Origin of the sequence: Chryseobacterium sp. RLHN22 (genome assembly GCF_051011795.1) — a bacterium.
GTDB classification, from domain to species: domain Bacteria; phylum Bacteroidota; class Bacteroidia; order Flavobacteriales; family Weeksellaceae; genus Chryseobacterium; species Chryseobacterium zhengzhouense.
In genome coordinates, this window is the sequence record NZ_JBPCHW010000023.1 from 1 (window position 1) to 55,079 (window position 55,079).

At 34.4% G+C, this 55,079-nt stretch carries 46 protein-coding genes and 1 pseudogene; 8 read left to right on the forward strand and 39 right to left on the reverse strand.

Features of this window, described 5'->3' with window-relative positions:
- Positions 1-143: 143 nt before the first annotated feature.
- From ACR1PN_RS17630 to ACR1PN_RS17710, 17 genes are all read right to left on the reverse strand, one after another.
- Positions 144-944, reverse strand: a complete 801-nt coding sequence (locus ACR1PN_RS17630; protein ID WP_433981093.1) for a patatin-like phospholipase family protein — start codon at positions 942-944, stop codon at positions 144-146.
- A gap of 118 nt (positions 945-1,062) precedes the next feature.
- The gene (locus ACR1PN_RS17635) at positions 1,063-1,677 is read right to left on the reverse strand and encodes a PH domain-containing protein (RefSeq protein WP_378180459.1); all 615 of its coding nucleotides are present in this window, start codon (positions 1,675-1,677) and stop codon (positions 1,063-1,065) included.
- 419 nt (positions 1,678-2,096) lie between these two features.
- Positions 2,097-3,485 carry a dihydrolipoyl dehydrogenase gene (gene lpdA, locus ACR1PN_RS17640; RefSeq protein ID WP_433981094.1) on the reverse strand — a complete coding sequence of 463 codons (1,389 nt, stop codon included), beginning with the start codon at positions 3,483-3,485 and terminating at the stop codon, positions 2,097-2,099.
- A 204-nt stretch (positions 3,486-3,689) separates the two neighbouring features.
- Positions 3,690-3,953, reverse strand: a complete 264-nt coding sequence (locus tag ACR1PN_RS17645) for a hypothetical protein (RefSeq protein ID WP_433981095.1) — start codon at positions 3,951-3,953, stop codon at positions 3,690-3,692.
- Positions 3,954-4,064: 111 nt separating this feature from the next.
- Positions 4,065-6,728: a glycoside hydrolase family 3 N-terminal domain-containing protein gene (locus ACR1PN_RS17650; protein WP_433981096.1), complete on the reverse strand. Its 2,664-nt coding sequence runs from the start codon at positions 6,726-6,728 to the stop codon at positions 4,065-4,067.
- A 256-nt stretch (positions 6,729-6,984) separates the two neighbouring features.
- Positions 6,985-8,427 (reverse strand): alpha-L-fucosidase, encoded by a 1,443-nt coding sequence (locus ACR1PN_RS17655; protein WP_433981097.1) that lies wholly within the window; start codon positions 8,425-8,427, stop codon positions 6,985-6,987.
- Between the two features lie 178 nt (positions 8,428-8,605).
- Positions 8,606-9,499, reverse strand: a complete 894-nt coding sequence (locus tag ACR1PN_RS17660) for a TIGR01777 family oxidoreductase (RefSeq protein ID WP_433981098.1) — start codon at positions 9,497-9,499, stop codon at positions 8,606-8,608.
- Between the two features lie 110 nt (positions 9,500-9,609).
- On the reverse strand, positions 9,610-10,335 hold the full coding sequence (locus tag ACR1PN_RS17665) for a YqjF family protein (protein ID WP_433981099.1): 726 nt from the start codon (positions 10,333-10,335) through the stop codon (positions 9,610-9,612).
- 64 nt (positions 10,336-10,399) lie between these two features.
- A complete protein-coding gene (locus tag ACR1PN_RS17670) occupies positions 10,400-10,873 on the reverse strand; it encodes an SRPBCC family protein (RefSeq protein ID WP_433981100.1) in 474 nt (157 codons plus the stop codon).
- 185 nt (positions 10,874-11,058) lie between these two features.
- Positions 11,059-11,871: a DCC1-like thiol-disulfide oxidoreductase family protein gene (locus tag ACR1PN_RS17675; protein WP_433981101.1), complete on the reverse strand. Its 813-nt coding sequence runs from the start codon at positions 11,869-11,871 to the stop codon at positions 11,059-11,061.
- Complete coding sequence (locus ACR1PN_RS17680; RefSeq protein WP_433981102.1) at positions 11,858-12,289, reverse strand: hypothetical protein; 432 nt, start codon at positions 12,287-12,289, stop codon at positions 11,858-11,860. Before ACR1PN_RS17680 ends, ACR1PN_RS17675 begins: the two co-directional genes overlap by 14 nt.
- Before the next feature lie 78 nt (positions 12,290-12,367).
- Complete coding sequence (locus ACR1PN_RS17685) at positions 12,368-12,772, reverse strand: hypothetical protein (protein WP_072963247.1); 405 nt, start codon at positions 12,770-12,772, stop codon at positions 12,368-12,370.
- A 7-nt stretch (positions 12,773-12,779) separates the two neighbouring features.
- Positions 12,780-13,124 (reverse strand): hypothetical protein, encoded by a 345-nt coding sequence (locus ACR1PN_RS17690; protein ID WP_433981103.1) that lies wholly within the window; start codon positions 13,122-13,124, stop codon positions 12,780-12,782.
- Positions 13,125-13,175: 51 nt separating this feature from the next.
- Positions 13,176-13,541, reverse strand: coding sequence for a hypothetical protein (locus ACR1PN_RS17695; RefSeq protein WP_433981104.1), 366 nt, complete (start codon positions 13,539-13,541; stop codon positions 13,176-13,178).
- A gap of 81 nt (positions 13,542-13,622) precedes the next feature.
- Entirely contained in the window at positions 13,623-14,126 is a 504-nt protein-coding gene (locus ACR1PN_RS17700; RefSeq protein WP_072963259.1) for a GbsR/MarR family transcriptional regulator, read from the reverse strand.
- Between the two features lie 140 nt (positions 14,127-14,266).
- The gene (locus ACR1PN_RS17705; protein ID WP_433981105.1) at positions 14,267-16,621 is read right to left on the reverse strand and encodes a TonB-dependent receptor plug domain-containing protein; all 2,355 of its coding nucleotides are present in this window, start codon (positions 16,619-16,621) and stop codon (positions 14,267-14,269) included.
- A gap of 12 nt (positions 16,622-16,633) precedes the next feature.
- The gene (locus ACR1PN_RS17710) at positions 16,634-17,152 is read right to left on the reverse strand and encodes an RNA polymerase sigma factor (protein WP_433981106.1); all 519 of its coding nucleotides are present in this window, start codon (positions 17,150-17,152) and stop codon (positions 16,634-16,636) included.
- 235 nt (positions 17,153-17,387) lie between these two features.
- Here ACR1PN_RS17710 and ACR1PN_RS17715 point away from each other — a divergent pair, with 235 nt between their 5' ends.
- The gene (locus ACR1PN_RS17715) at positions 17,388-18,590 is read left to right on the forward strand and encodes an aminopeptidase C (protein ID WP_433981107.1); all 1,203 of its coding nucleotides are present in this window, start codon (positions 17,388-17,390) and stop codon (positions 18,588-18,590) included.
- Between the two features lie 486 nt (positions 18,591-19,076).
- Here the strand turns inward: ACR1PN_RS17715 and ACR1PN_RS17720 are convergent, their stop codons facing one another.
- A complete protein-coding gene (locus ACR1PN_RS17720) occupies positions 19,077-20,138 on the reverse strand; it encodes an NADH:flavin oxidoreductase (RefSeq protein ID WP_433981108.1) in 1,062 nt (353 codons plus the stop codon).
- Positions 20,139-20,260: 122 nt separating this feature from the next.
- Between ACR1PN_RS17720 and ACR1PN_RS17725 the strand changes: the two genes are divergently transcribed.
- Positions 20,261-20,650: a winged helix-turn-helix transcriptional regulator gene (locus tag ACR1PN_RS17725; protein WP_433981109.1), complete on the forward strand. Its 390-nt coding sequence runs from the start codon at positions 20,261-20,263 to the stop codon at positions 20,648-20,650.
- Positions 20,651-20,657: 7 nt separating this feature from the next.
- On the opposite strand, the gene ACR1PN_RS17730 is transcribed toward ACR1PN_RS17725, so the two are convergent.
- Together ACR1PN_RS17730 and ACR1PN_RS17735 are read right to left on the reverse strand one after the other, a co-directional pair.
- Entirely contained in the window at positions 20,658-21,464 is an 807-nt protein-coding gene (locus ACR1PN_RS17730) for a hypothetical protein (protein ID WP_433981110.1), read from the reverse strand.
- A gap of 120 nt (positions 21,465-21,584) precedes the next feature.
- Positions 21,585-24,017 carry an alpha-ketoacid dehydrogenase subunit alpha/beta gene (locus ACR1PN_RS17735; RefSeq protein ID WP_433981111.1) on the reverse strand — a complete coding sequence of 811 codons (2,433 nt, stop codon included), beginning with the start codon at positions 24,015-24,017 and terminating at the stop codon, positions 21,585-21,587.
- Positions 24,018-24,154: 137 nt separating this feature from the next.
- On the opposite strand from ACR1PN_RS17735, the gene ACR1PN_RS17740 reads away from it, so the two are divergent.
- Positions 24,155-24,430 carry a hypothetical protein gene (locus ACR1PN_RS17740; RefSeq protein ID WP_433981112.1) on the forward strand — a complete coding sequence of 92 codons (276 nt, stop codon included), beginning with the start codon at positions 24,155-24,157 and terminating at the stop codon, positions 24,428-24,430.
- Positions 24,431-24,448: 18 nt separating this feature from the next.
- Here ACR1PN_RS17740 and ACR1PN_RS17745 read toward each other — a convergent pair whose 3' ends face one another.
- From ACR1PN_RS17745 to queA, 4 genes are all read right to left on the reverse strand, one after another.
- Positions 24,449-25,426, reverse strand: a complete 978-nt coding sequence (locus ACR1PN_RS17745; protein ID WP_433981113.1) for a polyprenyl synthetase family protein — start codon at positions 25,424-25,426, stop codon at positions 24,449-24,451.
- 69 nt (positions 25,427-25,495) lie between these two features.
- On the reverse strand, positions 25,496-26,374 hold the full coding sequence (locus ACR1PN_RS17750; protein WP_433981114.1) for a hypothetical protein: 879 nt from the start codon (positions 26,372-26,374) through the stop codon (positions 25,496-25,498).
- A 229-nt stretch (positions 26,375-26,603) separates the two neighbouring features.
- Complete coding sequence (gene rlmN / locus ACR1PN_RS17755; RefSeq protein ID WP_378180334.1) at positions 26,604-27,638, reverse strand: 23S rRNA (adenine(2503)-C(2))-methyltransferase RlmN; 1,035 nt, start codon at positions 27,636-27,638, stop codon at positions 26,604-26,606.
- An 88-nt stretch (positions 27,639-27,726) separates the two neighbouring features.
- On the reverse strand, positions 27,727-28,776 hold the full coding sequence (queA, locus tag ACR1PN_RS17760) for a tRNA preQ1(34) S-adenosylmethionine ribosyltransferase-isomerase QueA (protein WP_378180331.1): 1,050 nt from the start codon (positions 28,774-28,776) through the stop codon (positions 27,727-27,729).
- A gap of 197 nt (positions 28,777-28,973) precedes the next feature.
- Between queA and ACR1PN_RS17765 the strand changes: the two genes are divergently transcribed.
- Together ACR1PN_RS17765 and ACR1PN_RS17770 are read left to right on the forward strand one after the other, a co-directional pair.
- Complete coding sequence (locus ACR1PN_RS17765; protein WP_433981115.1) at positions 28,974-29,096, forward strand: hypothetical protein; 123 nt, start codon at positions 28,974-28,976, stop codon at positions 29,094-29,096.
- A gap of 12 nt (positions 29,097-29,108) precedes the next feature.
- Positions 29,109-29,666: pseudogene (locus tag ACR1PN_RS17770) on the forward strand (AIM24 family protein); the annotation flags it as partial.
- Positions 29,667-29,739: 73 nt separating this feature from the next.
- Here the strand turns inward: ACR1PN_RS17770 and ACR1PN_RS17775 are convergent.
- From ACR1PN_RS17775 to ACR1PN_RS17800, 6 genes are all read right to left on the reverse strand, one after another.
- Positions 29,740-30,231, reverse strand: coding sequence for a DNA-deoxyinosine glycosylase (locus tag ACR1PN_RS17775; protein WP_433981116.1), 492 nt, complete (start codon positions 30,229-30,231; stop codon positions 29,740-29,742).
- Between the two features lie 136 nt (positions 30,232-30,367).
- Complete coding sequence (locus ACR1PN_RS17780) at positions 30,368-32,362, reverse strand: alpha/beta fold hydrolase (RefSeq protein ID WP_433981117.1); 1,995 nt, start codon at positions 32,360-32,362, stop codon at positions 30,368-30,370.
- Between the two features lie 129 nt (positions 32,363-32,491).
- A complete protein-coding gene (locus ACR1PN_RS17785) occupies positions 32,492-32,791 on the reverse strand; it encodes a hypothetical protein (protein ID WP_433981118.1) in 300 nt (99 codons plus the stop codon).
- Positions 32,792-32,995: 204 nt separating this feature from the next.
- Positions 32,996-33,964, reverse strand: a complete 969-nt coding sequence (locus tag ACR1PN_RS17790) for a 2-hydroxyacid dehydrogenase (RefSeq protein WP_433981119.1) — start codon at positions 33,962-33,964, stop codon at positions 32,996-32,998.
- Between the two features lie 115 nt (positions 33,965-34,079).
- A complete protein-coding gene (locus ACR1PN_RS17795) occupies positions 34,080-34,475 on the reverse strand; it encodes a DUF1801 domain-containing protein (protein ID WP_433981120.1) in 396 nt (131 codons plus the stop codon).
- Positions 34,476-34,548: 73 nt separating this feature from the next.
- Positions 34,549-35,199 carry a protein-L-isoaspartate(D-aspartate) O-methyltransferase gene (locus ACR1PN_RS17800; protein WP_433981121.1) on the reverse strand — a complete coding sequence of 217 codons (651 nt, stop codon included), beginning with the start codon at positions 35,197-35,199 and terminating at the stop codon, positions 34,549-34,551.
- A 209-nt stretch (positions 35,200-35,408) separates the two neighbouring features.
- Here ACR1PN_RS17800 and ACR1PN_RS17805 point away from each other — a divergent pair, with 209 nt between their 5' ends.
- From ACR1PN_RS17805 to ACR1PN_RS17815, 3 genes are all read left to right on the forward strand, one after another.
- The gene (locus tag ACR1PN_RS17805; RefSeq protein WP_433981122.1) at positions 35,409-36,371 is read left to right on the forward strand and encodes a Gfo/Idh/MocA family protein; all 963 of its coding nucleotides are present in this window, start codon (positions 35,409-35,411) and stop codon (positions 36,369-36,371) included.
- A gap of 187 nt (positions 36,372-36,558) precedes the next feature.
- A complete protein-coding gene (locus ACR1PN_RS17810; RefSeq protein WP_433981123.1) occupies positions 36,559-38,280 on the forward strand; it encodes a cellulase family glycosylhydrolase in 1,722 nt (573 codons plus the stop codon).
- Positions 38,281-38,448: 168 nt separating this feature from the next.
- Entirely contained in the window at positions 38,449-40,731 is a 2,283-nt protein-coding gene (locus tag ACR1PN_RS17815) for a cation:proton antiporter (RefSeq protein WP_433981124.1), read from the forward strand.
- Positions 40,732-40,821: 90 nt separating this feature from the next.
- Here the strand turns inward: ACR1PN_RS17815 and ACR1PN_RS17820 are convergent, their stop codons facing one another.
- The 9 genes from ACR1PN_RS17820 to ACR1PN_RS17860 all read right to left on the reverse strand — a co-directional run.
- Complete coding sequence (locus ACR1PN_RS17820) at positions 40,822-41,670, reverse strand: lytic transglycosylase domain-containing protein (RefSeq protein WP_433981125.1); 849 nt, start codon at positions 41,668-41,670, stop codon at positions 40,822-40,824.
- A 155-nt stretch (positions 41,671-41,825) separates the two neighbouring features.
- Positions 41,826-44,324, reverse strand: coding sequence for an ATP-dependent Clp protease ATP-binding subunit (locus ACR1PN_RS17825; protein ID WP_378180289.1), 2,499 nt, complete (start codon positions 44,322-44,324; stop codon positions 41,826-41,828).
- A gap of 867 nt (positions 44,325-45,191) precedes the next feature.
- The gene (locus ACR1PN_RS17830; RefSeq protein ID WP_433981126.1) at positions 45,192-46,223 is read right to left on the reverse strand and encodes a hypothetical protein; all 1,032 of its coding nucleotides are present in this window, start codon (positions 46,221-46,223) and stop codon (positions 45,192-45,194) included.
- A 1-nt stretch (position 46,224) separates the two neighbouring features.
- Positions 46,225-49,356 (reverse strand): hypothetical protein, encoded by a 3,132-nt coding sequence (locus ACR1PN_RS17835; protein ID WP_433981127.1) that lies wholly within the window; start codon positions 49,354-49,356, stop codon positions 46,225-46,227.
- A 1-nt stretch (position 49,357) separates the two neighbouring features.
- A complete protein-coding gene (locus tag ACR1PN_RS17840) occupies positions 49,358-49,840 on the reverse strand; it encodes a DUF4280 domain-containing protein (RefSeq protein ID WP_433981128.1) in 483 nt (160 codons plus the stop codon).
- 24 nt (positions 49,841-49,864) lie between these two features.
- Positions 49,865-50,854: a hypothetical protein gene (locus tag ACR1PN_RS17845; protein WP_433981129.1), complete on the reverse strand. Its 990-nt coding sequence runs from the start codon at positions 50,852-50,854 to the stop codon at positions 49,865-49,867.
- Between the two features lie 8 nt (positions 50,855-50,862).
- On the reverse strand, positions 50,863-51,453 hold the full coding sequence (locus tag ACR1PN_RS17850; protein ID WP_433981130.1) for a hypothetical protein: 591 nt from the start codon (positions 51,451-51,453) through the stop codon (positions 50,863-50,865).
- 399 nt (positions 51,454-51,852) lie between these two features.
- Positions 51,853-53,631, reverse strand: coding sequence for a hypothetical protein (locus ACR1PN_RS17855; RefSeq protein WP_433981131.1), 1,779 nt, complete (start codon positions 53,629-53,631; stop codon positions 51,853-51,855).
- A gap of 3 nt (positions 53,632-53,634) precedes the next feature.
- Positions 53,635-55,079 (reverse strand): type VI secretion system Vgr family protein (locus ACR1PN_RS17860; RefSeq protein WP_433981132.1); only part of this gene is annotated, 1,445 nt, incomplete at its 5' end.

The following is a 55,079-nucleotide window of genomic DNA, read 5'->3' on the forward strand; positions in this document are numbered from 1 at the left end:
GAGTGCACCGAAAGATTATGTTTTGCAATTCTTTCAATGCAACTCAACTTAAATGATAAACTATATTTTGATATTCCCATAAATAAAATGCCCCTAAAAAGTGTCTAACTTTTTGGGGGCAGTCCAAAGTGAGAGTTTTTTCTTTATGAGCCTAATTGTTTCAGTTGTGTAAAATAATTGCTTTCTGCAAAGCTTTCTTTCGCTGCACGATATCCGATATTGAAAATTTGTTCTAACCGGTCTTTTTTTCTTTCGAAGGTTCCGTAGCTCGATAAATCCTGTGATGAAATAAACCAGTCACAATGCTCAAATTTAATCTTTTCAATTCGATATGAGAGCAAATCATAAGACCTTGATACAATTGCCTTAATGGACTTTAAATCGTTGATTTTAATATCATGCGGCGGCGAAACAAAAACACCAATCAATTTATCGCAATCATCACGAATAATATCTGCAGGGAAATTATTCAAAACTCCCCCATCACAATACATTTCTTCTCCCAAAATATAAGGTGTTGTAATTCCCGGAATTGAGCATGAAGCAATGATGGCATCGGTTACCAAAAAATCTTTATCAAAAATCTTTTCTGTTCCTGCGACTAATTCTGTGGCTACAATTTTTACTTCTTTTTCTAAATCACCAATTTTCATATCACGAAAAATCGGTTTCAGGTAATTATTAAAAATGACAGACGAAACCAATCCGGGCTGATTAAACGTAAAATGCTTCCAGTTGAAAAAATATACCGACTGAAAGAAGTCTAAAATTTCTTCAGGTTTTTTGCCAATAGCATAAAGACAGCCCACAATAGAACCGGCACTGCAGCAAGCCAGAACATCCACATCAATATTCTGTTCACTAAGAAATTTTAAAACTCCGGCATGTGCAATACCTTTAGTACCGCCACCCGATAAAACCAATCCTGTTTTTTCAAAGTTCATTGAATAAATGTAAGAAAACCTCGCTGAATATGGTATTTAATTATTCTAAATATTTTGTTAATTATTTAAAAAGAAAACCACAGACGAAATCTGTGGTTCAGTATTTAAAGAGCAATTATTAATTATTAATATATTTCTCAAAAATTGCAGAAAAATCTTTCTGATTATATCTGTCGAAACTATTGGTATTCCAGGCAAAAACATATTCATTAATCGCCTTTAATTCTTGGCTTTTCGCAACATTTTCCTGTTTTCCTGATGCAATGCTTCCAATTGCTTTCTGTATACTGTCATTAGAAAAATTCAATAACGAATGGTTATGGTGAACCACTTGCTGAATCGCCAAAAGTGCTTTATACAGGTCTTTTAACTGATCAACCTGGCCTTTTGCAACACTGATCATTAAAGGAACATTGCCGATATTGAACGAGATCTCAACATCAAGATCTATCGTTCCTGCAGTCTGCAAAACTACATTTGAAAAAGGAAACTGATAATATTCGTATCTTCTCAAAACTCTTTTCCTGTCGATAGCACTGGCTCCGTCAATGTGTATCAAAGCTCTGTTGGTGAAGCAATATTCGTCTCTTTTAGATTTAATCAAAAAGAAAATTTTCTCATTATCTTCTGATAAAATATAATCGTCCGAATCTACTTTATCATAATCCTGAGAAGGAATAATTTTACCAATATCTCCTAAACCTAATGCTTCCGCAGCTAATTTTTTAAACATAGTTTATTTTAATTTGTATTTTATTAAGTGGCTAAAATTAAGAAAATAAGTGAGATTAAATTAAACTTGTTAAACTTTTTTTAGGAGTAATTTGATTACATCGAAAAGCAATTTTAATTTTCTATTTGAAGCTTTTTCCCGCTTTTCACTATATCTTTTGTTTCGCTTCGCTATACAAAAGGATGCCGTTACAATCGGGGCTAGGGTCGTCGTCGCTTATTTAAGCATTAGAAAAATATTACCCGAGTTTGTCATTCCGTAGGAATCCACACCCATTTTTTAGATATTCAATTTAAAATCATTGCTTAGATTCCTACGGAATGACAAATTTTGAAAATAAAAAGTTTAAACTGATTAAAAAAGAAAAAACCACAGACAAAATCTGCGGTTTTAATATATTTAAAATTGATTATCTCAAATTAAATGTGAATCACTTCTCCGTAAGCAGCAGCAGCAGCTTCCATAATTGCTTCAGAAACTGTCGGGTGCGGGTGAATAGATTTGATGATTTCGTGACCAGTCGTTTCTAGTTTTCTGGCAACAACAGCTTCAGCAACCATATCTGTAACCCCTTCTCCGATCATGTGGCAACCTAACCACTCACCATATTTAGCATCGAAAATAACTTTGATGAAACCATCTGTATTTCCATTTGCAGTAGCTTTTCCACTTGCAGAAAGAGGGAATTTACCCACTTTGATGTCGTATCCTTTTTCTTTAGCCTGCTTTTCTGTAAGACCAACAGAAGCCACTTCAGGGTGACAGTATGTACATCCAGGAATATTGCCATAGTCGATTTTCTCAACGTGAAGTCCTTTGATTTTCTCAACACAAGTAATCCCTTCCGCAGAAGCAACGTGTGCCAAAGCTTGAGTAGGAATCAAATCTCCGATTGCGTAATATCCAGGAACTGAAGTTTCGTACCATTCGTTGACCAAAACTCTTCCTTTATCTGTCTGAATTCCCACTTCTTCAAGACCAATGTTCTCGATGTTTGCAGCGATTCCGACAGCAGAAAGTAAAATATCAGCTTCAAGAACGATGTTTCCTTTAGCCGTTTTTACTGTAGCTTTTACACCTTCTCCACTTGTATCAACGCTTTCTACAGAAGCATTGGTCATAATTTCGATACCTGATTTTTTTAGAGATTTCTCTAAGTGTTTAGAGATTTCTTCGTCTTCTACAGGAACGATATTTGGCATAAATTCAACAACCGTTACTTTTGTACCCATTGTGTTATAGAAATCAGCAAACTCAACCCCAATCGCTCCGGAACCTACAACGATCATAGATTTTGGCTGCTCAGGAAGAGATAATGCCTGTCTGTATCCTATCACTTTTTTACCGTCTTGTGGCAAGTTCGGTAATTCTCTGGAACGTGCTCCCGTTGCGATAATGATGTGAGTACCTGTATATTCGGTTACTTTTCCGTCTTTATCCGTAACAGAGACTTTTTTACCTTTCTGTACTTTAGCCGTTCCTAAAATAACATCGATTTTATTTTTTTTCATCAGGAATTCAATCCCTTTGCTCATTTTGTTGGCAACTCCACGGCTTCTCTGAATTACGTTCGGAAATTCAAAACTTCCTTCCACTTTATTCAAACCATAATCTTCAGCATGGTTAATATAATGAAAAACCTGAGCCGACTTCAACAAAGCTTTAGTTGGAATACATCCCCAGTTAAGGCAAATTCCCCCTAAATTTTCTTTCTCGATAATTGCAGTTTTGAAACCCAACTGTGCCGCTCTGATTGCAGTAACATATCCACCAGGACCACTTCCGATGACAATAATATCGTAATTCATTAGTTTAAAATTTTTATGCGAATTTAAGGAAAAATATTGGATGAAGCGCATTTCTGATAATTCATCTGAGAATGCATGATTATGACATTTTTTATTCATTTTAAATAAAAAAGAGAATACAAGAAGCATTCTCTTTCAATAAATTTTATTTTAAATTAAAAATTTCGTAAAAACAAACTGCTATTGAAATGTTCATCCCTACATCTATTTAGCAGCTTTTAGCAAACGTTTTTCATTCTGATATCTTTCATTTAAAGCTCTTAGCTGGTCCTGTTTCATTTTTTTGGTTGCTACAGGGTGATTCGTAATTAATTTCTTTTCAGTATTGTACCTTTTATTCAATTCATTCAGCTTACTGTTATATAGCTGCGTTTTCGAAGGATGCGGAGGTGCAGGCGGTCTTTGTTGCGCAAAAGCACTCGTTGATAAAGCTATCAATAAAATTGTCGATATTAAAAACTTTTTCATGACATTTACTTTTTAGAATGTTTCATTAAAAACATTGGTTTGGAAGTAAACATTACAGATATTGTACCATAATTCTCACCCATTTATAATTAACTCTTTTTTAACGCAAGTCTATTCTACTTCAATATTCTGTTTTAAAGGAAGATTTTTAGAAGAATTTCCTACAAAAATCCTGTACGTTCCTTTTTCAACAGTCCAGTTCATTTTCTCATCCAAAAACTGTAATTCTTTCACAGGAATTTCAATCGAAATTTGTTTTGATTCTACTGGCTTTAAAAATACTTTATGAAAACCTTTCAACTCAATAATTGGTCTCGAAACTGAAGCTAATAAATCTTTTACATATAACTGAACAACTTCACTTCCGGCCTTTGAGCCTGTGTTTTTTACATTGACCTTTGCGATGATTGTATCATTTTCAGCATATTTGGATTGATTTAATTGTAAATCAGAAATTTCGAAAGTCGTGTAACTCAGTCCAAAACCAAATGGATATAACGGTTCGCCACTTAAATCATAATAATCATTTCCTCTGCCTGTCGGATGATGATTGTATGCCAAAGGTAATTGTCCTTCTTCAATCGGGAATGTAATCGGCAATTTTCCCGAAGGATTTTCTGCACCAAAAAGCACTTTTGCGACAGCATTTCCGCCTTCTTCTCCGGGATACCAAACATCTAAAATTGCTCCGACTTTATCTTTCCAATCCGTAGTTTTTATGGCGGAACCTCCAACCAAGACAACCGTTGTCGGCTTATTTAGTTTTGAAACTTCCTGAATAAATTTCTCCTGATTTCCGGGCAAACTCAGCGAAGAACGATCCTGAAATTCACCTTCATGAATTCCGGCGGTAACGATGATATAATCTGCATTTTGAGCGAGTTTTAATGCTTCATCAAAATCTTTCTGATGGTCATTTAAACCGTAATTCCAGATCAGTTCGATGTTGGCTTCTCCCCTGCTTTCGTGGAATTCCACAATGATGTCATATTTTTGACTTTTAACAAAATCAATTTCGGCAGTTTTGGTTGAATAGCTCAGCTTTTCCCAATTGTCAATCAATAATTTACCGTTTACATATAATCTGAAACCGTCATTTCCACGGAGTCCTAATTGATATTTTCCCGAATCCGGAGATTCCAGTTTTCCTGTCCAGCGAATGCTGTAATTATCTGCCTGTAATTTTTCAGGATTTGGAGAATATAAAGTCCATTTGAAATTTAATTGTTCGTCGTGTTTTTCAAAAGCCGGATTTCCTTTTAAATCTGAATTGGAATAATAATTTCCTTTTAGTCCTTTTTGATTTTCGGAAGACAAAAATTCGGTCGGAACTGTTACAAATTGCTTCAAATTCCAGTCAATTCCTTTTGAATATTTGACTTCAATATTTTTATTTTTAACGAAATTTTTAATTTCATCCACAATACTCACCTTTTTATTTCCCGGCCCTGAATAACCTCCCAATCTTGCATCGACAGCATCAGTTCCAACCACCAAAATCTTTTTATAATTTTCAGAAATCGGAAGTGTTTTATTGTTATTTTGAAGCAAAACAAAAGATTCAATGGCCGCTTTTTCCGCCAAAGGTTTATTGTTAATTTTCTTTAATTCATCGATATCTTTATTAGAAATGTAAGGATTCTCAAACAAACCGAGCTCAAATTTTGCTCTCAAAACTCTAGCTACCGCATCATCAATTCTTTCTTTTGAAATTCTTCCATCCAAAAACGGAGGAATAAATAATTTATAATGCTGATATTCTGTCTGGAAAATCACATCAAGTCCCGCATTAATTGCCTGTGCAGAAGCATCATCATAATCTTTTGCCGTAAAATGCAAAACGTTTGCTCCGCCAACCGCACTCGCATCGCTGATGACAAAACCTTTGAAATTCCATTCTTTTTTTAGTTTTTCAGTCAATAACCAATGATTTGCTGTTGAAGGTCTTCCATCCAATAAATTATAAGAAGTCATCACCGAACGACTTTTTCCTTGATTAAAGGCTTTTTGAAAAGGAATCAAATGCGTTTCTTCCAAATATCTTTTGCTCCAGTGAATTGGATATGAATCTCTCCCACCTTCACCAACATTCGCTAAAAAATGTTTCGGAGTTGTAATAATTCCCTGATTTTCAAAAGAACTGGCGAAATTCACACCCATCACAGAAGTTAAAAATGGATCTTCGCCATACGTTTCCTCCGTTCTTCCCCATCGAACATCACTTGCCAAATTCACAACCGGAGCCAAAATCTGACGGATTCCTCTCAACTTCGATTCTTTTGCAATTGCTGTCGATACTTCTTTCATCAATTGAGGATTGAAGGTTGCTGACAAACCGATTGCTTGTGGAAAAGCGGTTGCTCCTTCACGCATTAATCCGTGCAAAGCTTCATCAAAAGGGATAATTGGGATTCCCAACCGGGATTCTTCCACGAAATATTTCTGAATGGCGTTTATTTTTTTTGCCAGCCTTTCCGCCTCTTCATTTGCATTATATTTCAACAATTGTCCGGCAACTCCGCCACCCTGATTTCCCGCACTTACCTGCAAACCGAAAATTCCGTGAGCATATTGACCTTTCGAGACGTTATCCAAATCTCCGGGAATCATGAAGCATTGCCAGAATTTTTCTTCGGGAGTCATGCGTTTTAATAAATCCTGAAGTCTGGCTTCTACAGGTTGTTTTGGGTCTTTGTATAGTGGTTTTTGAGCTGTAATACATGTTGTGCTCAATAATGAAATTGCTATGATTTTAAAACGAAATTTTAAGAACATAAATATTTTGATTTAATTATTGTTCTTTTGTCTTGAAACAAAAGAACTAAAAGTTCAAGACTTGGAACTCTACGCTAAAAATTAAAATTTAATCCTAAAATTCCCAAAACTTGCGCGAATTCAATATTTGCTCTTCGTTTCAATATTTGTGTCGCGCTTCAAACAATGGGAATTTCTTAACGGATTAAATTTTAATTTTCTTAACGCTCCGATTTCCTATGTCGTTTTTTGATATAAAAGTAGTCCACAATTTGAACTATTGTGTAATTTGAATTACGGTTGAATATTTTAACTGATTTCTTTCTTTAGGTAAATGAATTTCAATTGAATTTCCTGTCTTTTTCCATTGAATTTTGTTTGATAATCCTAAAACTTTTAATGATTTCGGCTTAAAATTATCCGGAACTGTAAAATTTAATGTGGATGGAGATTGATAATTTGACTGATCATCTAAATGAAAAATATTCACCGTTTTTCCGTCTTTGCTTTGGGTGTAATAAAAATTTCCGTCGTGGTAAGGTGCAACACTTCTCGTCGCAAAAACCGCAGACTGATTTTTATCTATCCAACCTGAAATTTCATTTAACCTTTCATACACTATCGGATCATAATCTCCGTTGGGTCCGGGAGCAATATTCATCAGATAATTCCCTCCTCTTGAAATGATTTTGACTAAAGTTTCAATGATTTTCTGAGACGATTTATAATTGTCATTGGGAACATACGAAAACGAATCGCCCATCGTGATACAGCTTTCCCACGGAATCGAAAGTGCTTTTTCAGGAACGGCCTGTTCTGGAGTGACATAGTTTTCCCATTTTCCGGGAACCGTTCGGTCTACAATAATAATTCCGGGTTGATTTTTCCTGGCCATCGTTCCTATTTTATCCATGTCGATATCCTGTTCAACCTTGATGGTTCTTTGCCATTCAACATTCTGATCGATCGTGTTAAATGGGCGAACCCAACCTCCATCTAACCAAAGAATATCTATTTTACCATAGTTTGAAGTAATTTCGTTCAGTTGATTAAAGGTGAAATTTTTGAAACTGTTCCATTTTTCCGGGTATTTCTTCGGGTCGTAGTTTACATTTCGGTCTTTTGGAGGAAAATAGGACCACCAATAATCGTCGGAGTGCCAATCAGGTTTTGAGAAATAAGCACCAATTTTAAAACCCTCTTTTCGGAAGGTATTGAAAATTTCTTTCGTTACATCGGCTTTTGGATTTTTAGAAAAAGGTGTTTTTGAAGAAGTAATTTTATAATCAGACTGTTGTGTATCAAACATGGCAAAACCATCGTGATGCTTTGTTGTAAATACCACATATTTCATTCCCGCTTTTTTCACCGCATCTGCCCATTTCTGAGGATTGAACTGAGTCGGATTGAAAGTCGTCTGAAGATTTTCATAGTTTTTAACGTATTCGTAGTAAGATTTTCCGTGTTCAGGTTTTCTTTGAGTCCATGATTCATCTTCCGGGCAAAGGCTCCAGCTTTCCACAATTCCCCATTGACTGTACGTTCCCCAATGCATAAAAAGCCCGAATTTTAAATCCTGCCAGTTTTCAAGATTTTGGACAACAAGTGGATCTGTAGGTTTTTGATAGCCTTCTGAAACGTTGTGAGCCTGTGAAAAAAAAGTGGTTGATATGAGTAATGATGAAAGAAATAAGGTTTTCGTTTTTGGCTTGATGAGCATTAAGTTTAGTTTTTGCTAATTTAATGCTTAAACTGAAAATTTTAACCACAAAAGACACAAAAGATTAAAACACATTAGAATTTAAGATTATTATCACACTTTATAGAAGAACACATTAGTTTTGAAAATCGAAGATTTTCTGTTGCGTGGGTTTCTAATTCCGTTTATTTTTCTATTTTTAAATCAAATCATTAAATGCAGATTCAATATTTGAATAAGTAAATTCAAAGCTACTTTTTATTAATTTCTGAGGATAAACATTTCGGCTTTTCAGTAATAATTCTGTTTCACTTTTTAAAAATATAGAGGCAATTTCCAGTTGCCAGACAGGAGTATTCAATCCTAACGGAATTTTCATTTCTTTTCTTAATTTTCGCATAAAATCTTCATTAGACAAAGGATTTGGAGCCGTTACGTTGATTTCTCCTGAAATATTTTCATTGTCAATTATAAATTCAACTGCTCTGCAGAAGTCGTCAATATGAATCCAGCTAACATTCTGATTTCCGCTTCCCTGTTTTCCGCCTAACCCTAATCTTGTGATCATTTTCAGTTTTGGAAAAGCGCCACCGTTATTTCCTAAAACGATGGAAGTTCTTAAAGCAACTTTCCGCACATTTTCTGTTTTTACTTTAAAAAATTCTTTTTCCCAGCTTTTGCAGATATTCATCGAAAAATCGTCGCCAATAATTCCGTTTTCTTCTGTATTTAAATGAGTTTCTGAATGAACATAAATAGTCGCCGAACTTGCATTCAACCAAATTTTAGGCTTATTGACACACTCATCGATTGCCTGTTGAAGAACTTTTGTACTTTCAATTCTTGAATTGTAAATTTCTTTTTTGTTCTTTTCCGTATATCGGCAATCGACAGATTTTCCTGTTAGATTGATTAAAACATCAGCATTTTCAAGCACATTTTTCCATTCGCCCAACGTTTTTGCATTCCAGTATATTTCATTTTCACGTTTTGGATTTCTGGTTAAAATATAAACCTGATTTCCTTTTTCTGTAAAGTATTTTTCTAAATTCTTGCCTAAAAAACCTGTTCCGGCTGCAATGATTATTTTCATTTGGTTGATGGTATTTAGTTGATGGTTGATGGATTTAAATATGAGATGCTTCGACAGGCTCAGCATGACATTGCGAATGCTAAATGTTTTAAAAGTCTATGAATGACTTTTTACTTGGTTCTTTTTATTTGGTTCTTGAGATACTTCTTCATTTTCACTTCAATTTCAGAACCTTCTGCGAGCATGACAGAGATGGGTTTTTGATGATTTAAACATTCAAAATCATTTCCGTAGACTGTTTGAAAATCTATTTCAAGCTGATGATTTTTGACTACATAATACTCCCATTTTGGATGACAGACTTCATATTCTGAAGTTTTATTTTCTTTTTTTGTGAAACCGTAATAATGTTCGGTAATGAATTCAAATTCTGAATTGCTTTCCATTTTTAAAGGTACATTTTCCGCAGTGATTTCTATAGAATGCCAGGTTTTATCTTTCCAAGAATATTTTATTAACAATTCTTCGCCTTTTTGATGAATTTTATTTTTCATCGGCATGGTTTTATAATGTTCTTTGTAAACTGAATTGGCAATAAAACTTAAAGACGGTTTTGGAACAATTTCTTTTATGAAAACTACCCCTCTTTTCCATTCATCTCCTTCTTTTTTCTTTACATAAAATCTTAAATTCACTTCTTCAAAGTTTCTGTGAAAGGGAATTGGAAGTCCCAGTAATTTGGTGTTTAAAAACATAAATCCAACTAAACTTACATAACATTTTCCTTGATAGAAGTCCAGTTCTGTACCTTTTGGAAGGTATTTTTCTAAGATTTCTGGATTGATTTCGTAGTTGATGATGGCTAATTTTCGCCATTCGGCTTTTAGGAATTTCATTGTTTTGGTTGTTTGTTGTTAGTTGATGGGTTTTGTTTTTAATAGGATTTCATCATATCCTGGTTTAAATCGTCCCTTCAGGACTCATTATTGATTCTGCGGTTTTTTTAATTAATTTATTTCGTTCTAATAGGAATTTTTTCATATAATTTTTAAGATAGATTGTGTTGAAGATTTTTCCGATCATTCCGAAAGGTGATTCGAATTCAAGAATATCTGTCATGATTGTGTTTTTACCTTCCTGTCTGAAAATATGCTGATGTTTCATCGATTTAAAAGCCCCTTTCTGCATAACATCGGTGAAATGATAAGGTTTATTCATAATGATAATTTTCGTGGTTAATGTTTGATAGACGCCTAGATGTTTTGCTCTCCAAGTGACGGATTCTCCTTCTTCAATGAGTCCGGAAGTTCTTCCTGCTATTGCCTTTTCGTTCGTTTTAGAAGTTGATTTTTGATGCAAATCGATGTCTCTTGATAAATCGAAAACGACCTGGATATCGGCTTTGATGGTTGTGTTTAAAATTATTTTTGACATCAGTTGGTTTTATAGTTGACGGTTTTTGGTTGTTAGTTGATCTTGATTTATTGTTGGTGATTTGTTGTTGTTGTTGTTGTTGTTGATGTTGATGTGTTGTTGATGTTGTTGTGTTGTTGTGTTGTCGGCGATAGGATTTCATCCTATCCTTTAGAAGGTCGTCCCTTCGGGACTCTTTGTTGTTTTTATTTGTTTAATAAGATTAAAGTAATTAAAACTGTGGTTCTGAAAATCATCCAGGAAAATGTAGGAAGGAAGTTTAATTTTAATATTTTACATCTTCGAATGTGTTCCAGAAACATAATGAATACAACGATTCCAAAATAAATTATTGAAGAAACCGGATTTAGATTTAAAAATAAAGCGGGAATTAAAAGTAAAGTTCCGATCAGAGAAACAGTCATCATATTTCCGAGGTAATTCCATATTTTGTCTTTTAAATAAAATTTTAAAAATACAGTCTGCCAAATGATTTGTCCGATACAGATTGTAAATTCTCTCCAAAAATTCTGAGTTGATCCCAATCCTAATTTTGTTGAAAATATACTCAAAACATATCCTGAAAAAATCACAACAAAAGCAAGGTAAGCTAACCTATATTTTAAATTAAAATCCGGAATGCAGGCTTCTTCCGTATTATCTTTTTTTGAAGGGATAATCTGTTTTCTGTTGTAAGAAACAAAGGAATACAGCTTTTTAAAAAACCAGTAGAAAGGCTTTATTCTAGCAATTTTTGCTAACAATGGAAATGAATTTCCGATAATTAATAATAAACTATCCAATCCGTAAATCACTTTACTTTTTTCATGATCGACTAATGCGATTTCGTTTTTTGCACGATGAAAATCAATCAGGTTTTTATTCCTTAAACTCATATCTGTAAAGGCTTCTCTTCCATTTTCATCCAACATTCCCGATTTAATGAAACCTTTAGAATAGATGTTGCACATCGGGCATTCGTTATCGTAGATTAAGGTATGATTTTTAAGTGTTTTCATGATTCAGATGGTTAGAATGAGTGTTTTTAAAATCAAAAAAACTTATCAGGAGCGACTGTATCATCAGGATGGGAGAAAGAAAAAGCCATGACATCATCATTAGTTCAAAAATATCCTTAATGTTACCGCTATTATCACGGATATCCAATGATATTAGGCAAAGCCACGTTAAAAAACCAATCACCACGTACGTTGAAAGAAAAATATACACTTTCCTTGAATCGGTTTGTACATATTTTTTACTATTAAATTTTATTAAATTCAGGGAATACTGAAAAATGGCGATCAGAAAAAATTCAATAATCAATACGATTAATATAAAATCTTGTCCCATAGCCATTACGGTGAATAAAGTCACTACAAAAAGTAGAATTAGAGTTTTCTGAATGTTCACGTCGTATTTTAAAAGCATTTTCATGGTTATTCATTTTAAAGGTTCAAAAAGTCTCCTCTCGTTCTTTTATTCCGGATTTTGAAGGTGAAATACATCCAGATTTTAAATATCAGTGTTTTCATTTTTAATGATTTTATCTTTATTCATGGCGTGTTTGCGACCTTTTAAGAACAGTAGTAAATTCAGAAGCATCATTATTCCAAGGTAAATAGAGAATCCGCCAATCTTTTTGCTTAAGGCAACGACTAATCTTTCTACTGTTTCAATCTGAAAAAATTCGATTATACATAAGGCAAAACCAATATTTAAAAGGTAAAAACCGATCTTAAAGAGTGAATTGGTTGCCATTGCAATATCTTCTTTCTGATGAAAAATATCAATCATAAAGGTTTTAGAATTCTTAAAAAGAAACTGTGAAACAAAAATTGTGAGCATAATGACAATCGGTAAGTAAATCATGTACGCAGAAAAGTTGTAGGTGGCTGTGGTTAAAACTGTTGCATTCATAGTGTTATTATTTTATAGTTAATTTTTTTCTTAAAAAGTAAAGAGTGAAAATATTCATGAAGTGTAAAAAACAGAGAATCAAAGTGATGTCTCCAATTCTGATGGCTGTGACCGACAGCAGCTGTTCCATAGAATTTACCTTATCCCAACTTGCCAGATTAATGGCGATGTAGCCGAGATTTATCAGGTAATAGCATCCTAAAAGTATTCTGTTGATTGTCAGACAAAGATTGGCATCGTGAATAAGATAATCCAGATAATACTTCCCGGCGTTGTAGCACCTTCTTCCCACATCAATCGTGATGTACGAACTGATGGAAAGAAAAAGTAGGTATGAAATAATATTGAACATTTTATAAATATTATATTTTCAATAATTTTTGAAACATAGATTCAAAAAAATTTATTCTGCTATCTTATTTTGTTTCATCGTTTCAATGAGATAAAAACCATAAACCAAATAATAGATATTAAAAAGCATACCTCCAATTCCCATAAAATATGTTGCAAATTCCATGTTGGAATCAACTGTTAAAGAAGTTATGCCATACAAAATCAGAAAAAACAAAATAACTCCGAAGAAATAATAGCGATGAAATTTGCTTGCAACAAGGGAAATCCTCAGTATAAAGCCAAGCAAATTTGAAGCTCCAATAAAGAAAAGTGCAATAAAAAATTCTGACCCTTCAGTTAAAACAACCCATACAAGGCTTACGAAGGTCAATAGAGTTTGAAATATCACTTCTGTTTTTAAAATATTCAGTTTCATGTTTTAAAGTTTTTAATATTATTATATTTTCAATATTTTTTGAAAGAAAATTTGAAATAAAAAAGGATTTTGGAGTCCTTTCTATTTTAATAAATTAGTGATCTTTCCGACCAACCAGTGATCATCACTTTTGATCGCCAGATCCATAATATTGTTGATTTTCCCTGTCACAGAACTGAAATCGTTCATCAGCTTAATAAATTCTTGAGCTTCTTCTGAATCTTTATCCTCAATATTTTTAAGCTCATCCAGGAAAGAAATAACGGGTTCAATCTCTCTTTTTCTGCGCTCCTTAGTGATTTGCTTGAATAAATACCACACATCTTTTTCCGCTACAAAATATTCTTTTCTATCACCTTTTATCAGTTCCTTTTTTACAATTCCCCAATCCATCAATCCGCGAAGATTCATATTCGCATTTCCTCTCGAAATCTCCAGCTGCTCCATCACCTCATCAGTAGAAAGGGCTCTGTTGCTTGCCAAAAGCAGAGCATGAACCTGCGCCATTGTACGATTGATTCCCCAATTGGTCGCGAACGTTCCCCAAGTTTGGATGTATTTTTCTTTAGCTTCTGAAAGTTGCATTTTATCTTAAATTTCTGATACAAATGTAATTATAATTTTCGAAATTTCAATAATTTTTGAAAATTTATTTCGTAATATTTATTTTTTAAGATCATATAAAAGAAAAAACGCTCAATGAGAGCGTTTTAAACTATTATGAATTAATTTTTAATCACTTTAAAGGTTTCCCACCCTTTTTCTGTTCTGGCTCTGATGAGATAAACACTTTGTGGATAAGATGAGATATCAATAGCACTTTTTCCGGATAGCTTTTCTTTTTTCATAATAATTTTTCCAGCCAAATCAAAGACGTATAGCTCATCAACCGGAAGATCTGAAATAATGTTTATCGGACCTTTAGTAGGATTTGGAAAAACTTTTATTTGATGCTCAGTTTCGCTACCTGCTTCGGTTTCCAGTTTTTTATTCAGATAATTCTGAGAAGTATTTTTATCGCATTCGGTGAGAGTTGCCCGTTGCAAAATAAGTCTCAGAAGAAGATCATTCAATTTTTCTACTTCATAAGATTCTACAGTTGGTTCAATGTGATTGTTCCCGATTCCGCTGTGATTGGTCAAAAAAGTATACGTACCGTTCGTCATCAGCGCAAAAGTTCTCATCAGATATTCTGTCTGCTTATCAATATCGCTTGCAGACAGAGGAATGACTGTTATTCCTTTCTGAGCTGCTATTTTTATGTATCTAAAAAGCTTGTAAATATTTTCTTCTGATTGATGTGGAGGTGCATCAAGAATCAAAAACATGATTTTGGTAGAATTTTCTGTACTCCATTTCAGTTCATTTAAAGAGACATCCATTGCTTCAACTACAGCTTCCGGAAAATCACCACCACCTGAAGCATTCTGCTGTTTGATAAAACTTAAAAGCTGGCTCGCATCCTCATTAAAATCAAACTTTTTGGTTACATATTCATCTCCTTTGTCTCTGTAAAAAACAGAACCATATCTTACCTCTGTATTTTTTAGGTTAGATTCCACTTTTTTTAGAACGTCCAGAAGTTCAGACTGCAAATAAGCAATTTCGTCTCCCATCGAACCTGTTGCATCAACTACAAACGCAAGATCTAAAGCTCTCTTTTCAATACATGGTTTATCAAGAACAATAAGATTTTGTCCGTTTTTGAATTCTTTAGGATTATTACTGATTATATTATTTGATTGATCTTTCAAAATATATTTTCCTATGTTTTGCTCGACGTTAGTCATTGGATTAATCCATAATTCTGCATTTCCAAGATTATCAGTAACTGATTCCCAGACAACCTCATTTTTATCATTAACCAATTTTAGTCTTTCTCCCACTATCGGTTTTTTATTTTTATTCACCAGTTGTACAGACACTCTTCTTTCAGGAAAAAATTTCCATTCATTTTTATAACTTTCTAAAGCAGGCACAGCAATATCCATCCAATAATTCCATTTGGAAAAATCATTTGCTTCTCCCGCAGTAAGCTGTCCTGCTTTTGGAAATACTTCTTCTTTTTCTTCCGGTTTATCTACAATATCGGTTTTTGCTTTTGGGAAAAGCTTTTTCAGGAATTTATCAAACTTTTTATTTTTTGATTTTGATGCATCTTTAGTAGAAATTACAATAACGCCATTTGCTGCTCTGCCTCCATATAAAGAAGTTGCAGCAGCATCTTTAACCACTGAGATTTCTTTAATGTTTTCAGGTTTTAATTTTTTAAATTTTTCTCTGCTTGCAATCTCACCGTTAATAACGTATAACGGTTCTGAACCTTCTTTACCCGAAACAACCCCACGAATACGAATGGCACTTTTGGAAGAACCCGGAGTTCCTGAACCAGAAGTAATTGCAACTCCAGGAACACTTCCCGCCAATGCATTTAAAACAGGTCTTGAATTACTTGCTATAAGATTTCCACTAACCGTTGAAGAAGACACAACAGATTTAGATTCGGCCGCTTTTACACCATATCCTACTATAACTACTTCTTCAATATTCTTTTCTTTGTAGCCACTGTCTACAGGAATGTAGGGAACTTCTTTATTAATTGCGATTGGTTTAATTTTATAATTTTTAGCACTAATAATTAATGGTTTTTCTTCAAAAATAAAATCCGATTCTATATTATGGCGATTATATAATCTTTTTGCCTCTTCATAAGCTAATACTTTTTGGTTTCGATTCTCTTTTAAATCATTAGCTTCTTTTTCAATATTATACTTTACCGTACTGTCAATTGCCTGAATATTTGAATTTGATGCTGGAGAAACCGTATTTTGAGTAATTACAGATTTATTAATTTCTGAAATATCATTTTTATTAATAAAATAAAACGCACCCAAACCAACCATCAAGCTTGCTGCAATTCCATAAGGAAGCCAAATCGGGATAATTCTTTTTTTATTTTCTTTTTTATCCAGTTTTTCTTCAACCTGAGCCCAAACTTTATCAAAACCAGGGAAAGTCGCTGGCTCTTCCGCTTTAGAAGCCTCATTGAATTTTTTATCGATATCGTGATTATTTTCCATTGCTGTAAAGTTTTAAATGTTGTGATTGACCAAGAGTTCCTGAAGCTTTTTTCTTGCAAAATTCAGTTGGGATTTTGATGTTCCTTCACTGATGGAAAGCATGGTTGCGATTTCCTTGTGCGGATATCCTTCAATCGCGAATAGATTGAAAATCGCTCTGCAGCCTTCCGGGAGGAAATTAAGTAACTTAAGAATATCTTTTTCGAAAGAGATGCTTTCTGCGGGTATATCCGAAGATTCAACCAAGTTTTCATCCAGAGAAATATGAAGCGCTTTCATTGCTCTCAGTTTCTGCAAGCATTCATTCACCGTAATTTTCTTTGCCCAGGCTTCAAAAATATCCGGATTCTGCAACTGATCAAGTTTAGTAAAGATCTTATAAAAAGTATCGGCCAGTACTTCTTCTATATCTTCATCATTTTTCAGGTAACGTCTGCAAACCGAGTAAAGTTTACCCGCCATCTTTTCGTAGACCTTCCGCTGTGCATTGCGGTCATTCCGTTGACATGCTATTAGTAATTCGTGTTCCATAGGTTGGCTTTATACTCTAATAGATGCAGAAGTTTTGAATTGGGTTGGAAACATCTAAAACTTTTTTTAAAAATATGAAATTTCTTTTCTTCAATAATTAATCTAGTATAGCCTAAAAAACAAAATAGGAACTGAAAGACCCTTTTCATAAAAATAAAATCTCTCGTTTAACTTTTCCCTTTGTAACAAATCTTTAATATGAACGACTATTCATATAAATAATCTTTTTATAGTAATGAAAAATACCAAAATTGCATCATTACTTTTTGTTTTGTCTGCAGGAAGTATGATGTTTGCTCAGGATGACTTAATCAATAAGCTAAAAAACAACCAATCTCAAAATGCTAATTTCCAGTTCACTACGTTGAAAGATGTAGGAGCGACTTCGGTAAAAAACCAGGGTTCTTCAGGAACTTGCTGGAGCTATTCAGGAAACTCTTTCCTCGAATCTGAAATGCAGAGAATGGGCAAAAAGCCCGTTGATTTGGCAGAAATCTTTACTGCAAGAAATTCTTATCACGATAAAGCAAAATTGTATGTTTTGAACAGCGGAGCAATCAGCTGGGGAGACGGGGGCGAGCTTCATGATGTGGTGAATATGTATAAAAAATACGGTGCTGTTCCACAGGATGTTTACACTGGTTTGAAAGCCGGACAAACATTGAACAACTTTAAAGAAATGCAGGAAAAACTAAAACCTGTATTGGATAGTCTCGTTGCAGCTTCTTCAAAAGGAAAATTGTCTGATAACTGGATGGATTCTGTAGATGCTATTCTGGATGAATATTTAGGAAAAGTGCCTGCAAACTTTACGTATGAAGGGAAAAATTACACTCCGAAAACTTTTGCTAAAGAAGTAGTAGGAATTAGTCCTGAAGATTATGTTGAAATTTCATCATACAAAGATTATCCTTATTATCAAAAATTTGTAGTTCCGATTCCTGATAACTGGAGCCACGATTCTGACTGGAATGTACCGATGAAAGATTTAACCGCCATCATTGATAACGCTGTCAACAAAGGATATTCCGTAGGTTGGGCAACGGATGTTACTGAACCTTATTTCTCTTACAAAAACGGAGTTGCTTACGTTCCGGATGTAGATTTAGATCAAATCACAAAAGACAACAAAGAAACTTTATTCACAGAGCCTAAAAAAGATAAAGCGATCACTGAAGATATGCGTCAGAAAGCTCTAAATAACCTTTCTACCACAGATGATCACGGGATGCACATCGTAGGATTGGCAAAAGATCAATCTGGAAAAGAATATTATATGGTGAAGAATTCCTGGGGTGTTACCAATGATTTTGAAGGCTACATCTATGTAACAAGACCGTATGTTGAGTACAAATCTACAGCAATTCTTGTTCACAAAAATGCGCTTCCAAAATCTATTAAAAAGCATCTGAAGCCAACTAAAAATATTGGTCTGTAAAAAATCATTATTGTCTTCTAAGGACAATTTTAGATATTCAAACTTGTTAATTACCGTCTGATTTTTTTTCAGACGGTTTTTTATTTTAGAAAATAGCTAATTTTAATGCAAAGTACGCAAGATTTCTGTCACCATTTGCTGCATATCTTCCGTTCGCAAAGGCACTTCGTTCAGCTAGGGCTAGAATTTCTTGCTGAGTGAAATCGAAGATTCGATGAAGTCAAACGGCTTTGTTGACGAATAATGTTTTCTATAATATCAAAAACTTCGAAACGTTAGCGTTTAAAACAAATTCAGTATTATTTAAAGCAACAAAAAAACCGTTCTCAAAAACTTAAAAACGGTTCTTCTAAAATCAAAAAAATTATTAGGTAAAATTATGTGTAAAATAAAAGTGAACTGCCCATTTTACTTCGTCAGTGAATAGTGGAAATAAAGTTTTAAATAATAAATTAACCTCAGAAACAAAAAGCAATTCACTATTTTTTAATAAAGAGTTGCCATACTTTCAGCTTTGAAATCCAAAAGATCTTCTGTCTTTCCTTCTTTCACTTTTTTCACCCACTCCGGATCCTGTAAAAGTGCTCTTCCAACAGCCACAAGATCAAAATCTCCCCTGTCTAGTCTTCTCGTCAATTCGGTTAAGTCCGCTTTTTCAGTTCCCTGTCCAGCAAATGCTGCCATAAAATCTCCTTCAAGACCTACAGAACCTACAGTAATTGTCGGTTGACCTGTAATCTTTTTTGCCCAACCTGCAAAATTTAAGTCGGAACCTTCAAATTCAGCTTCCCAAAAGCGTCTTTGTGAGCAGTGAAAAATATCAACTCCCGCTTCTTTTAATGGTAATAACCAATCTTCCATTTCTTGCGGAGTATTTGCTAATTTCGTTCCGTAATCCTGCTGTTTCCATTGAGAAAGACGGATGATAATTGTAAAATCTTCCCCTACTGCAGCTCTTATTGCTTTTACAACATCTACAGCAAATTTGCTTCTTTCTCTCAGTGTTTTTCCTCCGTATTCATCGGTTCTCGTATTGGTAACTTCCCAGAAAAACTGATCAATTAAGTAACCATGTGCTCCGTGAATTTCAACCACATCAAATCCAAGGTCTTTCGCAGATTTCGCAGAAGCCGCAAATTGTGCAATCGTATCCTGAATATCCTCCAATGTCATTGTAGAAGCTTTTTCCATATCCACCAAAGGATAATCTTCAGACATTCTCGTATCTCCAACATGCCAGATCTGAGGTCCCATTTTTCCTCCATTTTCATGAACAGCATCGATTACGTTTTTCCACCCGTTTAATGCTTCTGTTCCATAAAAATCAGGAATATTCTGCATATTTTTTGAACCAGGTCTTTTGATCACAGTTCCTTCTGAAAGAATCAATCCTACTTCCGAAGCCGCTCTTCTTGCATAATAATCTGCAATTTGCTGAGTAGGAACTCCGTTATCAGATTGAGCTCTCGTCATCGGAGCCATTACGATTCTATTTTTTAGTTCTAAATTCTTGTATTGAAAAGGTTTAAATAATGATTCTGTGCTCATTTTTAAATATGTTTTTTATAATTGTTACACAAAGTAACTAATAATAGTTCATTTTGGTATCTTTTACATTTAAAAAAGTGGTAACTTTGTAGTAACCTACATTAGTAACGTAAAAGTAACATATGAAGCAAAATGAATTAATGGCTTACAGCTGTCCTTTAGGAAAAGCAATGTCTGCCTTAGGAAGCAAATGGAAACCGATCATCGTATTGGTCATTAAGGACCGAAAATTACGTTTTGGAGAACTTGCGGTACGAATTAATGTAATTTCCAGGAAAGTCTTAACCGACCAGTTACGTGAAATGGAAGCCGACGGATTGGTAATTCGTGAGGAATTTAAAGAAATCCCTCCCAGAGTTGAATATTCGTTGACGGAGAAAGGATTGGCATTGTTGCCTATTTTATATCAACTGGAAGAGTGGGAAAGGAAATATCATGTGCATGATCCGGATAAAGAGAAAGATTGTAAATCTCTTCTGGAAGAGAAGAAAATAAAAAAGGCTGTCGTTTGACAGTCTTTTATTCAAAAGTAACTCTAAAAGTATTTTCAACACGTGCGATTACTCCTACATATCTTCCCGGTTTCCAATGATTATAATAAGCTAAAATTGTCTTCTTTGCTATATTTTCAAGTTCACTTTTATGCTTTTCATTTTCTTTAAATCCACTTACCCAATTTTTATTTTTTAGATTACTAATTCTTCCATTTTTTTCAATGATGAAACTAATGTCCATAAATGGATAACTATCCCGCTCATGCTTTAGTGACAACCCTGTTTTTATGGTTGGAATATAGCCTTCTTTTATAAGATTATCTTCTTTAACAAAGTGAGGTTTTTCATTCTCATTTAAATCATAAATATTTAAAACCTTATTATCATTTTTAATCTTTTCAATTAACAGCTTTTCAGCTTCTTTTTCTATTTTTTTCCGAAAATTCTTTCCGTGAATTTTCTCCATCTCTAAATTGATAAAAGCTTTATAACAACCTTGAGTCTGTCCTTCCATCTTTACACAACTATAATCATAATTAATAACTTTAAACTTTATTTTGCTAGCATATTCCGAAATTTCATCTTCATAAATCAATGATTTACATCCAAAACAAGAGGTGGTAACATATATATTTCTATATTTTTCCATATCCTTTTTCGCTCTTGCAATATCTTCTTTACAAATTCTATCATCATTTTTGGGATTGACAACATATTTACGCAAAACCTCTTCCGGATTCGGAATAATTTCATTCTCAAATTTAGTTTCAGGTTTTTTATCATTACAACTAAATAATAATAGAAGAAAAAATAAAGGGTACAGCTTATTCATAATTTGTTTATTAAAATCAATTACATCCCGTCTAAAGAGAAACAACAATATACTAATTTTAGTCAACAAAAAACCGCCTCCAAAAAGAAAGCGGTTTCAAAATTTATCTAAAAATCCCAATTAAAATATCGCAGGATATTTCTGAGGATTTGTCTCATTGAACATCGCATAGATTTTTTCAACCATATCATCTGCAGATGGCTTAGAGAAATAATCTCCGTCACTTGCATACGCAGGTCTGTGATCATTTGCAGAAATCGTCAATGGATCAGAATCCAAGAATCTGAATGCTTTTTGTTTTTCTAAAATCTGCTGAAGGATAAATGCTGAGGTTCCACCTTCCACATCTTCATCGATGACAACTAATCTGTTCGTTTTCTTTACCGATTCAGCAATTTCGTGCGTTAAATCGAAAGGAATTAATGACTGAACATCAATAACTTCTGCAGAAATTCCTGATTTTTCTAATTCTTCTGCAGCTTCCATTACAATTCTCCAGGTAGAACCGTACGTTACCAATGTAACATCAGCTCCTTCTTTTGTAACTTCAATTTTCCCAACAGGAACAGTAAATTCACCTAAGTTATCCGGTTGTTTTTCTTTTAATCTGTATCCGTTCAGACATTCAACAATTACGGCAGGATCGTCGCTTTGAAGCATTGTGTTATAGAATCCGGCAGCTTTTGTTAAGTTTCTTGGAACCAATACCAAAATCCCTTTTGAAAGATTAAGAATTCCCGCCATTGGAGAACCTGAATGCCAAACTCCTTCTAATCTGTGACCTCTTGTTCTGATGATTACCGGAGCTTTCTGACCGCCCTTTGTTCTGTATTGAACCGTCGCCAAATCATCACTCATCCCTTGTAAACAGTACAAAATATAGTCTAAATACTGGATTTCAGCGATTGGTCTTAAACCTCTCATTGCCATTCCGATTCCCTGACCAAGAATTGTAGCTTCACGAATTCCTGTATCGGCAACACGAACGTCACCATATTTCTCCTGCATTCCTTCAAGACCCTGGTTTACATCACCAATATTTCCGGCATCTTCACCAAAAACTAAAGTTTCAGGATATTTTTCGAAGATTTTATCGAAGTTATTTCTTACCACTACTCTTCCGTCCACATCTTCAGAACTATCTGAATAGATTGGTTTAACTTCTTTTACATTCTCTGCTTTCCACTGAGACTGAGAATACAAATGAGAAGAATAATTGTCTTTTTCAACCTCAAAAATCTCATTATATTTCTGCATCAACTGGTTTCTTTCTGCAGAGTTTGTCCCTCTTGTTGCCAATAAAGATCTTCTTACCAAATGGAAAACATCTTTTTTAGCTTTAGAAACCAATTTATTGAACTGACTGATATAGTTTTCAATTTCAGCGTGTTGTCCTTCCAGATTTTCAACTAAAGGCAACACTGAACTGATTAAATCCGTGATTGTTTTTTGATAGCTTTCCCAAGCCTGTTTTTGTCCGGCTTTTACCGTTTTTTTAGCTTCTTCATCAATGGTATCCAACTCTTCTGCAGTTGCCAATACTTCTTCTTTACCGTCAATTTCGATGGAATAATTTAAAATCCATTCTTTGAATTTCACCAACCCATCGAACTGCGCTTCCCAAGCCAGACGATCTTCATTTTTATATCTTTCGTGAGATCCTGAAGTAGAGTGACCTTGCGGCTGCGTAACTTCAATGACGTGAACCACAACCGGCACAGATTCCATTCTTGCAAACTGCTCTGCTCTTGCGTAAGCGTCTAACAATGCCGGATAATCCCAAGCTTTCACCTGGATGATTTCACATCCCTGAAACTCCCCTTCTTTTCTCTGGAAACCGCTCAACATTTCAGCAATATCTGCTTTTGCTCTCTGCTTCATCGTAGGCACAGAAATTCCGTAACCATCATCCCAAATGGAAACAATCATCGGAACCTGAAGGGCACAAGCCGCATTCAACGTTTCCCAAAAATGACCTTCCGCAGTAGAAGCGTCACCAATCGTTCCGAAAGCGATCTCGTTACCGTCTTTCGAAAACTTTTCAGAGCCATCGAATTTAACCGATTTATATATTTTTGAAGCCTGAGCCAACCCTAATAATCTCGGCATTTGTCCTGCTGTAGGAGAAATATCCGAAGAAATATTTTTCTGAGCCGTTAAATCTTTCCAGCTTCCGTCTTCATTCAAACTTCTGGTTGCAAAGTGACCGTTCATCTGTCTTCCAGCAGAAGCAGGTTCTCTTTCAACACTGGTATCGGCGTATAATTGTGCAAAAAAACTTTCAACAGTAAGAGCATCAGCAGCCAAAGCAAAAGTTTGATCTCTGTAATATCCTGAACGGAAGTCGCCATTTTTGAAAACTTTCGCCATCGCCAATTGTGGCAACTCTTTTCCATCTCCGAAAATACCGAACTTGGCTTTTCCGGTAAGTACTTCTCTCCTGCCCAGATAAGACATTTCACGAGAAATTCTTCCTAATTTATAATCTTCAAGTATTTGATTTTTAAAGTCCTGAAAGGATATTTGCTGAGTTTCGATATAGGTTGTCTGCATAGCCAAATATAAAATATTTTTTATTTTGAAGTATTTTGCTAATATACACTTTTTAAATTAATTTTAATTTTTAATAATCTTTTTTAAAAATTTGATAATAAAAAAAATTGTCATTATCTTGAAATAAATTTGTATTGATGGAAAAGAAATCTTCACATATCCTTAATGCTTCGAGCAATCTTCTGGGATTTTCTCTGGTCATTATTACTTCACTGAAAATCACAAAAATAAGCCACAGTACACATTTAGATGAGTTTGCAGGTGTCGCTTGTCTTTGCTTTGCTTTCAGCTGTTTCTTCTCATTTCTTGCCATTCGTTCCAAAAAAGAAAAGACCGGAAATAAGTTTGAGACTATTGCGGATTATTTATTTTTAAGCGCATTATTTTGCATCGTACTTGCTGTGATATCGTAACGATGAGAATAATTTAAATCAGAATTTACGCTCGATAACGTAATCTAGCATCGTATGAAGCGATTTTCGTACTTCAGAATCAGGAAACTCATTAAGAATATCTTTTGCTTTCTGCTGGAAATTTTTCATAACACCGATTGCATAATCTAAACCTCCTGAACTTTTCACAAAAGCAATCAGTTCTTTTACGCGTTTTTGATCGTTGTTATAACGTTTTATCGTATTGAAATAATATTTTCTGTCGGTTTCGTTAGCTGTTTTTAGAGTATGAATTAGAGGCAAGGTCATTTTTTGCTCTTTAATATCGATTCCAACAGGTTTTCCTATGACATTTGAACTTAAATAATCAAAAAGGTCATCTTTGATCTGAAAAGCCATTCCGGTATATGTTCCGAAATCCATCATTTTTTTAGCCAGATTTTCATCAACACCGTTTGATACTGCACCTATTTCACAGCATGCAGCAATTAAAGTCGCCGTTTTCTGACGGATAATTTCATAGTAAACATCTTCGGTAATATCAAGTTTTCGCGCTTTTTCCAACTGAAGAAGTTCACCCTCAGACATTTCTCTGATCGTTCTTGAAATTACAGACAACAAATCGTAATCTTTATGGTCTGTAGAAAGTAAAACCGCTTTTGACAATAAGAAATCTCCTACCAAAACCGCTATCTTATTTTTCCATAAAGCATTGATTGAAAAGAAATTACGCCTTTTAAAACTTTCATCCACCACATCATCATGTACCAAAGTAGCGGTATGAATAAGCTCGATCATCGAAGCGCCACGATACGTTTTTTCGTTAACATCACCCGTAAGTTTTGCGCAAAGAAACACAAACATAGGACGCATCTGCTTCCCTTTTGTTGTAACGATAAAACGTGTGACTTTATCTAATAAAGGTACTTTACTCTGCATTGATTCATAAAACTTTTGTTCAAAAAGCTTCATTTCCTCATTGATCGGTCGCTTGATTTCTTCTACAGTATTCGCCACAATCTTCGGATGATGGATAAATTATTAATTCCCACAAAGATAATTTTTTTCGGGCAATTTTAAGAAAAATTAAAGTTTGAGTTTTTCAATCGGAATAAAATAAAAAAACGGTTTTGTTTTTTTGATAGGTGAATAGAATTTTTCTCCTGAAATATAAATTCCTTTTTCATCGACAGCAATCCCTTCGATCTGACCAATTGATAAAGCACTTCCTAAATATAACTTCCTTGGGTTGTTTTTAAAGAAAATCCCGGGTTCTGATTCATTGAAAACCATAAGAAAAACTTCAGTTTTTTTGGTGTATCCTACAACAAACAACTTTTTACCATAATAAGACGCATCGGAAATCATAAAACCTGTTTTGTAAGATTCTATTTTTTGTGCAGACTGATTTTCAAAATTTTCGGGATCAATCGTAAAATGCGTTGTTGATTTTGAAGACCACTCTTTGGTGAAAATGTGGATTTTTCCGTTTAAATAAATCATCGACTCCAGATCGAAATCTGTATTGATATTTTTAGGGGTAAAATCCTGCTGTTCTGGATAGTAAAAAGAAATTGTCTTTAAAGAATCGTTAATCAACTGATTATTCTGAAAAGGAATTTTGTAAACTTTCAGATCTTTTCTTGTTCCCGTATTATTTCCGAAATCACCGATATAAAAATTTTCGCCGTCGTTGGCTAAAGCTTCCCAATCTTTGTTTTCGACTTTTGTTTTTAAAGTATTGAGAATTTTTCCTGACGTCTTATCTATCTCATATAGTTCCGCAGGATTTCCACTGTCGTTGAACGTGTATAATTTTCCTTCAAATAAACTTAATCCTGAAGTTTCCTGAATAGAATCATTTAAAATTGCAATACGGAATTTTTTAAGCTTAAAAATTTCGGATTGTTGCGCATTTAAAACAATTGAAAAACTGATAATAAATAAAAGAAAAACCTTCTTCATTTAGCAAAAATAAGGTTTTTGACGTGAATGGATGATTAAGAAACGGATGATTGATTTGACTAAAAAATTGAACCACTTCGTGGTTCTTTGATATTGCAAGCTAATTTATTTTTCCATGAATATCACCACGGCTATTGACATTGAACCACTTCGTGGTTCTCTCAGCTTAACAATAAATTTATAGAATAGGATAGATAATTTGAAAATAAATCACTCAGGACAATTGAGATTATTCAGCCGTTTTATTGGCCAATTGTCCGCATGCAGCATCAATATCACCACCTCTGCTTTTTCTTACCATCACAGTAATTCCAGCTTTTTCGAGCTCACGAACGTATTTTTCTTCAGCAGCAATACTTCGGTGATCAAATTTTCCTTCTCCGATCGGGTTGTACTGAATTAAATTAACTTTAGATGGAACCTGTCGGCAATATTTAATTAAAGCTCTAATATCTTCGTCTTTATCGTTGATGCCTTTCCAGACACAATATTCAAACGTAATGACAGATCCTGTTTTTTTATACCAGTACTGAAGTGCTTCCATAATATCCGTTAAAGGAAACTTATCCGAAAACGGCATAATTTCATTTCGGGTAGATTCTACTGCTGAGTGCAGAGAAAGTGCAAGTTTTACTCTAAGGTCATCGTCTGCCAACATTTTGATCATTTTCGGAATTCCTGATGTGGAAACAGTAATTCTTCGCGGAGACATCCCCAAACCTTCTGGCTGGGTGATTTTTTTGATGGCTTCAACTACATTTTTGTAATTCATCATCGGCTCTCCCATACCCATAAAAACAATGTTGGTAAGCGGACGGTTGTAATACTCTTTACTTTGTCTATCAATTAAAGCTACCTGATCCACAATTTCTGCCACTTCAAGATTTCTCATCCTTTTGAGCTTAGCTGTAGCGCAGAATTCACAATTTAAAGAGCAGCCGACTTGTGAAGAAACGCAGGCTGTTGTTCTGGTTTCTGTAGGAATTAAAACAGATTCCACCATTAAACCGTCGTGTAACTTTACTCCGTTTTTAATAGTTCCGTCAGTAGATTTCTGGAACTGATCTACTGCAGCGGGATTCATTACAAAATCTCGGGTAAGATGTTCTCTCAGGTTTTTTGAAAGATTCGTCATTTCTTCAAACGAATGAAGATTTTTACTCCAGATCCAGTCATAGACCTGCTTGGCACGAAACGGCTTTTCGCCGATGGTACCAAAATAGTCTTTGAGTTGGTCGAGAGATAAAGTACGGATGTCTTTCATTATGTTGTTGGATGTTGGATGTCAGAAGATGAAAGAAAATTGGGCACCGAATTGCAAACTTCCAGCACCCAACTTCCAGCTTCCAGCTTTATAAAATTAACATTGCATCTCCGTAAGAGTAAAATTTGTACTTCTCTTTTACAGCTTCTTCGTATGCGTGCATTACGAAATCTCTTCCGGCAAACGCTGCAATCATCATAATTAAGGTAGATTTTGGCGTGTGGAAGTTTGTAATCATTGAATTGGCAACTCCGAAATCATGAGGTGGATAGATAAATTTATTTGTCCATCCCTGGAATGCAGAGATTTTTTTATTTGAGGAAACAGAAGTTTCCAAAGCTCTCATCGTCGTTGTTCCTACTGCACAAACCCTTCTATTTTCCTGTACTGCATTATTGATAATCTGGGCATTTTTCTCATCAATAATGATTTCTTCAGATTCCATTTTATGTTTAGAAAGATCTTCTACTTCAATCGGGTTGAACGTTCCCAAACCAACATGCAGTGTTACCTCAGCGAAATCAATTCCTTTGATCTCCAGCCTTTTCATTAAATGCTTAGAGAAGTGTAAACCAGCAGTTGGTGCTGCAACAGCTCCTTCCACTTTTGCATATATAGTTTGATATCTTTCTGCATCTTCAGGTTCAACGGCTCTTTTGATGTATTTAGGAAGTGGAGTTTCTCCAAGTTCTTTCAATTTAGCTCTGAATTCTTCGTATGAACCATCAAATAAGAATCTCAAGGTTCTTCCTCTTGATGTTGTATTATCGATAACTTCAGCTACCAAAGATTCATCTTCAGTAAAGAATAATTTATTACCAATTCTGATTTTTCTTGCAGGATCTACCAAAACGTCCCAAACACGGGTTTCTTTATCAAGTTCTCTCAACAGGAAAACTTCAATTTTAGCTCCAGTTTTTTCTTTATTTCCATAAAGACGAGCAGGGAAAACTTTGGTATTATTGAAGATGAAAAGATCTTTCTCATCGAAATAATCTACAACATCTTTGAATAATTTATGCTCAATGGTTTCTGTTTTTCTGTCAAGAACCATTAATCTTGCTTCATCTCTGTGTTCGGAAGGGTGTTCTGCCAATAATTCTGCAGGAAGGTCGAAATTAAAATCGGATGTCTTCATTTTTTAAATTACGGTTTAAAAATTATAAAAATTACAGGGTGTAATTTTCGAGGTGCAAATATACAACATTCTATACCCCTTTGTCAAGTATTTATTTCACTCCTCTTTATTCATGGTCATTAAAGATGATAATTTTATTATTTTTTAATCTTTTTTGTAGAAAATTTCGGTAATTTGGCCTGACAAAATATTAGACGATGAGCAAATATTCAATTGAATCTTTTGTAAATGAAACAAAAGAAAATCCATTAGAAAGAGATTATTTCGAACTGGAAAAACCAGCACTTTTAGAAATCAACTTAAACAATCAGGCAGTCTAGACAAAAGCAGGAAGCATGGTGGGTTACATCGGAAACATCAACTTTGAAAGACAGGGAATGCTTTCCGGCGGACTTGGAAATTTGTTAAAAAAAGCAATTAGCGGTGAAGGCTCCAAACTAATGAAAGCAGAAGGAACCGGAAAATTATATGTTGCTGATGACGGTAAAAAAGTAAGAATTTTATATTTAAATAATGAAACGGTTTGTGTAAACGGAAATGATGTTTTAGCGCACGAACAAAGTATAAAAAGTGATATCACGATGTTAAAAAGCATCGCTGGAGTCATGTCGGGAGGATTATTCCAGGTAAAACTTTCCGGAACTGGACATATAGCCATTACAACTCACGGAGAGCCTTTAACTTTATTGGTAACTCCGGACGCACCGGTTTTTACAGACCCAAATGCAACCGTTGCATGGTCTGGGAATTTAAGTCCTGAACTGAAAACGAATGTTTCTTTTAAGAGCCTGATTGGAAGAGGAAGTGGGGAAGAATTTCAGATGAAGTTTTCCGGCAATGGCTGGGTTTTGATACAGCCGTATGAGGAGGTTTATAGGATTGAGAAGTAGTTTCAATTCAATTTTGAATTATCAATAAATCAATTGTAAATAATAAAAAAGCAACTTCAAAAAAGAGTTGCTTTTATTTTATATAATCTAATATCTTTTTCCATTCTTCCAATTTTCTTTCAAAAGGAATCGTGTGAAGCGGGCTTGTCGAAGGTAATAGATAAATCGGAATTTTAAAATTTTTGCCTAATAATTTCTGTAGATTTTTGTAAGACTTGCCGCCATTGCAAAATATTGCTGTAATGTTGGGATAATCTTCCAAAAGCTCTTCAATCTGATTGGCTTCTTCATTTTTTATTTCTGAATCTAAGCTTCCCTTTCTTTCACAAGAATCAATCACATCCCAAAGTGCGATATGATGTTTCTTTAAAACATTTAATCTTTCTTCATAATCTTCTGTAAATTTCTCGTTGAATAATTCAAAAATAATTTTCCAGAATTTATTTTGAGGATGACCGTAATATTGTTGTTTTTCCAAAGATTTCACACCGGGAAATGAACCTAAAATTAAAATTTTAGAATCATTACTAATGATGGGTGGAAAGGAGAAAATTCGGTTTTGCATGATTCAAATATATAAATTTTGGCTAAAGCCTTTATTAACTTTAAAAACAAAAAGCGGACTAAAGTCCGCTCCTATTGATTTTTACATTGCTTAACTCTTTTAACCACCTCAAAAGGAAGAGAGTTTTGAGGTTAATTTACAATGTTTCTTTCAGCCAGTCAAAAAATTCTCTCTGCCAAACCAAACCGTTTTGCGGATGAAGAACCCAATGATTTTCGTTCGGGAAATACACTAATTTAGATTTTAACCCTCTCAGTTTTGCAGCCTGAAAAGCTTCCTGACCTTGTTCGTAAGGAACTCTGAAATCAATTCCGCCCTGAACGATCATGATCGGCTTATTCCATTTATCAACAAAATTACTCGGATTAAATTCTGTATATGCTTTTGGAAGCGGTTTTTCCCATGGAGAACCCAAATCCCAGTTTGCAAACCAAAGCTCTTCCGTGGTTAAATACCAGGATTTCATATCAAATAATCCGTCGTGAGCGATGAAAGTTTTAAATCTGTTTTCGTGAATTCCGGCCAACATAAATACGCTGTAACCTCCGTAACTTGCTCCTACTGCTGCAACTCTTTCTCCGTCAACATACGGTAAAGTTTTCGCAAAATCTGTTGCTGCCAAATAATCTTTCATCGGTTGTCCGCCCCAATCTCTTGAGATTTCTTCGTTCCATTTTGTTCCCCAACCCGGCATTCCTCTTCTGTTTGGTGCTACAACGATGTACCCGTTGGCTGCCATTAAAGAGAAATTCCATCTTGTGCTGAAAAATTGGGTTAATGCAGATTGTGGACCACCTTGGCAATACACTAATGTCGGATATTTTTTATTCGGGTCAAAATTCGGCGGATAATGGAACCAAACTCCCATTTCTTTTCCGTCTGAAGTTTTTACCATTTTCAATTCAGATTTCCCTTGAGAAAGTTTAGCATAAACCTCTTTATTGACATCTGTAACCTGCTTTAATTCTCCGTTTTTTAAATTAACAGAATAAATTTCCGATGCATGATTGATGTCTGTTTTTGAAACTAAAAGTGACGTTTTCTGGTCTGCAAAAATTTCATTGATATCAAAATCGCCTTTTGTAATCTGCTGAACTTTTGAGTCTTTAGGATTTAACGAAAACAACTGTTTTGTTCCTCTGAAAGCCGCTGTAAAGTAAATCGATTTTGAATCCCCGCTCCAGAAAACATCTCCTGAAACCGATTCGTCCCAACCTTTTGTAAGGTTTGAAGTTTTACCTGATTTCCAGTCCATCAGTTTGATGTCATTTTTATCAGCTTCATAACCGTCTCTTTCCATACTTTGCCACACCAAAGATTTTCCATCTGGACTGAATTTTGGATTAACATCATATCCTTTGTTGGACTCAGTTAAATTTTTTGTTGTTCCCGAAGCTAAATCATAAGCAAAAATATCAGTGTTTGTACTTGTTGAGTATTCTTTACCACTTTTAGGTTTTGTAACATATAAAAGCTGTGAAGAATCAGGGCTGAAAATAAAATCTTCTGCTCCACCGAAAGGTCTTTGCGGAGAATCCCATGTTTTTCCTTCCAATAAATCTTTTGCAGAATCTACATTTGAAGACGTATTTACCACAAAAACATGATTGTATTTTCCTTCATTGAAATAATCCCAATGTCTGTGATTCAAATCGGTGTAAACCTGTGCTGTCGTTTTTGGCGTGTCGGAATATTTATCTTTCCCCATTAATTTCTCAACCAAAACCTGCTTACTGAACGCAATTTTCTTTCCGTCCGGAGAAATCACAATGTTATCTGCTTCCCCGATGGTGTAAAATTCTGCCCATGTTTTTCCGTTGTCTTTAGAAAGGAAAATCTTATCACCTTCCTGAGCATAAATTCCGTTTTTATCCCACTGAATCAATGCTTTTTTACCAAAATCTATTTTAGAAGACTGGTTGTTAACAACATTCAGAAAATAATTTTCACTTTTTGTTTTTTCGGTTTTAAGATCGGTTTGTCCGATTTTATAAATCAGCGAAGAATGGTCGGGAGAAACTGCCTGTACACCAACTTTTTTCAAAGTCCAAAGAATTTCAGGCGTCATGACTTGTTGTGCATTCATAACCAACGGAGCTGCCAAAGCGAGCAGACTGTGCTTCAATTTCATACTAAATACATTTTAAAAGAATTTCAGAATACGTATTCATTAATTCTTATTTACATTCAAAGATTGCCAAAGTTAATATTTAATATAAAAATAGCATAAAAAATCCCACAGTATTTTGCGGGATTATGATTAAGAGACAATGTCGTCGTTTTCTTCTTCGTGGTCGTCTTCATTATCGCTTATACTGTAAAAACTGTTTTCTTCATCGGGAAGCTGATCCGTGATCTGCTCAAAATTATCATCATCTTCTGCTCCGGGAACATCCAGCCCGTACGGCATTTCATCATTAACATGTGATGGATTTGTAATAGGATTTCCGTCTCCGTCTAAAGGAATATGCTCTTCTCTGTTGAAAATATCTTCACCCGGATTATAATCCATTTCCTCCAATTTTCTGTCCTGTTCGTTTTTGTTATCTTCTGGTATCATAATATTGTATTTAGTGTTGATGTTTTAAAGACAAAAATGAGTCCAATTTCATTGAAGAGCCAAGGAAAAAGTAAAAAGAAACAAGTTGAAGAGATTAAGTTAATGATTTTTAATCTGTAAACCAAAATTTTAAATTTTTAAATCTTGCATAAAAATCTCACACCCCGAGTCCCGAATCTCAAACTTCTAATCTCAAATCTCAAATCAATACACTTCCGGATTTGCAATGTGCGGCATTTTTTCACCTTTTGAAAAAGCAATAAGATTTTCAGCAGCTAATCTCGCCATTCCATTTCTTGCTTCAACCGTTGCAGAACCGATGTGTGGAAGAATGCAAACATTTGTCAATTGTAAAATAGGATCATTATCTTCAATCGGTTCCGGATTGGTCACATCTAAACCCGCTCCCCAAATTTCTCCTGAAACCAAAGCTTCAAATAAATCTTTCTGATTGTGAAAACCTCCTCTCGCCGTATTAACAAAAATCGCAGTTTTTTTCATTTTTTTGAAAACGGAAGCATCAAATAAATTGCTTTGTTCGGGTTTAAAATTCGCATGAATGCTTAAAACATCCGACTGCTCTATTAATTCATCAAAAGAAACATATTTTGCATTCAATTCTTTTTCGGCTTCTTCATTATGATTTCTGTTGTGGTAAATAATATTCATTCCGAAAGCTTTTTTACACTTTTCTGCCATTTCAAAACCTATTCTTCCCAAACCGAAAATCCCCAGAGTTTTACCATATAATTCCTGGCCAAGTTCATACATCGGGTCAAAATTACCCCAGTTATTATCTTTTACTTTCTGAAAATAAAAACTTGCACGTCTCGCAACCGATTGCATCAGTAAAAATGCAACATCAGAAGTCGCACGACTTAAAACATCAGGTGTATTTCCGATCGGGATATTTCTTTTATTGGCTTCTTTAATATCAACATGATCAAAACCTACGCTATACAAAGCAATTGCTTTTATGTTAGAATATTTTCCAAAAAACTCTTTGTCAAATTTATTTTGTCCTACATTTAAAATGGCATCTGCATTTTTACAGTAAGAATGCCATTCTTCCTGCGAAAGATTATTATTTTCAGGTATGATTACTTCTAATCCTGCATCTTTCAGCATTGTAATTCCTACTTCAGGAATTCTTTTATTGATAAAAACTTTCATTATACTTTATTATCTGATTTAAATAAAAAACCTCACTACTTTAAAATGAGGTTGTATTTGTTTTTGATATTGATCACAAAACTGAAAGTCCAATTTTCATTCCGATTAAATGATTTTAACCTTTAATTTTGATTAATTCTCCCTTTCTTTTTACAATATTTTTGTAGTCCCACTGAATTTCTTGTGATTTTTTAAGCCAGATTTTAAGATCTGTATCATCAATTTCTTCTACATTATTATAAAATATGGATGCATCCTGAAACTTCGCTCCTTCAACGTTCAGTTTTTCTTCATTAAAAGATTTTCCGCTCCAGAACATGAGACGAATTCCTTTTTTCTGTTTACTGTATCCTACAATCGGGTTTCCATCAAGAAACCAGACCGGGTGTGCATGCCAGATTTTCGATTCTGAATGTGTTAAATTTTCATCAATTAGATATGATAATTTTGAACAGATTTCCTGATCAGATTCGGTTTGTAAACTGTTGTAATTCTGGATTTCGGTATTCATGTTTTAAACTTTTTTGAGCCATTAGATTTTAATCAATCTAACCTTTTAATTCTGTTAATGTTTAAGCATTAAACTACTGATTTGTTTTATTCAACATCGGTACAAATTTATATGCTCCAAATTCTTCTTTCTCAATCTCTGTCAAAGAAATTTTTGTAAATCTGTACAAAACCTGTTGATCCGTCGGTCCCAAAGGAATGACCATTTTTCCGCCAACTTTTAGTTGTTTTAATAATTCCGTGGGTAAAACAGATGCACCACAAGTCACAATAATTTTATCAAAAGGAGCAAAAGTGGGAAGTCCGGCAAAACCATCTCCAAAGCTCTGAAATTTTGGAAAAAGATTCATTTCTCTCAGTTTTTTCTTAGAAAAATCAAAGAGATCTTTCTGTCTTTCAACGGTATAAACATTGGCTTTCATTGCCAATAAAACAGCAGTCTGATAACCACAACCTGTTCCAATTTCAAGAACCTTTTCACCTTCCCTCACCTGCAAAAGCTCAGATTGCTCTGCAACTGTTGAAGGATGCGAAATCGTCTGATGCGCCGCAATCGGAAAAGCACGGTCTTCATAAGCATAATCTTCAAAAATACTCTCAATAAAAAGGTGCCGCGGAACTTCATTGATGGCAGAAAGCACAAGTTCATCAGAAATACCGATTCTGTGCCTAAGATATTCAACCAAATTCTTCCTTTTACCCTTGTGTACAAACGAATCAACCATATCACAAAAATAGGAATTTGATTTGAAATTTGCAGTTCGAGATTTGAAATTTTACTGGTTATTTATGCCACGAATTCACGAATATTTTTTGAAAAAATTGTACAGATGGTCAATCTGCAATATTGAATACTTAATTTTGAATTTCAAATCTTAAATCTCGAATCTTAATTTCAAATTAAACATTTATCTTTACAAAAATTTGATACGCTATGTTAAAAGCAGGTTTGGTAGGTGCCGGACATTTGGGAAAAATACATTTGAAACTTCTGAATCAGTCTGATAAATATGAGTTTGTAGGTTTCCATGATAAAGATGCAGAAAACGGGAAAAAACTCGAAGCAGAATTTGGATATAAATATTTTGAAAATTTTGATGATTTATTAGATCAAATCGAAATGTTGGATATTGTAACTCCAACCATTTATCATTACGATTATGCTTTAAAAGCCATAGAAAAAGGACTTCATTTTTTCATTGAAAAACCGGTTACCCAAACACTTGAACAGGCTGAAGAAATTTTGATAAAATGTCGTGAAAACGGCATCAAAGCACAGGTTGGTCATGTTGAAAGATACAATCCTGCGTTTATCGGAGCTAAAGATTATATCAAAGATCCGATGTTTATTGAAATTCATCGTCTTGCAGAATTTAATCCTCGTGGGACGGATGTTTCTGTAGTTTTGGATCTGATGATTCACGATCTTGATATTTTGCTGAGTGTTGTAAAATCTCCAGTAAAAAACATTCATGCGAGTGGAGTTTGTGTAGTGAGTAAAACTCCGGATATCACCAACGCAAGAATTGAATTTGAAAACGGTTGTGTTGCCAATTTAACAACTTCAAGAATTTCTATGAAAGCGATGAGAAAGAGCCGTTTTTTCCAGAAAGATGCTTATATTTCTGTAGATTTCTTAGAGAAAAAAGCGGAAGTCATCAGAATGCAGGACGCACCGGAAAATCCTACTCCATTTGATATGATTATTGAAAATGCAGAAGGCGAGAAAAATCAGATTTTATTTGAATATCCGAATATTCAGCCGAATAATGCGATTCTGGATGAACTGAATTCTTTTGCAGATGCCATTCTTAAAGAAAAAAATGTAGAAGTTTCTCTGGAAGACGGAACAGAAGCTTTAAAAGTAGCTTTGAAAATTATGGAATTGATTTCTTAGTTAAAAATGACATACATATTATATAAACGGGCTTTAGCCCGTTTTTTTGTTTTAATCTCTTCAGATTTACTATTTCACTATTATTAATATGAATTGTTTTAGTTAGAACATTACAATTCAACAATTTTTAAATATATTTGTTAAATTCAAAATCTTAAATCCCTACTATTTATAAAAAAATTAAACTATGAAAAGAGCCATCCTATTATCCGCTTTTTTATTGTCTCAATTTGGGACATCACAATTATTAAAAACACAAGGTCAAAAAATAGTTAATGATAAAGGTGAAAATATTCAACTTCGGGGGCTTGGTTTAGGAGGCTGGATGCTTCAGGAAGGATATATGCTGAAAACAGCAGATTTTGCCGGGCCACAGTATAAAATCAAAGAGAAGATTGCAGAACTGATCGGTAAGGATGGAATGGAAAACTTCTACAAAGCCTACCTAAAAAATGGAGTTACAAAACAGGATATAGATTTTTTAGCAAAATCCGGTTTTAATTCAATTCGTCTTCCGATGCATTACAATTTATATACTTTACCGATTGAAAAAGAGCCGAAAAAAGGCCAAAATACATGGCTGGAAGAAGGTTTTAAAATGACAGACGAACTATTGCAATGGTGTAAAGACAATAAAATTTATTTGATTCTTGATCTTCATGCTGCTCCTGGAGGACAAGGAAACGATGTGAATATTTCTGATAATGACAAATCAAAACCTTCACTTTGGGAGAGTGAGGAAAATCAGAAAAAAACGATCGCACTTTGGAAAAAATTAGCCGACAGATATAAAGACGAAGCTTGGATCGGCGGTTATGACTTAATCAATGAACCTAACATCAATTTCACCGGAAAAAATCCAAATGGAACCGATGAAATGTCGAATGCTCCGCTTTGGAAATTACAGCAAGAGATTACGGAAGCAATTCGTACGGTGGATAAAAAACATATCATTTTTCTTGAAGGAAACGGTTGGGGAAATAATTACAACGGGTTACCAAAGCTTTGGGATAATAATCTTGCTTTCAGCTTCCACAAATACTGGAATTATAATGATGACGGAACCATACAATTTGCACTGGATTTAAGAGAAAAACATAATGCTCCAATCTGGTTGGGTGAAACAGGAGAAAATTCTAATGTCTGGTTTACAGAACTTATTCAGCTATTGGATAAACACAACATCGGTTATGCGTTCTGGCCAATGAAAAAAATTGATAATATTGCAGGAATTACAAACGTAAAAATCACCCCGGAGTATGAAAAGCTTTTAGATTACTGGAAAAACGGTGGAGAAAAGCCATCTAAAGAATTTGCTACAAAAGCTTTGATGAAAATTGCAGACAATTATAAATTCAGCAATACTGAAATCAAGAAAGATGTAATCGATGCGATGTTCAGACAAACAACCGACAATTCAACAAAACCGTTCACAAGTCATAAAGCTCCGGGAAAAATCTCTGCGACAGATTACGATTTAGGAAGAATGGGTTCTGCTTATTTAGATAAAGATTATATTAATCTTTGGGTAAGTGATCCTGCAAAAAGATCAGAGTGGAATTCTGGAAATCAACTGAGAAATGACGGGGTGGATATTTATAAAACCAATGATAATACATATTATGTAGGTAAAACCGAAGCCGGAGAATGGATGCAATACACCATCAACTCTAAAATGGATAAAAATTTTTCTTTAAATATCAATTATTCAAGTGCCACTAGCGGAAAAATGAGAATTGAAAATGCTTCAGGAAAATTATTAACTACAATATCTCTAGATTCTACAGGAGGAAATGAAAACTGGAAAACTGCATCTGTGAAAGGTATTCCTTTCAAAAAAGGGGAAAATAAAATCAGAATTGTTTTTGAAACCGACGGCATCAACTTTAATTATTTTGAATTGCAATAGCAAAAATTTAAGCATAAATCCTCTTAAACTAAGGGGATTTTTATATAAGAGTAATTATCTTTCTAATTTCATTACATAATTCCGCAGATTTATTACATTTCAGGAAAGGCAACTTTTACCATCCGTTTATTCTTTAGAAATTTGTTCTCAAATAAATGATTAATGATTATGGGGAAGTACAGAAATATTATTTTTTATGTAGCAACAATTATCTTTTTCTCGTGCCTGATGTATTGGTTTTTCGTAGAAGGTCAAACTTTGGAGATCGGAGAAAATATTGCTCCGCCAAAAACAACGGGTGCAACCATGTGGGAGAACTTCACAGATTCTTTCCTTACAAATCTTCACCATCCTTTAGCGCTTTTATTGGCACAAATCGTAACAATTATCCTGGTTGCAAAACTATTTGGCTGGATTTGTGTTAAGCTAAAGCAACCTTCAGTAATCGGTGAAATGATTGCAGGTATCGTTTTGGGTCCATCACTTTTCGGATTATATTTTCCTGAGCTTTCGGCGTTTATTTTTCCTAAAGAATCATTACCCAACTTACAGTTTTTAAGCCAGATTGGTTTAATTTTATTCATGTATATCGTCGGAATGGAGCTTGATCTGAGCGTTTTAAGAAAAAAAGCACATGATGCGGTTGTGATCAGCCACGCAAGTATTATTATTCCTTTTGCATTGGGAGTCGGTCTTTCATATTTTATTTATAAAGAATTTGCGCCGGACGGAATTCAGTTCAGCTCCTTTGCATTATTTATAGCCATTGCAATGAGTATTACTGCTTTTCCAGTTTTAGCAAGAATTGTTCAGGAACGAAATCTCCATAAGACAAAAATAGGAACCGTTGTGATTACCTGCGCTGCAGCCGATGACATTACCGCGTGGTGTATTTTGGCAGCGGTGATTGCGATTGTAAAAGCCGGGTCTTTCTCAGGATCACTTTTTGTCATTTTAATGGCAATTGTCTATGTTTTCATCATGATTAAAGCGGTAAGACCTTTTTTATTGAGAATTGCAGAAGCACAGAAAGGAAAAGGTTTTATCAGCAAAGCTTTGGTTGCCGTATTTTTTTTAATCTTAATTATCTCAGCGTACGCAACAGAAGTTATAGGAATTCATGCTTTGTTCGGGGCATTTATGGCAGGAGCAATTATGCCGGAAAATGTAAAATTCAGAAATCTTTTTATCGAAAAAGTTGAAGATGTAGCTCTGGTTTTATTACTACCGCTATTCTTTGTTTTCACCGGATTAAGAACGCAAATCGGATTATTGAACGATCCGTATCTCTGGAAAATCGGCGGATTTATTATTCTAACTGCAGTTGTCGGAAAATTTGTAGGCAGCGCTTTAACAGCCAAATTTCTCAAGCTCAGCTGGAAAGACAGCCTTACAATCGGAGCTTTAATGAACACAAGAGGTTTAACCGAGTTGATTGTTTTAAATATTGGTTATGATCTTGGAGTTTTAGGACCTGAATTATTCGCAATGTTGGTGATTATGGCTTTGTTCACAACATTCATGACGGGACCTTGTCTTGACCTCATCAATTATTTCTTTAAGGGAAAAAAATCATCTCTGGAAGATGAAGATTATGATGAAAACGATTCAAAATACAGAGTTCTTCTATCATTTGAAACAGCAGAGTCCGGAAGTACATTATTGAAACTTGCAGATAATCTGACTCGTAAAATGAACGGAAACAAAAGCATTACAGCAATGAATATCGCTCCTGTTGATGAGCTTCATGCTTTTGATATTGATAATTTTGAAAAAGAGCAATTCAAAAATGTGATTGAGACCTCGCAGGATCTAAAACTTGAAATAACAACTCTTTTCAAGGCATCTACAGATATTGAAAATGATCTAACCAATATTTCCAACAAAGGCAATTATGATCTGCTTCTGATTATGCTCGGAAAATCAATGTACGAAGGTAGTTTGTTGGGAAGACTTTTAGGTTTTACCACGAAAATTATTAATCCTGAAAAGCTTCTCAACACCGTAAAAGGGAAAAGCAATATATTCAACAGTTCACCTTTTGACGATTTTACTTTGCAGATTTTAGATAATACCAATATTCCGGTAGGTGTTTTGGTTGAAAAAAATTTCCAGTCTGCAGACAAAGTCTTTGTTCCTATTTTTAATTTAAGTGATTTTTATTTGCTTGAATATGCGAAAAGATTGATTAATAACAACAATTCGCAAATTATTATTCTGGATGTCGCAGGACAGATCAGAAACAATATCGAAGTGAAAGAACTGATCCGAAGTATCGAGCAGGTTGCTCCGAATCACATTACTTTATACAACGAGAAAAAGATTGAAAAAGAATTTTTAAATGCTCAGGACTTAATGCTGATCAGCAAAAAAAGCTGGAGAGGGCTGATTGATTCAAAAAGTCTTTGGTTATCGGATATTCCTTCAACCTTAATTGTTTCAAATCCTTAAAATGGCTTCATAAATTAATGATTTTGATATTTACTAAGAAATCCCGGAACTTATAAATTCCGGGATTTTATCTACTATCTTCTCAATTACTTATTTTGTACGTATCGATTTCGAAAGAATTGAATTTTTTTTCATTAAAAAATCAGGCATCAAATCTGTAGGAAGAAAGAGTTTACTTTCTCCGTCTGCCTCTAAAGAATTTACAATTTCTGGATTCCAAGCCAGAAGATCAGTCATTGGAATCTTCAATTCTTCTGCAATCACATTAAGCTTAAATCCTGCATTAATTTCAGTTTCCGACAAAGCAATTTCCTGAGAATCTGTAGATCTTGAATTTAAAAGAACCATAGTTCTTGAATCATTATAATTAGCCAAAACCGATGGCAACTCTCCTGTCGCATAACATGCATTAAGATATTTTTTAACGTGATTAATGGTTTCCTGCGGCAAATATTTTGAAAAAACATGATATTGCGTAGAGTTTGCAGCCTGCATTGCTTTGGCAATATTTCCTTCACCGCAATTGTAAGCAGCAACTACAGTTATCCAGTTGTTGTACTTTTTGTAAAGATTCTTTAATGAAACAGCAGCCGTTTTCGTGCTTCTGTACAAATCATTTCGACGGTCTTCAGTCAATCCATATTGATTGGCATGAGCGGTCATAAACTGCCAAACTCCTACCGCTCCTGCGCTTGAAGTAACGTTTCTGTTGAAATGAGATTCTATCAACGCTAAATTTCTCAAATGTTTCGGCAACCCCTTTTCAACCATCGAAAATTCAATAAAATTGACAATTTCTTTATTGGCTTCAATGATGTTTTTGTACTTTCTCACACTGCTTTCGGAAGTATCAGAAGCGGTGAGAAACTGTGCACTCGCAAAATGAGAACAACCTAAAAATGTTGCCGCTAAAATAATATTTTTGATATTTGGTTTCATTTTTAATGTGTTTCAAAACTTATATTTATCCTGAAAATTAAAATTATTTTTAATTTTCCCGCAGATTAAACAGATTTTTACAAATTTAAAAATCAGCTTGATCAGTTGAATCTGCGAGAGATTTATTTTAGGTCAAATTTTTCCAGATTTTGAAATTAATCTACTCTCCAGCTGATTTTATCTTCTTCGGTATTCCAGTCTACATGAATGGTCTGCCCGGTTTTCACTTCTTCTCTTACAATCATTTTAGAAATCGGTCTTGCCAACTGAGAACGGATAACTCCTGAAATCTGTCTTGCTCCGTATTTACTGCTAAATCCGCCTAAAGCTAAATTCTTTACAGCTTCATCACTAATTTTCAGCGTCATTCCTAATCTTGTTAATGAATTATGAAGTGATTTCAACTGAATATTGAAGATTCTTTCAGCAATAGATTCTGTGATCGGTGCAAAAGGAATAATTTCTGTAATTCTTGCCAAGAATTCCGGCCTGAATCTCCCTGAATTCGACATAATCTGCATTAACGAATTTGATTCTGGAATCTTTCCTTCTTCAAACTGCTTCACAATTTCTTCACTTCCGATATTTGAGGTAAATAAAATTAAAGCATTGCTGAAATCTCCTTCTTTTCCAAGCTTGTCATGAACTTTTCCTTCGTCCATAATCTGTAAAAACACATCAAAAACCGAATGGTGTGCTTTTTCAATCTCATCAAATAAAACCACAGTATAAGGTTGCTGTCTGATTTTATTGACCAACATCCCTCCTTCTTCATAACCTACATAACCAGGAGGCGCACCATACAAAAGTGCTGCAGAATGCTCTTCTTTAAATTCCGACATATCGAAACGAACCATTGCTTTTTCATCGTTAAACAGCAATTCAGCCATCGATTTTGCCAACTCAGTTTTTCCTGTTCCGGTCGGACCTAAAAGAAAAAAAGAACCGATTGGCTGTCCAGGTTTATTTAATCCGCTTCGGTTTTCAACGATGGCATCTGAAAGAATTTTCAAAGCATGGTCTTGTCCCACTACCCTGTTCATTAAGAGAGATTCCATGTTCAGCAATTTCTCTTTTTCCTGAGCCTGAATTTTCCCGATTGGAATATTTGTTTTTGCAGCCATTACAGCCGCCAATTCCAAACGGTCTACTTTTTCTCTTTTTTTGGCTGCATGTTGTAGCAATTCTGCATACGTATCTTCAACTATTTTTTGGATCGCTTCAACAGGCATCGAATTATCAATTTGTGGCTGCTCACTTAAAGAACCCCACAAAATCGGACTGATTTTATCTCTTAGTAAATTGTAATTCCAAATTAATTCGTCGGCTTTGTCTTTATCATCAAAATATTCTTCTTTTAAAATATTTTCATAAATTTCTTTCCAGCTTTCCAGCTCTTTTTCCGAAAGTTCATCAAGCATTTTTATCGCCGCCATGGTTCGGTCTAACAAATCAATCGCTGCATCAGGAAGTTTTTTTCCTTTAGCATAACGTTTCGCCAAACGCACACATTCCGGAATGGCAGTTTTCTCGACTTCAATTCCGTGGTGTTTTTTATAACCATCCAACAAAACATCAATCATTTTCACGCATGTTTTTTCATCCGGTTCATTCACCGTTAAAACTTCAAAACGTCTGTTGAAAGCCTGTTCCGGTTCAATAATTTTTCTGTATTCTTCCTGAGTTGTCGCTCCGATAACGGTAATTTCGCCACGTGCCAATTCAGGTTTAAGCAAATTAGCAACATTTCCAATACTTCCTTTTGAATCTAAAAGCGTATGAATTTCATCAATAAATAAAACTGCTTTTTCAATTTTTTTGCATTCATTGATTACTTTTTTCAGGCGGTCTTCAATTTCTCCTTTATAAGAAGTTCCCGCCAATAAAGCTCCGGTGTCCAATTCCAGTAAAGTTGCATTTTTAAGCATTTCAGGAACATTTCCTTTGATGATTTCGGTAGCAAAACCTTCAACCAAAGCAGTTTTTCCAACTCCAGGCTCTCCGATGATAATAACATTGGGTTTGCTTCTTCTGCAAAGAATTTCCACCAACATTCTTAACTCTTTATCTCTACCGATAATGTTTTCTAAATCTCCGTTTTTCGCCTGTGCAGTTCGGTCTACACAATATGCTTTAATGGAAGGAAAAGAAGCATCTGAAAAGTCTGCAGAACTTCCTCCAAATAGCGAAGAAATTTCACCATTCTGAGTAGCTGCAAAAGGAGTATCTTTTCTGTATAAATTGAAAATTTCGTGCTCTCTTAACGGAAGTGATTTTAATTGCTGTAACGTAAACGCAACCTGTGGTTTTACAATCGCCGTTAAAATACAGATGGGTGTAATTTCATCCAAACCCAATTTCAGACGAATATCATCGGCTTCTTCAAGAATTTGGTCAACGAATTCACCTTCTCCAACTTCTGCTGGAAGATGCGTAGTTTTAGGATAATCTTCGATTCTGACATCTGCCCATTCGTAAAAGTATCCCGGATCTTTATCTATCGATTTCAGAAACTCGTTCAACCCGATATCTTTGTGCATTAAAGCCTGTAAAATATGCGGACCGCTGTATGTTGCGTTGTAATTTTCTCTAGCAATAGACTGTGCAATATGAAATAATTGCTTTACAGTCTCGTTGGTAACCAGTACTCCCATTCGTATTTTAATATTAATATTCTGACTTTATTTTGGTGTAACTAAAATAAGTTTTTTTTGTCAATCATTAAAATTAATAATGGGTTATTTTCAAATGTTTGGGATTTTTCTAAAGGATTTTATGAAGTAATTTTAAAATATTTCATCACAGATTTGTCTTAATTGTTTTCTTTCATGTGGTTAACAAAAGTTGTTTTTTAAGCCAATTTTCAGCTTTAAAATAATTAAAAGTATCAGCAAGCTAAAAAATCAAATGGCAATAATGAAATTGCAGAAATTAAAAGTCTGTCATTAAAATTAATACTATATGGTTGATTATTTATTTTAATCGTTTCTACAAAAAATGTAAGCAAAATACCCATCAACAATGCAATTATAAAGCATAAAGCTATAGAAATATAGTTGGATTTGTATCGAATATTTACTTTTGATTTATTAGCTGATGGAATAAAAGTAATTTTCGCAGACAAATAATATAGTGAAAAGGCTGTCCCAATTTTTAGAACAGCCTCTATGAGTTACTTATTTGTTCATATGTTATTTTTATTTCTTTTCTTTTTTCTATAACGCTTTACAAACAGGTATATCGAGGTTGGAATCGTAATGAATAAAGAAATTCCAAACGAAATAAATTCCAAAATATAATCGTACCAGCTATAGGAATACATGATAATCACATAAAAAGAACGTAAAATAAAAAGAAAATTCAGACCCGCCAAAAAATACCATAAACAACCTCCAATTGTATATTTCTCATTCTTACGATCCACATAATCATAATCTTCTCCCTGATTAAGAAATTGAAAATACACTACTAAACTTATTATTTGAATAAATATAATTAATGCAGCCACAGTACTTATTTTTTTATTTCCACATCATAAAGCCTTGTGTTGCCAAATCTCTGCCTTCGGGTAAATAAAGGGATATTTCAGGAGCAAAGTTTCCATTCTTACCATAACTTAATAATAAAGCACTTCCTCCTCTCAATTTAGGACGTTTGCTTCTATTAATTAAACGAATTAATTTACCGTCTCCCATGAATTCTACATCATAATCCTTTATATCTCCAACTTTATATTCATACTTTTCAACATCATTTTTATATTCATCTAAAAATTCCAATACATATTGCTTATCATTAAATGAAGATGCCATGATACGAGTATTTGAAACATAATCTAATTTTATTAACGAATTTAAATCTTTATTTATGTAAAGTTTACCCACCATTCTGTAAAACTCTTCTGCTTTTTTCCGAACCAATTCTTGATCCAATTTTCTTAAATCCTGTCCTTTCGTCCAACCTTCGAACGCATACGGAACTTCTGCATTAAATGTAAAACTAAACTCGTAATACTCTTTTCCCGCAACATCATCTGGGCTTACTTTTTCCACAATTACTTTTTCATCATCAAATCCTTTTGCAGACTTATTATCCATCGTGACAACTGAAATATCTACCTTTGCCTTATCTGATAATTTTGTTGCAGGTGGTTGATTTTCTAATCCCAAATCTTGGTTTATCAAATCTCCAACAGGATACATTTTTATTTTAACGGTTTGTTGACCAGACTTAAGAATATTAGTAATTTCAATAGGAGTAATGGTATTTGATAACTCGTAATCATCATAAATATTTACATCATTTACATAAACTCTAATTAATGAATTTTGTTTTTGGATTCTAAAATAATAAACAGGTTCTTTATCATAGTGTTTTATTTGCTTACTTACTTTTTCTACAAAATTCGCTTCAGTCACATCTTTCGCTTCTGGATATATATATTGATTAATGTCGTACATCGGTTTTTCTTGTTTGTAATTTGTTGATTTTTTTTCTTGACTGCAGCTAAGCAAACTAAGATTAGCCATTAGTATTAAAAATGTTTTCTTCATATTATATATCATCACTAGGATTTTTAGTCATTTCTGTAGAATGGAATACCAGTTCGCAAGGCTCCATTAGCATAAATTGTGTAGGTTCTCGTTTGGCAATCTCCTCTTCGGGGTCATCTCTTTTTGTTTTTCTTTTTACGTTATATTCATACTCTCCAGCCAAACCAGTAAAAATAATCTTATCTTCATGATAAGGTTTACTGTCTGCTTTGAAGTAAAATCTTTTTTCTATAAAAATATTTCCTTTTGCTTCAAATTTTCCTTCAGCGGTCATTTCCTGCATTCCAGTTTCTTGATTGTTCCAGGTAAGGATGTGCATGGCACGTACAACTACTTTATTACTGACACTTCCCGACAGTTTTAGTCTTAACGTAAACGCTCCAGATGGCGCAATACTTATAGATGATTTATCTGTTTTACTTATCCCTTTAGTGAGAGACAATAAATCTAATTTTTTCTCAGCGTTCTGTATCTTTAACCAGAAATCCAAATCGATATGTGCACCAAGGTCCTTTTCAAATTCGGCTTTTGCACCAAATATTTTTTCTAAAGCCTCATCAGTCGCAAATGCCAACATATTGTAAGTTCCTTCTAGTACATAATTCGCAATTCTTAGGGGGTAAGTAATAGCTCCATACCATGAAATTGCTTTTTTCCCACCTTTTATTTTGCCTATTAACAAACTGCTTACTCCCAAACCGAAACCACCAGTAACACTTTTCGCCATATTAAGGGTCATTCCCAAAGGAGTTTTATCAAGCAAAAGTTCACCTAAACTCTTTTTTTGCTGTGTTGCCAAATTAAGAAAAGGACTGATTTTTACCCGCTCTTCCATAACTGGCTGTATACCTATTTTTTCGTCATCTACAAAACGGTAACCTCTATAATAAGACCCTTTCATCATTTCGAATTTGCTTTTTGCCATCCTTGCATGTCTAGCATTTGCAAAAGTATCTGAGTATTTTGACAAAATATCTTCTGCCTTTTTCCCCGTTCTCACTACTTTACTGGATTTATTAACAATTCCTGCCACTTTACTTGCCTTAGAAACAAAATTAGCTAATGCTGCGCCTTCTGTAAGGATAATCAACAAAACATCAATAAGAATTTCGAGAGTGACAACACCCGCAATCATTCCTTTAAAAACATTGGGATGCGTTTCTGCATAATCAATCTGCTGGCTGTTTTTCTTTCCTTCTTCATCAAAATCATAATATGCGGTAAAACCGAATTCGTAGCGGTCTGCAATATCTTTAATAATATCCAGAATAAAATTGCGTACGAGACTACTTCCCAGCACAGGGCTGATGATGGGAAAAGAAAACATATCAGCCATGGGATTATTTTTTAACCAATCTATTTCTTTTTCTAAACCTTTTACGGTTTTGATGTTTTTAGTATTTCCATTATTATAATATTCCGGAATATAGGGATCATCAAACAACGCATGAAAAGCCCAAGCAACGTCCGGATATACTTTAAGATGCAAATCTTTCTGATGGCTGCAGGTTTTTAAACCAATATTGTAGTAGTTGATTAAATGTTTACTCTGCATTTCCCAATCCATCAAAATACCTTTAAACTGATTCTCAAACTGATCTCTGTTACTGAGTAACGAAGAAAATAAAAAATAGTTTTTCAGGAAATCCCAAGCAGAGTTTTTATCATATTTATAGTTATAGACCGGGCTTGTTCTAAGCTGCTCATCAGGAACGAAAATTTCACTGTCTATCCCTGCATTTTTAAGATTAGAAATATTGATTACATGACCCTGATGTGTTTCAACCGGAGTATTTTTTTTATTTCCACCAATGTAAGCATCCTCAAGCAGACAATCATTTGTATTTACTTTTTCTAAACGGACATATAAATCTTTTACATTCTTGCTTCCTTTTGGTGGTGCAAGTACCGAAATAGTAGCGCCCTCAAAGCTTCCTGAGGTTATTTTTGCTGGCTTTTTTTCATTGAATACTTCAATTTCCTGATTGTTTCCATACTGATAGTAGATAGATTCGTAACCACACGGAAGAAAAGATGCTATATCTGTTTCTACATTATCTATCATGACAGGGTTATTAACGAAGTCTTCAACAAAATCGATACGCTTCCCACTAAGGCTCACTTTTAGTTTTACCGATTCCTGAGCTTTAAGTTCTTTTTCAGTTTTTTTTGATTTTACCAAAGGATAAATTTCTAAACTGCTTCCGCCCTGCTGCATCCAAGAAAAATCAACCCAAATATCAACAACTGACTTTTGTATATAATTTTTTGCCTTTTCCTGATCTGCAACAGAGCCTAACAAACCGGCAACGCCGCTTTCTCCAACTTCATTTCCTTTCAATAAATGGATACCTACTTCTCTGAAAAAACTTTTTTGTCCACCGTACTGTAAACAGTCATCAAAACTTACTTTGTCTTTATGCATAAGACCAATTTCGATTTCCTGTCCATAAAGGCCTGCTGTGTATATATGGAGTTGCACTCTTGAACCAAAAGCAACCTCGGTATCAGCTGTAATCTCGTTTCCTTTCATATCCGTCCAAAAAGTTCTTATAAAGGTTGGTACTCCAATTGCGTTAACATATATTCCATTAGGTGGTCGCCCAACAGGTTTATCTGGAAAAAAAGCTTCCAAATAGCACAGTCCTCCTCCTTCTAAAAACTTTGGAAAGTTAATGTGTTCTTGTGTTCTTAAAGTCCTAGTTTTTTTATCAAAATTTCCTATTCCTTTTGAAAAATACTTGTTGTGTGAAATTTCGGAGGCTACAATTTCTTTCGGTGCTATTACCCATGCCCAGTTTATATCAGCATATATTTTTTCACTTTCTTCTAAAGCTGCATCCTGTGTGGCACTTCTTTCCTTATTATTGTATTCCCAGTTTTGATCGAGTTTTTCTTTTGTCCATCCCTCTTTAGCTCTTTGAGCATACAATCCCTTGTCACGGGTAATCCGTTCGTTACTGTTGTTTTCTACTTCCTGTACATAATCTGCAAGTTCTTTAACTGTGACTGAAAAACTACCTGCTGTGTCTAATGTTAATAACCCTTGGGATTCATCAAATTTTAAACTGCTATTTGCTGTCGTGACAACTTTTAAATGTAAACTATTGGGTTTAACTATTTTTTTTGCCATTTTACTTAGAGTTTATGTTCAAAATTTCTTTTTTACTTTTCAAATCGCTCATTCCTAATAACAGTTCAGCTAAAACTTCTTCATTAGCATTATCCATAGTCTTCTGCGTTGGCTCTGCTGTTTGCCCATGAAAATCAATTTTTATACATGGATTTCCCGCGGTGGAGCAAATACCCTTACTATCTTCCAACAAGGGATTCCCTCCATTAATCTCGTATTTTATTTTTTCATACTGTCCAATCCACTCAGTAAGAGCAGGAACACAGGGAAGATAACCTCCCGGGGTAGGTTGTAGTTTACATTGTCCGAAAGTATTTTTTTCGAAAGTCATTCCGATATCAGAATGGGTTGCCACTAACTTGTCACCTGCGCTTCTCTCGTTAATATAATGTATTTGTTGTGTCAAAACTTTCAATTTATCTGGTGTAGATCCAAACTGACAGCTGCAAATAGCTCCTTGACAGACTTTATGTTTCGCTCCCATAAAAAGTTTTTATTTATTATTAATTTATTTAGCATTAATCAATTCAAAAAATCTGATGTTGACAGTATGTTCATCATCAACCTCAAAGCAAGACACGCTTCCTGTTATAGAAAACACCTCATGAGACTCTTTGTGAAATTTATACAGCAAATCTATTTTTCCTTTTTTATTTCCTTTTTTGAACAGGCTGGAACTTTCTTCACCTGTTATTCTCAATGCTATTCTATTACTTTGAGTAAATTCTTTTTGTAAACTCAATACAACAGAATATGTTGCCATAAAATTAATCTTCGCAAAATAAAAATGTATCGCTTGTTTCACATTAAAACCAAAATATCTTCTGTAAACCGGTAAAAAGAAGAGATTAAAAAAGATATTTCTTTCAAAAAAAACAGTCGCATCTTTTAGCTTATTATAATGAGAGTTCATAATTTTTATGACATTTTCTGCAACCTCACCTACATAGTACCTCGACAGCTCAGGATGTACTTCTGTGTCCCATCTTCTTTTAATTTCTTCATGATTTACAATCTGCTGTACACTTCCATTTTCATTGAGCAAAAGCTGCAAAGGGTACATCGCATTTACTGCTTTCTCCGATAATTGCTCAATTTGGTGCTCAACTTCGTAATCATTAACAAATGTTTTTTGCTTGATAATCTCAACTATACCATTAATAGAACGATTTACATTGACTTTATAATGTATTGTTAAATCGCTGACAGAAAATTTTAACTGAATACCATATATTTTTTTGCTATTGGTTTGAGGAAGTAAAAGATTATTAGATTTTAATAACTGAGCCTGTCTTGATTCATAATATTTAGTAGGTAGATAAACAAACTTTACAAATTTTGGAAGAGTTAAAGTCAGCAGCTCCGATGCGAGGCAATGTTGGTTATGAAAATTTACCAATTCACTAACAGAAAGTCTGTACTCATCTGCCACTTCCTGAATATTGAGAAAGCTTGCTGTTTCTAATTTTATAATTCCTTTCTCTACACTTTCTTTCATTTACCTTATTAATAATTTTCTAACTCAGAAAAACTTAAGTCCTGTATTTTAGGTAAGTTTTTGATTGGTTTTAATTTAGTGTTTTTGATATTCTTTTTGTTTGGGCTAAAATCTCTGTCATATTCATTCTTAGTACCTTTTATTAAATCTATTTCTGTTTCGGAAGTGGTCTCTTTTCCATCCCAGATTACTCTTGATATTTTAATGAGTTCAAAATTATTTTTATTCAGTCTGAATTCATATCTGCTTTTCCGGTGATCAATATCAGTAAGCATTATTAATTTGCCATTTTCAATAAAAAAATCCGGAACATTATTGCCACTATATTCTCCATTTTTACGGCTAGGGTATTGCTCCTCAATAAGTTTTGTTGAAGAAACGACCAATTGAAGTTTCTTATCAGGTTGTGAAAGGAATATTTGTACTCTCGATGGTTGTGCCTCATCCTCTATATCCATTTCAACCACCACTTTATCAGCTTGCTTATCGTTATTCAAATCTCCTTCTTCTTTTTGTATCAGAGATGTGTAATTATTCTTATTAGCATTTTTTTGCGAATACACATGACCAATTCCTAAGAGAAAGAAAATTAAAACCATACATCGAGACACTCTTTTCATAATTTATTTGTTTTTAATAAGGAAAACTTCGGTATTAAAACACTTCCATTAATGATTGTAAAAAAGATTTAGAATCATCTACATGATAAAAAACCATATTAACAGTTATCCAATACACTGAAAATATCAGAATAATAACTAAAATGAATATTAAGAGTGTAAGTAAAATTTTATTATTAACTCTTTTAGTTAAATAATAAATGAGTGAGAAAATTATAGCTGGAACAACTGCTCCCACAATTCCAACATTTACAACAACTTTAGTGATACTCTTTGCATTTATTAATTCTTCAAATCTGTGCAAGACAATGTACCAACACGATAGGATAACTACAGATAAAACGTAAATACATAAATTTACTGTAAAATTTTTTCTCATCATGATTTCTTTTTATATCCGGGATTTTTCCCGGAGCTAAATGCATTTTTCAATCCTTCATCAACTTTTCCCCACAACTGGGTATGACTTAAGCTATGAGAAGCCATTGCCAAATAAGGTAATGTTCCGGGTCTCTTCAATATATCGTCGTAGCCAGCTTCATCCTGAGGTGTAACCAAATCTGCATAGTATTTTGTAACAAAAGAATCATATATCTCTAAATTTCCTCTTAAAACTTTAAGCTCTTTATCTAAATTTCCCGTTACAACATACTCAGCATTATCGATGTAACCGATGATTTTTTTCAACTGCGGCGGTTTAATAAACTGACTAAACAGTCTCATCAACATATCTTCCAATTCTCTTGTATGTACGGCATTTTGTGTACCCTTCAAAAAAGTAGCAAATTGTCTTTTCTTATTTCTTGTATTGTAGGGATCACTCTCAGTGATGTTCACATCAATAATCGTAAGGCTCTTTGTTTGTTTTTGAGGAGACCACAAAGTTTCATCAATACTGTCTGTTATACCTTTATTTTCTCCGAAGACTCCCGCCAATAAACTCAACAGATAACTGTCTTTAGGACTGCTTTTAATGGCAAACAGAATATTCAGAACTTTTAAACCCTGGGTAAGCCTCAGATTTTTCACCCAGGTTGCTTTGTCGTGACCTCCACTGATGGATGCATAATTTTGATGCACATCATAAGTCCATTGCTGAAGGTTTTTCAAAAGCGAAACAAAAGAATCTTTTTCTTTTTGCAGATTTGAATTTTCTATTTTTAAGGAATTAATGTATTTGATAAATTCAGCAGTGATGATATTAAAACCTAAAAAAGCTTTTGACATTTCCCGCCAAGCTAAAATGGCTTTATTTTTAAAATCCTGCCAGATGAAACTTTTCAGATACGTTGTAATGGCATCCGTTTTTACACCTTTTACAGTTTTTATTCCTGTATCAAATCTTTCCATTTTAAAAGATTTCAATAAACCTTCCAGATTGTTGAGACTAAAGTTTGCCACAAGCTGTTGGGTGAGGTCATACTCATTATGTACATTGATGATTTTACAATCTTTATGTAACTTAGCATGATTCAACTGGTGTTTTTTTTGAAAGAAAGGGGTAGACAAATAAGTGATACTTTTAACTTTCCACAGTTTAGGAAACTCTGTAATTTTCCGAGGTTTCAGAATAGTTGATTTTGCAATCATTTCTTTGCTTGAAACAAGTTCTGTGAATTGATTAATCACATTTCCACCATGTGAATGCCCTATTAAATGTAAATGCACTTCCTGATTTTTCCATCCGGAATATACTCTCAGTAATAAATCAAACAGTCTCTCAGAAGCCTGGGTTCTTTGTTTCGTGTCATTATCTCCGGACCAACTGAAAAATTCACCTTCAATATGCAAATCCAAAAATTGAGGTTTAAGTTTCTTGATGTTATTCCAAAGATTATTTAAGCTCTGCTCAGTTTCCTGCTTTGTTTTTTCATCAATGTATTTCCAGTAAGATGTATTGGCATGATGATTTTGCCCATCAGTATTTACAGGATCTGTGGTTCCCGCTACGAACATCACTATATCAATGATTCTTCCTTCTGTTTTAGGAGGATCTTCAGGGTTATCTCCAAAAAGTTTTCCGTTTTCGGCTGTTGCTATTAATTTTTTGGAAGAAGAATAAGTCATTTTACCAACATACTCAGTATGCTGTCCTTTAACTATTTCAATAGAATCACCCTCTATTATACTTATCTTCGCAACATTATCGTTTGACATAGCCTAATGCATATTGGTTTTTTCGTTAGCTTGCCCATTAATTTCAGTTTGAGAATGAATTTTATGATCTTTCTCACTGTGAATCAGTCTCTCTCCCTTTACTACTTTCTGGCTATCCTGTTCAACCTCAGTTTCTTTATTACCTTTTATAAATTCTATCATTTTTCCTACAACATTAGTCATAAAGTTTCCTCCAATCGTCACATTTTTCAGCGCTCCTACACTCTGTGAGCTATTCATGGTAATATTTTCTGTTTTATTCATACCAACAGTATTACTTTGATCCGCGCCTACAGAAGTGCTCATATTTTTTCCAACTTTGATATCTAAATTTTCCCCTACATTGAAAGTCATATTTTTCGGGGCAGTTACTGTGATATTACCTTTCCCATCCATGAAATAAGTATTCCCACTCGGGTCTAAAATCGTAACACTTTTTTCATCATCATTCATTAAAACTCTGATGCCGCTTTTTGTCTGGATTGAGCGCATGTGATTATTGATTCCACCCCCTAAGCCAATTCCCCCATGAAACATTCCCCCCATCACGAAAGGTCGGTCAGGATGATTGTGCACAAAGTTCACCATCACCTGATCACCAACTTCTGGAATCGCCACATAACCTCGGTTTTGTGTAATCTGATCTGTTCCTCCTGCATCAGGACTCATCATTCTGATGAAATGCGTCGTGTCATTCGTCTGCCAGTCAAATCTTACCTGAACCCTGCCCTGTCCTTCAGGATCTGCATTCGATATCACTGTCGCAATCTGTGGCTGTGCAATGGGAACCGTGAATTCAGGTTTGGGTAAAAAACCTGTATCGGAGGCAATACCCTGAAAACTTCCGCTGTAATGTCCGATGGTATCGATTTCGTGAGTTGTTTCCGTCACCATGATTCTTGTGAAATAAGATGTTTCATTCGTATCCGGTTTTCGCATCTCAACATCAACCAGACATCCCGGATGTAAAAACGGAACCGTCGTAGAACCCGAAAGGTTAAAAACGTTCACCGCTTCGCTTCCCGCCGTGCTTCTTTGGGAATATTCCACATCGAGATGGGTCGTTGCCTTAATGGGTGCAACCCTTAATGACGGAGTTTTGTAAATTTTATCATTGTGATCGTATGCCGTTTTTGCCAGATCTCCGACATGCTGAATCGGTGTTGCACCGGATTTCAGAATTTCATTTCTGTTGCTGTTGTAGCCGTAAAACTGAGGTTTTGTATGAACCGCTTTCAGTTCTACTTTAATATCATTGGCACTGCTTCCGTAAACCAGCCTGACCGGTGTATTCTGTGGCGGAAGCTTCCCGAAATGAAGAACTTCACCGTCATAATAAAACTGCTCTCCATAAGCTTCTGCCATTCTTGCCAGATAATTATAATGCGTTTCGTCATACTGGCTGCTGTAAATGATCTGAGAATAATCATTCGTATCAATTCTTATAT

What these genes read in the sequence shown, in the direction of transcription:
- ACR1PN_RS17630 (WP_433981093.1), bottom strand. Translation starts at nt 944, where the DNA reads ATGAACTTTGAAAAAACAGGATTGGTTTTATCGGGTGGCGGTACTAAA.
- ACR1PN_RS17635 (WP_378180459.1), bottom strand. Translation starts at nt 1,677, where the DNA reads ATGTTTAAAAAATTAGCTGCGGAAGCATTAGGTTTAGGAGATATTGGT.
- lpdA (WP_433981094.1), bottom strand. Translation starts at nt 3,485, where the DNA reads ATGAATTACGATATTATTGTCATCGGAAGTGGTCCTGGTGGATATGTT.
- ACR1PN_RS17645 (WP_433981095.1), bottom strand. Translation starts at nt 3,953, where the DNA reads ATGAAAAAGTTTTTAATATCGACAATTTTATTGATAGCTTTATCAACG.
- ACR1PN_RS17650 (WP_433981096.1), bottom strand. Translation starts at nt 6,728, where the DNA reads ATGTTCTTAAAATTTCGTTTTAAAATCATAGCAATTTCATTATTGAGC.
- ACR1PN_RS17655 (WP_433981097.1), bottom strand. Translation starts at nt 8,427, where the DNA reads ATGCTCATCAAGCCAAAAACGAAAACCTTATTTCTTTCATCATTACTC.
- ACR1PN_RS17660 (WP_433981098.1), bottom strand. Translation starts at nt 9,499, where the DNA reads ATGAAAATAATCATTGCAGCCGGAACAGGTTTTTTAGGCAAGAATTTA.
- ACR1PN_RS17665 (WP_433981099.1), bottom strand. Translation starts at nt 10,335, where the DNA reads ATGAAATTCCTAAAAGCCGAATGGCGAAAATTAGCCATCATCAACTAC.
- ACR1PN_RS17670 (WP_433981100.1), bottom strand. Translation starts at nt 10,873, where the DNA reads ATGTCAAAAATAATTTTAAACACAACCATCAAAGCCGATATCCAGGTC.
- ACR1PN_RS17675 (WP_433981101.1), bottom strand. Translation starts at nt 11,871, where the DNA reads ATGAAAACACTTAAAAATCATACCTTAATCTACGATAACGAATGCCCG.
- ACR1PN_RS17680 (WP_433981102.1), bottom strand. Translation starts at nt 12,289, where the DNA reads ATGAAAATGCTTTTAAAATACGACGTGAACATTCAGAAAACTCTAATT.
- ACR1PN_RS17685 (WP_072963247.1), bottom strand. Translation starts at nt 12,772, where the DNA reads ATGAATGCAACAGTTTTAACCACAGCCACCTACAACTTTTCTGCGTAC.
- ACR1PN_RS17690 (WP_433981103.1), bottom strand. Translation starts at nt 13,124, where the DNA reads ATGTTCAATATTATTTCATACCTACTTTTTCTTTCCATCAGTTCGTAC.
- ACR1PN_RS17695 (WP_433981104.1), bottom strand. Translation starts at nt 13,541, where the DNA reads ATGAAACTGAATATTTTAAAAACAGAAGTGATATTTCAAACTCTATTG.
- ACR1PN_RS17700 (WP_072963259.1), bottom strand. Translation starts at nt 14,126, where the DNA reads ATGCAACTTTCAGAAGCTAAAGAAAAATACATCCAAACTTGGGGAACG.
- ACR1PN_RS17705 (WP_433981105.1), bottom strand. Translation starts at nt 16,621, where the DNA reads ATGGAAAATAATCACGATATCGATAAAAAATTCAATGAGGCTTCTAAA.
- ACR1PN_RS17710 (WP_433981106.1), bottom strand. Translation starts at nt 17,152, where the DNA reads ATGGAACACGAATTACTAATAGCATGTCAACGGAATGACCGCAATGCA.
- ACR1PN_RS17715 (WP_433981107.1), top strand. Translation starts at nt 17,388, where the DNA reads ATGAAAAATACCAAAATTGCATCATTACTTTTTGTTTTGTCTGCAGGA.
- ACR1PN_RS17720 (WP_433981108.1), bottom strand. Translation starts at nt 20,138, where the DNA reads ATGAGCACAGAATCATTATTTAAACCTTTTCAATACAAGAATTTAGAA.
- ACR1PN_RS17725 (WP_433981109.1), top strand. Translation starts at nt 20,261, where the DNA reads ATGAAGCAAAATGAATTAATGGCTTACAGCTGTCCTTTAGGAAAAGCA.
- ACR1PN_RS17730 (WP_433981110.1), bottom strand. Translation starts at nt 21,464, where the DNA reads ATGAATAAGCTGTACCCTTTATTTTTTCTTCTATTATTATTTAGTTGT.
- ACR1PN_RS17735 (WP_433981111.1), bottom strand. Translation starts at nt 24,017, where the DNA reads ATGCAGACAACCTATATCGAAACTCAGCAAATATCCTTTCAGGACTTT.
- ACR1PN_RS17740 (WP_433981112.1), top strand. Translation starts at nt 24,155, where the DNA reads ATGGAAAAGAAATCTTCACATATCCTTAATGCTTCGAGCAATCTTCTG.
- ACR1PN_RS17750 (WP_433981114.1), bottom strand. Translation starts at nt 26,374, where the DNA reads ATGAAGAAGGTTTTTCTTTTATTTATTATCAGTTTTTCAATTGTTTTA.
- rlmN (WP_378180334.1), bottom strand. Translation starts at nt 27,638, where the DNA reads ATGAAAGACATCCGTACTTTATCTCTCGACCAACTCAAAGACTATTTT.
- queA (WP_378180331.1), bottom strand. Translation starts at nt 28,776, where the DNA reads ATGAAGACATCCGATTTTAATTTCGACCTTCCTGCAGAATTATTGGCA.
- ACR1PN_RS17765 (WP_433981115.1), top strand. Translation starts at nt 28,974, where the DNA reads ATGAGCAAATATTCAATTGAATCTTTTGTAAATGAAACAAAAGAAAAT.
- ACR1PN_RS17775 (WP_433981116.1), bottom strand. Translation starts at nt 30,231, where the DNA reads ATGCAAAACCGAATTTTCTCCTTTCCACCCATCATTAGTAATGATTCT.
- ACR1PN_RS17780 (WP_433981117.1), bottom strand. Translation starts at nt 32,362, where the DNA reads ATGAAATTGAAGCACAGTCTGCTCGCTTTGGCAGCTCCGTTGGTTATG.
- ACR1PN_RS17785 (WP_433981118.1), bottom strand. Translation starts at nt 32,791, where the DNA reads ATGATACCAGAAGATAACAAAAACGAACAGGACAGAAAATTGGAGGAA.
- ACR1PN_RS17790 (WP_433981119.1), bottom strand. Translation starts at nt 33,964, where the DNA reads ATGAAAGTTTTTATCAATAAAAGAATTCCTGAAGTAGGAATTACAATG.
- ACR1PN_RS17795 (WP_433981120.1), bottom strand. Translation starts at nt 34,475, where the DNA reads ATGAATACCGAAATCCAGAATTACAACAGTTTACAAACCGAATCTGAT.
- ACR1PN_RS17800 (WP_433981121.1), bottom strand. Translation starts at nt 35,199, where the DNA reads ATGGTTGATTCGTTTGTACACAAGGGTAAAAGGAAGAATTTGGTTGAA.
- ACR1PN_RS17805 (WP_433981122.1), top strand. Translation starts at nt 35,409, where the DNA reads ATGTTAAAAGCAGGTTTGGTAGGTGCCGGACATTTGGGAAAAATACAT.
- ACR1PN_RS17810 (WP_433981123.1), top strand. Translation starts at nt 36,559, where the DNA reads ATGAAAAGAGCCATCCTATTATCCGCTTTTTTATTGTCTCAATTTGGG.
- ACR1PN_RS17815 (WP_433981124.1), top strand. Translation starts at nt 38,449, where the DNA reads ATGGGGAAGTACAGAAATATTATTTTTTATGTAGCAACAATTATCTTT.
- ACR1PN_RS17820 (WP_433981125.1), bottom strand. Translation starts at nt 41,670, where the DNA reads ATGAAACCAAATATCAAAAATATTATTTTAGCGGCAACATTTTTAGGT.
- ACR1PN_RS17825 (WP_378180289.1), bottom strand. Translation starts at nt 44,324, where the DNA reads ATGGGAGTACTGGTTACCAACGAGACTGTAAAGCAATTATTTCATATT.
- ACR1PN_RS17830 (WP_433981126.1), bottom strand. Translation starts at nt 46,223, where the DNA reads ATGAAGAAAACATTTTTAATACTAATGGCTAATCTTAGTTTGCTTAGC.
- ACR1PN_RS17835 (WP_433981127.1), bottom strand. Translation starts at nt 49,356, where the DNA reads ATGGCAAAAAAAATAGTTAAACCCAATAGTTTACATTTAAAAGTTGTC.
- ACR1PN_RS17840 (WP_433981128.1), bottom strand. Translation starts at nt 49,840, where the DNA reads ATGGGAGCGAAACATAAAGTCTGTCAAGGAGCTATTTGCAGCTGTCAG.
- ACR1PN_RS17845 (WP_433981129.1), bottom strand. Translation starts at nt 50,854, where the DNA reads ATGAAAGAAAGTGTAGAGAAAGGAATTATAAAATTAGAAACAGCAAGC.
- ACR1PN_RS17850 (WP_433981130.1), bottom strand. Translation starts at nt 51,453, where the DNA reads ATGGTTTTAATTTTCTTTCTCTTAGGAATTGGTCATGTGTATTCGCAA.
- ACR1PN_RS17855 (WP_433981131.1), bottom strand. Translation starts at nt 53,631, where the DNA reads ATGTCAAACGATAATGTTGCGAAGATAAGTATAATAGAGGGTGATTCT.